The organism is Flavobacterium sp. EDS (genome assembly GCF_020991525.1).
Classification (GTDB): Bacteria; Bacteroidota; Bacteroidia; order Flavobacteriales; family Flavobacteriaceae; genus Flavobacterium.
In genome coordinates, this window is sequence record NZ_JAJMOZ010000005.1 from 57,672 (window position 1) to 115,342 (window position 57,671).

Annotated in this window: 47 protein-coding genes and 4 tRNA genes (2 of these 51 cut by a window edge); 36 read left to right on the plus strand and 15 right to left on the minus strand. The window is 32.6% G+C overall.

Annotation, left to right across the window (positions count from 1 at the left end; all coding sequences use genetic code 11):
* The 5 genes from LPB87_RS09215 to LPB87_RS09235 form a co-directional block, all read right to left on the minus strand.
* A protein-coding gene (locus LPB87_RS09215) for an META domain-containing protein (RefSeq protein WP_230727710.1) crosses the window boundary here: on the minus strand, positions 1 to 1,022 show its 5' portion. Its footprint begins 7 nt before the window's first position; 1,022 of the gene's 1,029 nt are visible here — the first part of the coding sequence; it begins with the start codon at positions 1,020 to 1,022; its stop codon lies off the left edge, out of view.
* Positions 1,023 to 1,497: 475 nt separating this feature from the next.
* Positions 1,498 to 1,571, minus strand: a tRNA-Arg gene (locus LPB87_RS09220).
* A 44-nt stretch (positions 1,572 to 1,615) separates the two neighbouring features.
* Positions 1,616 to 1,689: transfer RNA gene (locus tag LPB87_RS09225), tRNA-Arg, on the minus strand.
* 28 nt (positions 1,690 to 1,717) lie between these two features.
* Positions 1,718 to 1,792: transfer RNA gene (locus LPB87_RS09230), tRNA-Pro, on the minus strand.
* 18 nt (positions 1,793 to 1,810) lie between these two features.
* A tRNA-Ser gene (locus tag LPB87_RS09235) sits at positions 1,811 to 1,894 on the minus strand.
* A 238-nt stretch (positions 1,895 to 2,132) separates the two neighbouring features.
* On the opposite strand from LPB87_RS09235, the gene LPB87_RS09240 reads away from it, so the two are divergent.
* The 3 genes from LPB87_RS09240 to LPB87_RS09250 all read left to right on the plus strand — a co-directional run bounded on the left by LPB87_RS09240 (position 2,133) and on the right by LPB87_RS09250 (position 5,169).
* The gene (locus tag LPB87_RS09240) at positions 2,133 to 3,311 is read left to right on the plus strand and encodes an acetyl-CoA C-acyltransferase (RefSeq protein WP_129539139.1); all 1,179 of its coding nucleotides are present in this window, start codon (positions 2,133 to 2,135) and stop codon (positions 3,309 to 3,311) included.
* 66 nt (positions 3,312 to 3,377) lie between these two features.
* A complete protein-coding gene (locus LPB87_RS09245; RefSeq protein WP_129539140.1) occupies positions 3,378 to 4,139 on the plus strand; it encodes a C40 family peptidase in 762 nt (253 codons plus the stop codon).
* Between the two features lie 88 nt (positions 4,140 to 4,227).
* On the plus strand, positions 4,228 to 5,169 hold the full coding sequence (locus tag LPB87_RS09250; RefSeq protein ID WP_230727711.1) for a hypothetical protein: 942 nt from the start codon (positions 4,228 to 4,230) through the stop codon (positions 5,167 to 5,169).
* 55 nt (positions 5,170 to 5,224) lie between these two features.
* Here the strand turns inward: LPB87_RS09250 and LPB87_RS09255 are convergent, their stop codons facing one another.
* Positions 5,225 to 6,067: an AraC family transcriptional regulator gene (locus LPB87_RS09255; RefSeq protein ID WP_129539141.1), complete on the minus strand. Its 843-nt coding sequence runs from the start codon at positions 6,065 to 6,067 to the stop codon at positions 5,225 to 5,227.
* 100 nt (positions 6,068 to 6,167) lie between these two features.
* Between LPB87_RS09255 and LPB87_RS09260 the strand changes: the two genes are divergently transcribed.
* The 4 genes from LPB87_RS09260 (at position 6,168) to LPB87_RS09275 (ending at position 9,175) form a co-directional block, all read left to right on the plus strand.
* Positions 6,168 to 7,154 carry an aldo/keto reductase gene (locus tag LPB87_RS09260; protein WP_230727712.1) on the plus strand — a complete coding sequence of 329 codons (987 nt, stop codon included), beginning with the start codon at positions 6,168 to 6,170 and terminating at the stop codon, positions 7,152 to 7,154.
* Between the two features lie 139 nt (positions 7,155 to 7,293).
* Entirely contained in the window at positions 7,294 to 7,899 is a 606-nt protein-coding gene (locus LPB87_RS09265; RefSeq protein WP_129541084.1) for an NAD(P)H-dependent oxidoreductase, read from the plus strand.
* A 2-nt stretch (positions 7,900 to 7,901) separates the two neighbouring features.
* On the plus strand, positions 7,902 to 8,180 hold the full coding sequence (locus LPB87_RS09270; RefSeq protein WP_129539143.1) for a putative quinol monooxygenase: 279 nt from the start codon (positions 7,902 to 7,904) through the stop codon (positions 8,178 to 8,180).
* 14 nt (positions 8,181 to 8,194) lie between these two features.
* A complete protein-coding gene (locus tag LPB87_RS09275; RefSeq protein ID WP_230727713.1) occupies positions 8,195 to 9,175 on the plus strand; it encodes a zinc-dependent alcohol dehydrogenase family protein in 981 nt (326 codons plus the stop codon).
* Positions 9,176 to 9,317: 142 nt separating this feature from the next.
* On the opposite strand, the gene LPB87_RS09280 is transcribed toward LPB87_RS09275, so the two are convergent.
* Positions 9,318 to 10,025, minus strand: coding sequence for a class I SAM-dependent methyltransferase (locus LPB87_RS09280; RefSeq protein WP_230727714.1), 708 nt, complete (start codon positions 10,023 to 10,025; stop codon positions 9,318 to 9,320).
* A 436-nt stretch (positions 10,026 to 10,461) separates the two neighbouring features.
* Here LPB87_RS09280 and LPB87_RS09285 point away from each other — a divergent pair, with 436 nt between their 5' ends.
* Positions 10,462 to 11,730: a DUF2130 domain-containing protein gene (locus tag LPB87_RS09285; RefSeq protein ID WP_129539145.1), complete on the plus strand. Its 1,269-nt coding sequence runs from the start codon at positions 10,462 to 10,464 to the stop codon at positions 11,728 to 11,730.
* Between the two features lie 460 nt (positions 11,731 to 12,190).
* Complete coding sequence (locus LPB87_RS09290; RefSeq protein ID WP_230727715.1) at positions 12,191 to 12,514, plus strand: GIY-YIG nuclease family protein; 324 nt, start codon at positions 12,191 to 12,193, stop codon at positions 12,512 to 12,514.
* Positions 12,515 to 12,696: 182 nt separating this feature from the next.
* On the opposite strand, the gene LPB87_RS09295 is transcribed toward LPB87_RS09290, so the two are convergent.
* Positions 12,697 to 13,494 carry an META domain-containing protein gene (locus LPB87_RS09295; RefSeq protein ID WP_230727716.1) on the minus strand — a complete coding sequence of 266 codons (798 nt, stop codon included), beginning with the start codon at positions 13,492 to 13,494 and terminating at the stop codon, positions 12,697 to 12,699.
* Between the two features lie 217 nt (positions 13,495 to 13,711).
* On the opposite strand from LPB87_RS09295, the gene LPB87_RS09300 reads away from it, so the two are divergent.
* From LPB87_RS09300 to LPB87_RS09315, 4 genes are all read left to right on the plus strand, one after another.
* A complete protein-coding gene (locus LPB87_RS09300) occupies positions 13,712 to 14,296 on the plus strand; it encodes a DUF4202 domain-containing protein (RefSeq protein ID WP_230727717.1) in 585 nt (194 codons plus the stop codon).
* 172 nt (positions 14,297 to 14,468) lie between these two features.
* Complete coding sequence (locus tag LPB87_RS09305) at positions 14,469 to 15,158, plus strand: response regulator transcription factor (protein ID WP_230727718.1); 690 nt, start codon at positions 14,469 to 14,471, stop codon at positions 15,156 to 15,158.
* Positions 15,159 to 15,462: 304 nt separating this feature from the next.
* Positions 15,463 to 16,722, plus strand: a complete 1,260-nt coding sequence (locus LPB87_RS09310; RefSeq protein WP_230727719.1) for an alginate export family protein — start codon at positions 15,463 to 15,465, stop codon at positions 16,720 to 16,722.
* A 236-nt stretch (positions 16,723 to 16,958) separates the two neighbouring features.
* Positions 16,959 to 17,612, plus strand: coding sequence for a hypothetical protein (locus tag LPB87_RS09315; RefSeq protein WP_230727720.1), 654 nt, complete (start codon positions 16,959 to 16,961; stop codon positions 17,610 to 17,612).
* An 87-nt stretch (positions 17,613 to 17,699) separates the two neighbouring features.
* Here LPB87_RS09315 and LPB87_RS09320 read toward each other — a convergent pair whose 3' ends face one another.
* Positions 17,700 to 18,281 (minus strand): molybdenum cofactor guanylyltransferase, encoded by a 582-nt coding sequence (locus LPB87_RS09320; protein WP_230727721.1) that lies wholly within the window; start codon positions 18,279 to 18,281, stop codon positions 17,700 to 17,702.
* A 946-nt stretch (positions 18,282 to 19,227) separates the two neighbouring features.
* On the opposite strand from LPB87_RS09320, the gene LPB87_RS09325 reads away from it, so the two are divergent.
* The 9 genes from LPB87_RS09325 (at position 19,228) to LPB87_RS09365 (ending at position 35,773) form a co-directional block, all read left to right on the plus strand.
* Positions 19,228 to 22,350 (plus strand): TonB-dependent receptor, encoded by a 3,123-nt coding sequence (locus LPB87_RS09325; RefSeq protein ID WP_230727722.1) that lies wholly within the window; start codon positions 19,228 to 19,230, stop codon positions 22,348 to 22,350.
* A gap of 14 nt (positions 22,351 to 22,364) precedes the next feature.
* Positions 22,365 to 23,837 carry a RagB/SusD family nutrient uptake outer membrane protein gene (locus LPB87_RS09330; RefSeq protein WP_230727723.1) on the plus strand — a complete coding sequence of 491 codons (1,473 nt, stop codon included), beginning with the start codon at positions 22,365 to 22,367 and terminating at the stop codon, positions 23,835 to 23,837.
* 29 nt (positions 23,838 to 23,866) lie between these two features.
* Entirely contained in the window at positions 23,867 to 25,798 is a 1,932-nt protein-coding gene (locus tag LPB87_RS09335) for an arylsulfatase (protein ID WP_230727724.1), read from the plus strand.
* 197 nt (positions 25,799 to 25,995) lie between these two features.
* The gene (locus LPB87_RS09340) at positions 25,996 to 27,069 is read left to right on the plus strand and encodes a sterol desaturase family protein (protein ID WP_230727725.1); all 1,074 of its coding nucleotides are present in this window, start codon (positions 25,996 to 25,998) and stop codon (positions 27,067 to 27,069) included.
* A gap of 4 nt (positions 27,070 to 27,073) precedes the next feature.
* Positions 27,074 to 27,784 (plus strand): thioredoxin domain-containing protein, encoded by a 711-nt coding sequence (locus LPB87_RS09345; RefSeq protein ID WP_230727726.1) that lies wholly within the window; start codon positions 27,074 to 27,076, stop codon positions 27,782 to 27,784.
* A gap of 289 nt (positions 27,785 to 28,073) precedes the next feature.
* The gene (locus tag LPB87_RS09350) at positions 28,074 to 29,336 is read left to right on the plus strand and encodes a putative sulfate exporter family transporter (RefSeq protein ID WP_230727727.1); all 1,263 of its coding nucleotides are present in this window, start codon (positions 28,074 to 28,076) and stop codon (positions 29,334 to 29,336) included.
* Positions 29,337 to 29,376: 40 nt separating this feature from the next.
* On the plus strand, positions 29,377 to 31,032 hold the full coding sequence (locus tag LPB87_RS09355) for an arylsulfatase (protein ID WP_230727728.1): 1,656 nt from the start codon (positions 29,377 to 29,379) through the stop codon (positions 31,030 to 31,032).
* Positions 31,033 to 31,368: 336 nt separating this feature from the next.
* A complete protein-coding gene (locus tag LPB87_RS09360; protein WP_129539158.1) occupies positions 31,369 to 34,365 on the plus strand; it encodes a TonB-dependent receptor in 2,997 nt (998 codons plus the stop codon).
* Positions 34,366 to 34,375: 10 nt separating this feature from the next.
* Positions 34,376 to 35,773, plus strand: coding sequence for a RagB/SusD family nutrient uptake outer membrane protein (locus LPB87_RS09365; protein WP_230727729.1), 1,398 nt, complete (start codon positions 34,376 to 34,378; stop codon positions 35,771 to 35,773).
* 75 nt (positions 35,774 to 35,848) lie between these two features.
* Here the strand turns inward: LPB87_RS09365 and rocD are convergent, their stop codons facing one another.
* Positions 35,849 to 37,099 (minus strand): ornithine--oxo-acid transaminase, encoded by a 1,251-nt coding sequence (rocD, locus tag LPB87_RS09370; RefSeq protein WP_129539160.1) that lies wholly within the window; start codon positions 37,097 to 37,099, stop codon positions 35,849 to 35,851.
* A gap of 234 nt (positions 37,100 to 37,333) precedes the next feature.
* Between rocD and LPB87_RS09375 the strand changes: the two genes are divergently transcribed.
* The 7 genes from LPB87_RS09375 (at position 37,334) to LPB87_RS09405 (ending at position 45,402) form a co-directional block, all read left to right on the plus strand.
* Positions 37,334 to 37,786: an Lrp/AsnC family transcriptional regulator gene (locus LPB87_RS09375; RefSeq protein ID WP_129539161.1), complete on the plus strand. Its 453-nt coding sequence runs from the start codon at positions 37,334 to 37,336 to the stop codon at positions 37,784 to 37,786.
* Positions 37,787 to 37,808: 22 nt separating this feature from the next.
* Positions 37,809 to 39,311, plus strand: a complete 1,503-nt coding sequence (locus LPB87_RS09380; RefSeq protein ID WP_230727730.1) for a M20/M25/M40 family metallo-hydrolase — start codon at positions 37,809 to 37,811, stop codon at positions 39,309 to 39,311.
* A gap of 80 nt (positions 39,312 to 39,391) precedes the next feature.
* Positions 39,392 to 40,192: a cyanophycinase gene (locus tag LPB87_RS09385; RefSeq protein WP_230727731.1), complete on the plus strand. Its 801-nt coding sequence runs from the start codon at positions 39,392 to 39,394 to the stop codon at positions 40,190 to 40,192.
* Between the two features lie 2 nt (positions 40,193 to 40,194).
* Positions 40,195 to 42,396, plus strand: a complete 2,202-nt coding sequence (locus LPB87_RS09390; RefSeq protein ID WP_230727732.1) for a penicillin acylase family protein — start codon at positions 40,195 to 40,197, stop codon at positions 42,394 to 42,396.
* A gap of 101 nt (positions 42,397 to 42,497) precedes the next feature.
* Entirely contained in the window at positions 42,498 to 43,271 is a 774-nt protein-coding gene (locus tag LPB87_RS09395) for a dienelactone hydrolase family protein (RefSeq protein WP_129539164.1), read from the plus strand.
* Positions 43,272 to 43,313: 42 nt separating this feature from the next.
* A complete protein-coding gene (locus LPB87_RS09400; RefSeq protein ID WP_129539165.1) occupies positions 43,314 to 44,378 on the plus strand; it encodes a DUF3667 domain-containing protein in 1,065 nt (354 codons plus the stop codon).
* A gap of 7 nt (positions 44,379 to 44,385) precedes the next feature.
* Complete coding sequence (locus LPB87_RS09405) at positions 44,386 to 45,402, plus strand: M28 family peptidase (RefSeq protein WP_129539166.1); 1,017 nt, start codon at positions 44,386 to 44,388, stop codon at positions 45,400 to 45,402.
* Positions 45,403 to 45,510: 108 nt separating this feature from the next.
* On the opposite strand, the gene LPB87_RS09410 is transcribed toward LPB87_RS09405, so the two are convergent.
* Together LPB87_RS09410 and LPB87_RS09415 are read right to left on the minus strand one after the other, a co-directional pair.
* Complete coding sequence (locus LPB87_RS09410; protein WP_230727733.1) at positions 45,511 to 46,164, minus strand: cysteine hydrolase; 654 nt, start codon at positions 46,162 to 46,164, stop codon at positions 45,511 to 45,513.
* Positions 46,165 to 47,196 carry a nuclear transport factor 2 family protein gene (locus LPB87_RS09415; RefSeq protein ID WP_230727734.1) on the minus strand — a complete coding sequence of 344 codons (1,032 nt, stop codon included), beginning with the start codon at positions 47,194 to 47,196 and terminating at the stop codon, positions 46,165 to 46,167.
* A 103-nt stretch (positions 47,197 to 47,299) separates the two neighbouring features.
* Here LPB87_RS09415 and LPB87_RS09420 point away from each other — a divergent pair, with 103 nt between their 5' ends.
* Positions 47,300 to 47,620: a MerR family transcriptional regulator gene (locus LPB87_RS09420; protein ID WP_129539169.1), complete on the plus strand. Its 321-nt coding sequence runs from the start codon at positions 47,300 to 47,302 to the stop codon at positions 47,618 to 47,620.
* A gap of 201 nt (positions 47,621 to 47,821) precedes the next feature.
* Here the strand turns inward: LPB87_RS09420 and rho are convergent, their stop codons facing one another.
* Positions 47,822 to 49,645 (minus strand): transcription termination factor Rho, encoded by a 1,824-nt coding sequence (gene rho, locus LPB87_RS09425; protein WP_230727735.1) that lies wholly within the window; start codon positions 49,643 to 49,645, stop codon positions 47,822 to 47,824.
* Positions 49,646 to 49,837: 192 nt separating this feature from the next.
* On the opposite strand from rho, the gene LPB87_RS09430 reads away from it, so the two are divergent.
* Both LPB87_RS09430 and LPB87_RS09435 read left to right on the plus strand, forming a co-directional pair.
* Positions 49,838 to 50,251, plus strand: coding sequence for a DUF4293 domain-containing protein (locus LPB87_RS09430; protein ID WP_129539170.1), 414 nt, complete (start codon positions 49,838 to 49,840; stop codon positions 50,249 to 50,251).
* 169 nt (positions 50,252 to 50,420) lie between these two features.
* Positions 50,421 to 51,083 carry a response regulator transcription factor gene (locus tag LPB87_RS09435; RefSeq protein WP_230727736.1) on the plus strand — a complete coding sequence of 221 codons (663 nt, stop codon included), beginning with the start codon at positions 50,421 to 50,423 and terminating at the stop codon, positions 51,081 to 51,083.
* 98 nt (positions 51,084 to 51,181) lie between these two features.
* Here the strand turns inward: LPB87_RS09435 and LPB87_RS09440 are convergent, their stop codons facing one another.
* Positions 51,182 to 51,352, minus strand: coding sequence for a hypothetical protein (locus LPB87_RS09440; protein ID WP_230727737.1), 171 nt, complete (start codon positions 51,350 to 51,352; stop codon positions 51,182 to 51,184).
* A gap of 413 nt (positions 51,353 to 51,765) precedes the next feature.
* Here LPB87_RS09440 and LPB87_RS09445 point away from each other — a divergent pair, with 413 nt between their 5' ends.
* Together LPB87_RS09445 and LPB87_RS09450 are read left to right on the plus strand one after the other, a co-directional pair.
* Positions 51,766 to 53,460, plus strand: a complete 1,695-nt coding sequence (locus LPB87_RS09445; protein WP_230727738.1) for a tetratricopeptide repeat-containing sensor histidine kinase — start codon at positions 51,766 to 51,768, stop codon at positions 53,458 to 53,460.
* 226 nt (positions 53,461 to 53,686) lie between these two features.
* Positions 53,687 to 55,336, plus strand: a complete 1,650-nt coding sequence (locus LPB87_RS09450; RefSeq protein ID WP_230727739.1) for an ATP-binding protein — start codon at positions 53,687 to 53,689, stop codon at positions 55,334 to 55,336.
* Between the two features lies 1 nt (position 55,337).
* On the opposite strand, the gene LPB87_RS09455 is transcribed toward LPB87_RS09450, so the two are convergent.
* Entirely contained in the window at positions 55,338 to 55,835 is a 498-nt protein-coding gene (locus LPB87_RS09455; protein ID WP_129539174.1) for a metallophosphoesterase family protein, read from the minus strand.
* A 285-nt stretch (positions 55,836 to 56,120) separates the two neighbouring features.
* Between LPB87_RS09455 and truA the strand changes: the two genes are divergently transcribed.
* Positions 56,121 to 56,858 (plus strand): tRNA pseudouridine(38-40) synthase TruA, encoded by a 738-nt coding sequence (truA, locus tag LPB87_RS09460; RefSeq protein ID WP_129539175.1) that lies wholly within the window; start codon positions 56,121 to 56,123, stop codon positions 56,856 to 56,858.
* A 90-nt stretch (positions 56,859 to 56,948) separates the two neighbouring features.
* On the plus strand, positions 56,949 to 57,671 hold the beginning of the coding sequence (locus tag LPB87_RS09465) for an ABC transporter ATP-binding protein (protein WP_229987684.1). Its footprint extends 1,032 nt past the window's final position; only the first 723 of its 1,755 coding nucleotides appear in the window; its start codon is at positions 56,949 to 56,951; its stop codon lies beyond the right edge, outside the window.

The window sequence follows — 57,671 nt, forward strand, 5'->3', positions numbered from 1 at the left end:
ACAGTTCCGAACATCATTATCAATCTATCACCAAGATAGAAATTCAATGTTTGTTCTGCTACATCAAAACGTAGTTCTTTATCACTTAAAAGAGAAAGCATTTTTTGTTCTGTTTTAGCAACTTCTTCATCAATGCATGCCATTCTAGTTGATCCTAAACCACTAAATACAATATGATCATTCCCTTTAAGAGTGTATGTTCCAAAAAAGTTATTACATCCAGTATTTCCGCTCACTTTCTTTTCAGTTGGATCAAATTTAATAGAAGCACGTCCATAATCTTGTCCTACGTTTTCTAGCATGATTAGTTTCCAATTGTTTTTAGCAATAAAACTCCAAACATCATTCTGGGTAGGAATAGAAAATTCCATGATGATTTTATTTTTCGAATTCTTAAACTGCACCTTATTATTTTTCTTTACAATTTTAAACTTTTTGTCTTTTATTGCATTAGTAAAATCCTGCTCTAATTTCATATTTTTTTCATCACAAGCCATTAAAGTTCCATAAGGAGAACCAATTTTTATTTGATTTTTTGAAGAAAGTTTAGTGAATTTTGCGCCAAAATTATTGCAACCACTTTTTCCATTAATCATTCCCGTAGCTTCATTGATTGTCAAATACACATTTCCAGTATTTATTTCTTTACCATTTAAACGTGTTAATATCATTTTTGTATCATAAATACCTTTTTCCTTTACTACAGGTGTTTTAGAAATAATACTTTTTAATTTATACTCGTAAGAAGATGCATCTGCTGGAATAACACCTTGCCTTTTAGTTCTAACAACCATAAGTTCATATCGGTTTCCTTTTTCAAAATTAAAACCTTCGATATGATCGTAAAAAAACTGCCAATCACCCTTATTATTATACTTTACTTGCAAGCATTCCATAGGAGCAACACCTTGACAAGGCACTTTATTTTCTTTAACAAACATTTTTAAGGTTTCTTGTCCATAACTCAATGATGATACTACAGTCACCATCATAAAAACAAACATGCATTTTAAATTTTTCATTCTTTTTAAATTTTATAATACTCCATGAAGTATTTGATTATTCTTTTATTAAGCTTGCATTAATTGTGCCATTCTAAAGGAACTTTATTTTTTAAAGAGATTATTAGCTTTCAAGAACAGCCTATAAACAGACAAAAAACAGACAAAATCTAAAATCATCAACAGACTTTAAAAACACTATCTTCAATAATTCAAAACATAAACATTTCTGCGCTAGACAATTCTATAGACAACACTAAAACAGTAACCATCTCGCAATTACAACCTAAAGGGCTATTAAAATTACAATAAAAAAATTTAATTATTTAATGAAGTTATATCTATATTCTCTAAAGCAACTACAATAAATCATAAAACAACCAATTTTAAATCCAGAATACTACCAATGGTAGCAATTTTGATGGAGTATAAAGAACAATTCCATTTTTCGGAAATTGCATAAAACAAAAAAACCACTCAATTGAGTGGCTTTAAGTGAACGCAGAAGGATTCGAACCTTCGACCGCCTGCTTAGAAGGCAGGTGCTCTATCCAACTGAGCTATGCGTCCTTGGATATAAATAAAAAAACCACCCGATTTGAGTGGTTTTAAAGTGAACGCAGAAGGATTCGAACCTTCGACCGCCTGCTTAGAAGGCAGGTGCTCTATCCAACTGAGCTATGCGTCCATTTCTTTTAAAACTTATGGAAAGTTTGTCGGGGTGGCAGGATTCGAACCTGCGGCCTCCTGCTCCCAAAGCAGGCGCGATAACCGGGCTACGCTACACCCCGAGGCAAAATCTTAATAAGCGGAGAGACAGGGACTCGAACCCTGGCGACAGTTACCCGTCGACAGATTAGCAATCTGCTCCATTACCGCTCTGGCACCTCTCCAAGCTCAGAGAACGTGTCTCGTTTTGCGGTTGCAAATCTAAGACAACATTATATATCTCACAACTATTTTGGAGACTTTTTTCAATATTTTTTCATGTTTTTTTAAAAAGACTTCACTATCAAACAAATACAAAAAAATATTTTTTGCTAATAATTTAAAAACAGAATCAAAACACTCAAAATTTGAATTTGTTTAAATAAACATTAAATTTGCTTCATTAACTAAATCACACAGAAAATGAACAAAAGAGTTGTTATTGTTTCTGCCGTTAGAACCCCTATCGGAAGTTTCATGGGAGGATTATCTACAGTCTCAGCCCCAAAATTAGGTGCTGTAGCTATTAAAGGAGCTTTAGAGAAAATACAATTAGATCCCAATTTAGTTGATGAAGTATTCATGGGTAACGTAGTACAAGCAGGAGTTGGTCAGGCTCCAGCACGTCAGGCAGCATTATTTGCTGGATTATCCGAGAAAGTTACTTGCACAACAGTAAATAAAGTTTGCGCATCGGGAATGAAAGCAGTAATGTTCGGCGCTCAGGCAATTGCTTGTGGTGATGCCGAAATCGTAGTTGCTGGTGGAATGGAAAACATGAGTTTGATTCCACATTATGTACAAATGCGTAATGGTACTAAATTTGGTCCAACTACAATGGTTGACGGAATGCAAAAAGATGGTTTGACAGATGCTTACGATAACAACGCAATGGGAGTTTGCGCTGATTTATGTGCAACTGAATATAACATCAGCCGTGAAGAACAAGATAATTTTGCTATTCAATCCTACGAGAGAAGTGCAAAAGCTTGGGAAGCAGGAAAATTTGATTCAGAAATCGTTCCAGTTGCAGTACCACAACGAAAAGGAGACCCGATAATCGTATCAAAAGATGAAGAGTACACTAATGTAAAATTAGACAAAATACCTTCATTAAATGCTGTTTTTACTAAAGACGGAACAGTAACTGCTGCAAACGCATCGACAATAAATGATGGTGCTGCTGCTGTAATATTGATGTCAGAAGAAAAAGCCATTGCTTTAGGATTAAAACCACTTGCTTACATAAAAAGTTATGCCGACGCTGCACAAGAACCAAAATGGTTTACAACAAGTCCAGCAAAAGCATTACCAAAAGCATTGGATAAAGCTGGAATCTCAATTGATGATGTAGATTATTTTGAATTCAACGAAGCCTTTGCTGTAGTTGGATTAGCAAATTCAAAAATACTAGGTCTGGATAATGATAAAGTAAATGTAAATGGTGGTGCCGTTTCATTAGGACATCCGCTAGGTTGTTCAGGTGTTCGAATTATCGTAACTTTAATTAATGTTTTAGAACAAAACAATGCCAAAATTGGTGCTGCAGCTATATGTAATGGCGGTGGTGGAGCTTCGGCAATTGTTATCGAAAGAGCCTAAATAATAATAAATCAGGAGTTGTTTACAAATAACAGCTCCTGATTCTTAACTCATAAAATACACTAAATGTTCGGAATTTGTAATCTAGCCATAGTGCCTGTTCGATTTGAACCAAGTGATAGAAGCGAAATTGTTACCCAAGTATTATTTGGCGAACATTTTGAAATTCTAGAACAGCAAAATCAATGGTCTAAAATTAAAATCCAATTCGACGATTACGAAGGTTGGGTCGATTCCAAACAATACCAAATAATATCAGAGGCAAATTATAATTTGTTGTCATCAGACGCACAAATTTTAAATGCCGATTTAATCGATTATATTACATCTCCAGATAATTTATTACTACCAATTCCTCTTGGTGCATCGCTAACATTTTTAAACAATAGCGAAATAAACACTTCAAATTTTGAGTTCGAAGGCACAAAAACAAGTGGAATGAAACCAAAAATAAATTTAATAAATACAGCCTATATGTATTTAAACGCTCCCTATCTTTGGGGAGGAAAAACTCCTTTTGGACTGGATTGCTCAGGTTTCACACAAATGGTTTATAAACTAAACGGATATAAAATCCACCGTGATGCCTCACAGCAAGCAATGCAAGGAGATCCTTTAAGTTTTATCGAAGAAAGTGAAGCAGGCGATTTAGCCTTTTTTGATAATGAAGAAGGAAATATTATCCACGTTGGGATTATAATGGACAACAATTACATCATTCACGCTAGTGGAAAAGTAAGAATTGATCGTCTGGATCATTTAGGAATTTACAATCCCGAAACAAACAGACATACTCATAAGTTACGCGTGATTAAGAAGATTATTTAATCATTTTTTGAGCATACCCCCTATTCGTTAGTACTAGCCAACCTATCTCATATCGATAAAAGTTAGACAAAATCTAAAACCAATTTAAATGGCAAACACATCAGAAACAATTGCAGAAATTGATATTTTTTTAGATAAATACGCACTCAAAAAGAGCACATTAACACCTCAGGACTTAATCAATTATATTGAAGATAAATGGCATCAGACCGATGATGAAAAATACAAAATCCATCAGGCAAGTATTTTTATTGGTCGAATGATTAATGAATATATAAAACTGAAAGACTACAACAATATGAAAAGGTGGCTGGATATGATGAATCTTCATTCACTATCTCAAAATCACCCCGATTACATCAATAATTATTACAGTGGCGAATGCTGTTTAGAATGTGGAAACGAAGAAAAAGCATTAGAATATTTTCATTTATCCTATACAGAAAACCCAGAATACATCTTTACTAGAGCTCCATTTTGTTTTGAATTCTTTAATAAACATCTTAAAAACCCTAAAGAACTTCCAAACAGAGAACAAGACAATGATGATTACAATACAATTAGCCTAAAAGATTGGCAATTATTCTTTAAAGAAAAAGAAGAATCTATAGAATACATCATATTAGACGACGATTCAGATGAAATCGAAGAACCTTCTATCGAACACAATAACGGAATTCAATATTTACAAAACAATCAGACAGCAATCCTAGAAAGCATCCTGTCTGAGCTTCTAAACAAATATCCCAAATTACAAGAAATCTATGATTATCCACAAGATGAAAAAGAAGATTTCATGCCGGACATCTCAGAGATAAAAAGTTTTGCAAATTTATTATCACCAGGAGTAATCTATATAACATCTGTATTCAAAGACAACATTCCTTATATTGGCTACCTATTTTCCTGTTCATGGGACGCAGAACACGGATTAGGTATAATGACTTATAAAAACCAAATAATAAAAATTGGCGGAGCAGATACTGCATTCTCAACTTGGTCAGCAGAAGAAGATTTAAACAAAAACTAAGTTTTTTTTTTTCGATCCTCTAATCTGTGGCAAAACCATTTAGCACAAATCATATTTAATTAAGACGCACCGTTTTTCTAAACTCCGAAGGGCTGTTTCCTTTTTGTTTTTTGAAGAATTTATTAAAATGGCTTTCATCTGTAAATCCAAATTCATAAGAAATCTCATTGATCCGTTTTTCACTAAACTGTAAGCGATGCTCAATTAGTTTTGTTTTATAATTACTAATGTATTGCTGCATCGTTTCATTAGCGTGTTTCTTAAAATAACGCCCTAAATAAGTCCCCGAAATTCCAAAATGCTCACTAATCGATTCCGCTTTTATTTTCTCAGGATAATAAATATTATTCTGGATGTATTGCAAAATATCCATCGCTTTTGCTTCACAACCAATATTTACCTGCTCAGGCAGGTACTTCGCAATATTTCGGGCAACTACAATAATCAGAGTATTTACCAATTGCTGAATTAATTCTTTATTATAAATATCTTTATCCTGATGCTCACGCATAATGGCTTCGATCATCGTTTTAATCAAAACTTTGTCCGAATAATTTTTTAAGATACAACCTGGCTGATGATTGGCATTTTGAAGAATATATTCTAATCGCTGAATATTTTCATTCTGCAAACTCGAATTCTTCAAATAAATATCATTAAATCTTAAGAAAAAAAACTGCGTTTCAGTCTCAATAGTAAAGTTGTGACAATCTTTAGGCGTTAACAAAAACAAATGCCCTCGCTCATATTCAAATACATTTTTATTAATGCATTGTGAACCTGTTCCAGACAACACATAAACCAATTCAAAAAAATTATGACGGTCACCCACATCAGGATATTCAGTTAGTGTTTCAAATGAAACTGTAAAAGGCTCGTATAAGTTTTCTTTTTTCATGCTGCAAATATACCTAATAAACGAAAACATATACCAATTAAAACTCTTAAATTAGGTATAATTTTGCTGAATAATTTTTAAAGCACAAAAACATACAATTATGGAATATAGAAAATTAGGTAATACAGAACTCGAATTATCAGCAATTACATACGGTGCATTTGCCATAGGAGGCACAATGTGGGGAGGAAACGAAAAGAAAGATTCAATAGCATCAATACACGCATCAATCGACAATGGAGTAACAACACTCGATACAGCTCCTTTTTATGGCTTTGGATTAAGCGAAGAAATGATTGGAGAAGCACTTAAATCTCAAAACCGATCAAAAGTACAAATCCTTTCTAAATTTGGATTAGTTTGGGATGGCAGTAATCAAGGTAAGGGAGAATTCTTTTTTGATGCCGAAGACAATGGTAAAAATATACCAGTATATAAATTCGCTTCTAAAGCTAATATCATCAAAGAAGTCGAAGAAAGCTTAAAGCGACTACAAACCGATTATATAGATTTACTACAAATACACTGGCCAGATGCAACTACACCCATAAGCGAAACGATGGAAGCTATGGAATTATTAATCCAACAAGGAAAAATAAAAGCAGCTGGAGTTTGCAATTATAATGTAGCACAAATACAAGAAGCACAAAAAACGATCCAATTAGCATCCAATCAAGTATCATACAGCATGCTAAATCGTAGTATCGAAGCCGATTTAGTTCCGCTTACAATAGCACAAAACATTGGCATAATTGCATACAGCCCAATGGAAAGAGGTTTACTAACTGGTAAATATTTTACTGATAGTAAATTAAAAGATAACGATCACCGCAATGGTTATTTTAGTCAATTCGATCTTCCAAAAGTAAAAACATTAGTAGAAGAACTAAGTTCTCTTGCCAATTCAAAAAATGCAACCTTAGCCCAATTAGTCTTGCGTTGGACAACTTTACAAAAAGGAATTACAATTGTTTTGGCAGGGGCCCGAAATGCAGAACAAGCAATTTCTAATGCAAAAGCAATGGATTTCGATTTATCAGCATCAGAACTCGATTTCATTAATCAGGCAATATCAAAAACAAAATAAGAATCTTTAGGGTGTGACCCGCTAAAAATGCGGGTCGGGTCATTCGCTAAATCTTTTATTTTTTTAAAAGAAAAAAATAAAAGGATACCGCTGCTCCCCCTCACACAAAAGAGTTACTAATACATTAGAATATAAAATGATGAAAAAAATATTTATAATAAACGGTGGACAACAATTTGCTCACTCAGGAGGGAAATTTAATCAAACCATACAAAACTGGACGACTGATTTTTTATCTCAAAACGACAAATACGAAATAAAAACAACCAATATAAACAACGAAATTAATTTACAGGAAGAAGTAGATAAATTTGTTTGGGCAGATTTAATTATCTATCACACACCAATTTGGTGGTTTCAATTACCTAATGGTTTCAAAAAATATATCGATGATGTTTTTACAGCTGGACATAATAATGGGATATACAAAAGCGACGGAAGAAGCCGTGTAAATCCAGATATCAATTACGGAACAGGCGGACTTTTACACGGACGTAAATACATGCTTACTACAAGCTGGAATGCACCTAAGACAGCATTCACTCTGCCAGGAGAATTCTTCGAACAAACTTCTGTTGATGACGGAGCTTTATTTGGTTTTCATAAAATGAATAAATTTACAGGAATGGAAAAATTAGACAGTTTTCATTTTCACGATGTTGAGAAAGGGGCAACTCCAGAAAATATTGTTATCTTTAAGCAGGAATATACTACACATTTAGAACAACTTTTTAAAACTATATAAACATGATCTCGATAACAGCCATTATTAAAAGTAAAAAAGAAAACAGCGAACAAGTAAAAATCATGGTTGAAAATCTGGTGAATCAAACCAGAAAAGAAACCGCTTGTATTCGTTATGATTTACATGCTTCTGAAAATGTTTTTATCATCTGGGAAGAATGGACAGATCAAACTGGACTCGACCAACACAATAACCAACCTTATTTACAAGAATTTGTTACTAATAGCGAAACCTTTCTCGCATCACCTATTCAGGTATATAAGACAGCACAAATATTATAAATACAAAAATGACAATGAAAGCACTTCTTATACATACTTACGAATCAGATTTTGTAAGTGTTCAGATTGACAAACCTACTTTAAAAGCAGGAGAAGTTTTAATTAAAATACATGCAAGCGGAGTTAATCCAATTGATAATAAAATAAGAATTGGTAAAGCGCCTTATGCAACACCATTGTTACCTGCAATTCTAGGAACAGATCTTGCAGGAGTTATTGAAGAAATTGCCCCAGATGTCACCGATTTTGCAGTTGGAGATGAAGTTTATGGGCTTACAGGAGGCGTTTTAGGTCTTCAAGGAACATTGGCAGAATACACCGCTGTAGATGCTAATTTAATAGCAAAAAAACCAACAAACCTAACAATGAGAGAAGCCGCTGCTGTGCCTTTAGTTCTACTTACAGCTTGGGAAGGTTTGGCAGATAGAGTAACTATAAAAAAAGGAGACAAAGTCCTTGTTCATGGAGGTGCAGGTGGCGTTGGTCATATGGCAATTCAGCTAGCTAAAATTTTTGGTGGCGATGTATATACAACAGTTTCTTCTAATAAAACAGCTATTGCAAAATCATTAGGAGCAACACCTATTGATTACAAAACTGTAGAAATAGAAGATTATGTTAATCAGCATACGCAAGGAATTGGTTTTGATATTATTTATGACACCGTAGGAGGTCAATCATTAGATGATTCATTTAAAGCAATACGTCATTATGGACACATAAGCAGCTGTGCTGCCTTTGGAACACATAATTTAGCAATAGGATCACTTCGATCATCTAACTTACACGGAGTATTTGTTCTACATCCAATGTTAAGCGGAGAAGGAAGAAAACATCATGGAGATATTCTTAAACAGGCTACAAAACTAATTGAAGAAGGAAAATTAAAACCAATTTTAGATTCTAGAAAATTTACATTAGACAATGCCATCGAAGCGCATAAAGCTGTAAGTGATGGTTCTGCTATTGGAAAAATTGTAGTAGATATTATTTAAGTTTTTAAACTAATAAATTTTCCGACCTACAAATATCCTTTGTAAAAAAAATAAAATAGGCTTTAGTTAAATCGATGATAGATTTGGCTAAAGCCTTTTAAATATCCTATCTCAAGCCAACAACTTATCGATATTAAAAAAATTACTTTATCCCACCAAAAGCACCAAAACACATGTTTTTATGTAAAATTTCGACACTGGTAAAGCCAATTTTTTTCATCAAATCCAATTGGTAATTCATAGATCGTGGCGAATCTTCTTTAGCGACATAATCCAGTACATTTTTACGGTATTCCTTGCCTCCTAGCCCTTCTAAATAATCGCCATATCGTTCCCAAGTATACTCATTTAATAATTCCGTGTCTTGAGTAATCAAATCCGAAATCATAAAGCAGCCACCAGGTTTTAATAATCTATATATCTTAGTAAAAGTTGTCTCCCAATCAGCATCATCTCGCAAATGATGTAAAACCGCTCCAGCTAAAATAATATCATAATGATTTTCTAACAATTCTACATCACGAATATCGCCTTGCTTTACTTCTACCCTATTATTGGTTGCCTCCGAAACCCTCTCAAAGGCTTTATCCAACATTGGTTTACTTAAATCAACCAAAGTGCAATTTAAATCTGGAACTTTAGAAAGCATCATCAACGTATAATTACCGGCGCCACAACCAATGTCTAATACATTTTTTGCATGAGGTACAATCCTCTTTGAAGCTTCGGTAATAAGCTCTAACGAAATTTTCGCATCAATAGTTGACAATTGCCCCGTATCTAAATTAGAAAATCGCTCGACATCATTATCAAAACGTTCCTTTATTTCTGCAATAGTTGATTTTTTCATAGTTTTTTTGTTTTAGGTTTTCACGCAGATTAAGCAGATAATCATAGTTATTCAAAAAAATGATCCGATCGCTATCAGGAGTGTCAAAAAATGATCCGCTCAATCTGCCAAATCTGCGTGAAATATTTTTTTAAAAGTACCCTTTTGATATATACTTCAAAAATACTTGTTTCATAATTCATCAATGCACACCAAATTTATAAAACTACGTTATCTAAACTTTTTTTTGACACAAGCCAATGAATTAAATGTTATCAAATTAATCCAAAAACATTGCTTTACCTGAACTTAAAATCATGAAAGCATACCATTATAATACGAAACACAAGCATGTTTATTTATCAAAAACAAAAATCCGAAGGGAGAAAACATTATGCTTATAGCTAACTTTTAAATACCTTAGCAAAAAATAATCATTACCCATAAAACTATCAAAATGGCTGAGCAATCTTCAATTCAGTGTCCAAATTGCGGAACAATAATCGATGTAAATGATATCCTAAAACACCAATTAGAGGATAGCATCCGTAAAGAATTTCAGCAAAAGGCTACTGCTCAGGCAAAAGAGTTAGAGCTTAAAAACGAGCAATTTGAAAAAGCCAAAGCTGAATTTGAAGCCAAAAAGAAACAAGAAAATGAACTTTTCACAGAACGCTTAGATCGAGAGAAAAAAGTAGCTGAAAAAGAAATTACCGAAAAACTTAAAACAAAACTCGCCGAAGAAAATAAAGACCGTTTGCTTTCGATGGAGAAAGAACTTTCGGAGAAATCTGAAAAGTTACGAGAATTAAATAAAATGGAAGGTGAGATTGCAAAACTCCAACGTGAGAAACTGGAAATGAAAGAAGCAATTGAAGCCGAATCTCAAAAACAACTCAATGCCGCTTTAGTTCTTGAACGTGATAAAATTCGAAAACAAGAAGAAGAAAAAAATGAGTTAAAAATAAAAGAATACCAAAAACAATCCGACGATCAAAAGAAGCTTATCGAAGAAATGAAACGCAAGCAGGAACAAGGTTCTATGCAATTGCAAGGCGAAGTAATGGAACTGGCTATTGAAGAATGGCTTGCTTCTAATTTTCCGTTAGATAGTATCGATGAAGTTAAAAAGGGAGCTAATGGAGCCGATTGCTTACAGATTGTAAACACCCGCGAATTACAAAATTGCGGATCTATTTATTACGAAAGCAAACGTACCAAGGCTTTCCAACCTGCTTGGATTGAAAAATTTAAAAACGATATTCGTGATAAAAAAGCCAACATTGGAGTGCTTGTTACTGAAGTTATGCCTGCTGGAATGGATCGTATGGGAATGCGTGACGGAATCTGGATATGTACTTATGAAGAATTTAAAGGACTAAGCGCTGTTTTACGCCAATCATTAATACAAGTAAGTCAAGCAGTACAGGCACAAGAAAACAAAGGCGATAAAATGGCAATGTTATACGATTTCTTAACCAGTAACGAATTCCGTTTACAGATTGAAGGTATCGTAGAAGGTTTTACACAAATGCAAACCGACTTAGATTCAGAAAAAAGAGCCATGCAACGTATCTGGAAACAACGCGAAAAACAAATAGAGAAAGTAGTCAATAATACCTTAGGAATGTACGGATCTATACGTGGAATAGCAGGAAACGCAGTTCAAACCGTAAGAGCTTTAGAACTCGATTTTATTGATGACCAAACAGAGGAATTAGAATAACTATAATTAAGGTGCTGAGTTACTAAGTAGCTAAGGCGCTAAGGTTAATATGTAAAGTACTTTGACTCCGCTCAAGAAGACAAAATAACATCAATGAACTAATTTGTCAGGTTGAACGGAGTCGAAGCCCGATTAACTAAATCTATTCCTCCTTCAATCCCCATTAGGAGGACAAAATAATGCCAACAAACTGTTTTGTCAGGCTGAGCCTAATCGAAGCTTGATAATTAAATCTAAAAATCCTTCGACTCCGCTCAGGAAGACAAGATAACATCAATGAACTATTTCGTCAGGCTGAGCGGAGTCGAAGCCAGATTAACTAAATCTATTCCCCCTTCAATCCCCATTAGGAGGACAAAATAATGCCAACAAACTGTTTTGTCAGGCTGAGCGGAGTCGAAGCCATGTTGACTATATTACCAAAACTAAGTGAGAATATAAAATCAAATTAAACCTGCATATGAAACTATATTATGTATACATTTTGAAATGTTCCGATAACAGTTATTATATAGGAATAACAAATAATATTAATAGAAGATTAAATAAACACAAATTTGGATTAAATCTTAATTGTTATACCCATAACAAAAGACCAATTGAATTAGTATTCTGCACAGAGTTTAATGATGTTAATCAAGCTATTGCTTTTGAGAAACAAATAAAAGGTTGGAGTAGAAAAAAGAAAGAAGCCATAATTAATGATAAATGGGAAGATTTAAAAAACTATTCTCAATGTCAAAATGAAAGCCATTCTAAAAACAATAATATTGAAAGCGAGTAATCCTTCGACTCCGCTCAGGAGGACAAGATAACGTCTATAAACTGTTTTGTCAAGCTGAGCGGAGTCGAAGCTTGATAATTAAATCTAAAAATCCTTCGACTCCGCTCAGGAAGACAAGATAACATCAATGAACTAATTTGTCAGGCTGAGCGGAGTCGAAGCTTGATTAATTAAAATAATAACTAGTCAACTTTCTTAAAAACCAAAAGTAATCCTGATGGATTTGACAAGGATAATCTGTTATTAGCAACAGTGTAAGTTGTTGTACTCTGAAGCGCTTGCAAAAACTCATCTTCTTTGTTATTATTACCTCCACAAGCCATTAATGTTGAAGCTACATTTGTAAAACGCAATACATCATTCTCATAAAAAATACCTCCATTAATCTGATTGCATCCTCCAAATCCTGAAAATCTGTTCTCGGCACTATAAATTTCAATTCTAGGTAATTCACGTTGAAAATCGGCTATTGTAACTTTTTTTCCATTCAATTGCTCTAAAACCCAGATATCATGTAAACGATAATCAGTGATGTATCTTCCGCAACCTTCGATCTTCTTTACGCTTGCATCACTATTATTGGTAATTTCGATTTTAACATTGTAAGGTGATTTGTCTCCAGACATAGTATCAGTACAATCCATTTGTTGAATAGTAATACTCATACTTCCTGTTTTAGTAGTAAAACGATACAACTTAACATTGGCATCCATTGCTCTTATTGGATCAACGTAAGGAGCACTAATCTCTTCTAATCCTTCAATCAGCGAGGTAAACCTAATTGTTTCTTTACCAATTTTTAAACCCCAAAAAGGCTCGTTGCCAGTAGCTTTAAAAAATGTCGAACCATCGTATTCGTCTGCATTATTTGTATTCATAGATGCCGGATTATCCTCCTTTGGTTGAGTTAAAGGTTTTACTGTCGTTTTACAGCTGAATGACAAAATTGCGACCGAGACTAATAAAAATAGTTTTTTCATGTGTGTAATTTTAAAATTAACATTTTGATTTTCAATACATTAATTTCTTTAATAAATAAAATAAATTTTTAGCTAATTTACAATAAAAAAATAAGTGCAACAATCAGCAGTAATTTGCGCTAACTCATTTGTACTGTGCTGGTACGATTCCTATTGCCATTTAGATTATTTATATCTCTTAAATTATGTATCTTTGATTGTATATATCTTCTTATAAATGACAACACCTTTTCAAAAAGCAAGTGAATGGATTGATGCCGAAAATGCTCAAGATCCAAATCAGGAATCTTATAAAAACAGTACATATCCTAAAGAGCTATTATACTCTAACAGAATGTACACTAAATTGATGGATTTTTATCCTGAAGCTTCAGAAGAAGTGCAAATTGCCTCCAAAGCCCAACACATCTGCAGATGGAAAGTAGCACGTGAATCGTATCCAATGGATCGCGTAGGATATTTAAAATGGAGAGAAGAATTAAAAAAATTTCATGCAAAAACAACAGCGGTAATTCTAGAAAAAGCAGGTTATAATGCTGAATTTATAACTCGTGTTTCTTTTTTGATAGAAAAAAAATTACTTAAAAAAGATACTGAAACTCAATTACTTGAGGATGTCATCTGTCTTGTCTTTCTAGAATATTACCTTGACCCATTTGTACATAAACACGATGAAGAAAAGCTCAAAAATATCATCAAAAAAACCTGGGATAAAATGTCTGAAAAAGGCCATCAGGAAGCGCTTAAAATAAACTATAGCGCAGAAAATCTTGAATTAATAAAAGCTTCTTTAGGATTGTAATTTATTCCCAGTCCTTCACTAATTTTTCTTTTAAAATCAATAGCATCTAAAAAAATAAAATAAAACTTATAAATAACGACCTAAAAAAAATCTGATAAAAATTAAGAATTACGTATATTAGCATAATAACCTAGCAGTTTATACGTAAAATTTAATTTAAAAATTAAGTAAAATGGCAGATATTATTCGTGTTGTTCTAGCAGATGACCATGTATTTGTAAGAGATGGAATTAAATCATTATTAAAGAACGAACCTAATATTGAAGTTGTTGGTGAAGCTGCTGATGGCATAGAAACTCTAGAAGTTGTTACTAATAAACAACCCGATTTACTTATAGTAGATATTCGCATGCCATTCTTAACTGGCATTGAAGTAGTAGAAAAACTTAGAGAACAAAATCAACTTGTTAAAATAATCATACTAACTATGTATGAATCTGAAGAATATGTATTAAAATCAATTAAAGCCGGTGCTGATGGTTATATACTAAAAGGATCAAGTAAAGAAGAGTTTTTAAAAGCACTACATACAGTCCTTCAAGGAAGTAAATACTATAGCGGCGACATATCTTCAATATTAATAAAACAACTACTCTGTAATGATTTTAATAACGATTTAAAACAATCTTTAAACGAAGAAATCATAATAACCAAAAGAGAAAAAGAAATCCTTAGACTATTATTATCCGGAAAAGGAAACAAAGAAATTGCCGAAACTCTTAGTATTAGCAAAAGAACTGCCGAGGTTCATCGTTTTAATTTGATGAAAAAACTCAAAGTAAAAAACCTAATGGAGCTGTCTAATAAAGCTACTGAATATTCTTTGGTGCAGATTAAAACAGATACTATTTCACAGTCCTAAAAACACGTATTTATACTTAGTACTATTCTAATTTCTAAATATAATATAAGTATTTCGCAAAGCCAAAAACTTGTATCAACATATATTTTTTCTGCAAGATACTTTCTTACCTCTATTTTTTAGTTAATATTTAATATCCCAAATATTTAATACTCTTATTGTTCCAAACAAAAATAAGATACACTTCATTTATCAAAAATAATTAATAGTACTATTTTAGTATAGAATACTGGTTTCATGACTTTTATCACAATAAAAGACTTTTTTGTCTTTTAAATTTGTACTACATATAAATAACTCACTCATGAAAAAAATAAAAAATATTGCTTTATTGCTATTTGGAGGAATAAGCATTGGTTTGCAGGCACAAGAATTTGATGCTAATTTACAACTCAGACCCCGTTACGAATATAGAAACGGCTACAAAACACTTTTACCTGAAGGTCAAGCAGGAACATCATTTGTCTCACAACGTTCAAGATTAAACTTAAACTTTGCGCAAGATCAGCTAAAAGTCAAATTAACTCTTCAAAACGTAAGAACTTGGGGAGATGTTGCAAATGCAAATGTTTCCGACAAAAATGGAGTGGCAGTATTTGAAGGTTGGGCACAATATGACTTTGATCAAAAATGGAGCACTCGTGTTGGTCGCCAAGTTATCTCGTATGACAACCAACGTATTCTTGGAGAAATAGACTGGGCACAACAAGGACAAAGCCATGATGCAGTATTAGTAAGTTTCCATCCTAAAAATCATCAATTGGACTTAGGAGTAGCTTACAACTCTAACGCAGAAAACTTAATCGAAACTCCCTATACCATTTCTAATTATAAATCCATACAATATGCTTGGTATCATACAAATGTTGATGCATTGGGCATAAGCTTATTAATGCTAAATACGGGTTATGAATATGCGAATCTAGAAAACAAATTATTAGTAGATTACAAACAAACCTTTGGAACTTATCTAACTTATAAAACTAAAAAACTTGATGCTAATCTTGGCGTTTATGGGCAAACAGGTAAGAGTACAGACAAAAATGTTAGTGCATGGTATGCAGGAGCAAATCTTGGTTATGCAATAACTGATGCATTTAAAACTTCGTTAGGATATGAATTCTTATCTGGAAAAGACACAAATGATGGAAGTACTGCTGTAAAATCATTCAATCCACTTTTTGGAACGAATCATGGATTTAATGGTTTTATGGATTATTTTTATGTTGGTAATCATCAAAACAGTGTAGGTTTACAAGATGCCTACTTGAAGTTAAGTTATACTATCAACAAATGGCAATTTGCTTTAATTCCGCATGTATTTAATGCTCCTAATAAAGTTATAACCCCTACAAATGAAAAACTAGATTCTTATTTAGGTACTGAAGTTGATTTAACTTTTGGATATGCTTTTAAGAAAGACATAACAGTTAGCGGAGGCTACTCTCAAATGTTTGGATCTGAAACTTTAGAGTTATTGAAAAACGGAGATGCTGGTCATACTAACAACTGGGCTTGGTTAATGATTGCTATAAATCCACGAATTTTTACTTCAAAAAAATAGCTTGTATATAGTAAACTATACAATTTTCATATTTACCCTTTGCTTAAAATCAAAGGGTATTTTTTTTCATATTATTCATAAAATAATTGATTAATCATAAGATTGAGGAAAAACTTAACATTGGCATGTATTTTTATTGTTTACATTTACTTAACTGAAAGCTAACATTTTAAATACATTATTAATCTTTCATCATTACTAACTTCAGAACTTTTCAATTATAAAGCCAATATCATATGGAAAAAAAAGCAACAGAGGGTACTCCTCAAAATACTGACTTACCTGTAGCTGATACTGTTCAGCCAATTGTAGAAGATAAGAAAACAGAAACTACTCCAATAGTAAAAACGCCGACCAAAGCTCCAGTTAAAAGAACAACTGTTGCAAAAACACAAACAAAAACTACTACCGCTACAAAAGTTGCACAAAAAGCTCCTGTGAAAAAAGTAGCACCAGTTAAACCAACTGCTAAAACAGAAACCACAGTAGCAGAAAAAAAACCGCAAAGTGTTCCTGCAAAAAAAGTAGCTACCCCACCAGTAACTCTTCCAAAAACCAAAGAAGCTGTAACAACTGAAAAAACAATTGTTGCAACAAAAGAAAAGAAAGTTATAGCACCTAGCACAGGTACAATCGTTGGTGCGATAGACGAAATTATAAAGGACAAATCAAAAGATAAAAAGAAGAAAAAGATGAAAGAAAAAGACAAGGATAAAGAGAAAGAGAAAAAGAAATTAGCCAAGAAAAAAGAAAAAGCTAAAAAAGCTAAGCTTAAAGCAAAAACAAAAAAGAAAGAAAAAGCTAAAAAGGCAAAGGAAAAAGCTAAAGCAAAAAAAATAGCCAAGAAAAAGGCAAAAAAATCGAAGTCAAAATCGAAAAAGAAAAAATAAATTAAAATTTGGGTTTAACTTTAAAAAGTTAAACCTTTTTTATTTCCAAAAAATTCATCTCTTCTCAATAGAATATACAGCAAGCTTTTACATCATTGTATTCATATTGGCATCAAGATCATTTAACTCATCTGGTGAATTTATATTGGTAAAATTTAAACTTTGAGTTTCGTCAAAAGTTATAATTTGATGCGGTACTTTGGCAATTAGATTCATTAATTTCAAATCTCCCTGATTAATTGCTTCTTTAATATCTGGAAGGATTTTTTTTGCATAAATCCCAATCAAAGGATGCATACGGCTCTCTGATGATAAAACAGTAATTAAAGCTTCCTCATCATGCTTCTCTATCAACTCTGATAATAATTCAGTAGAAATTAAAGGAATATCACAACTTAAAATCATATTAAATTCAGTATCAGAATAATATAAGGCTGTATATATACCTCCCAAAGGCCCTTTATCAATTTCGATATCACTAATTTTTTTATACTCTAAATAGTCATAATCATTCCCATTTGTAACTAACTGTATATTAGTTGTAATTGGCAATATTGCCTTGATGATGTGTTCAATAAAAGGCTTGTCTTTAAATAAAACTAATCCTTTTTCTGATTGCATTTGGGAACTTTTTCCTCCACATAGAATAAAAACTGCAAGATCTTTCATATCAAAAATATATTTTATTCATAAAAACATTCCTTTTGCATCTGCTACCAAAAAACTAAGTAATTATAAATGAGCAATAAAACATATAAATTTAAGCTTAATTCTTTATACTCTCATACAAAAAGTGATCAAATAGCATTTGAAATCAACTTTGGTACACACCAAAGAGTTAATTGATATTCGAATGATAAATCCTTAAAACTATTCGATCAAAAAAAACAATCATTAGCAATATTATTGATCCCTTTTTAAACGTATTTTCCATTTATACAATAAAAAATGTATTTAAAAAACTATTTATCATTGGTAATCGCATTTTTTTTAACATTATAAAATACAAAACAAACAACTAAAAATCAACACATTAAACACTAAAACAAAGCTTAAAAATTGTTCTATCCTATTTATTTTTAAAAATAATTATCTAAATTTTTGGTTTTTATTATATATAATTTAACTTTGTCTATAGAATTAGTAGAGTTTAAATAAAAACAATCTATACTTTGAAAACAATCGAGAGAATATCGAACTACATCCTTCCTAAAAAATACACATATAACACCTTCTGTTATATGTGTATGTGTTGCTAATTCTCATTGGACTATTTCTGTTTGTGTTTATCTATTAAGTTATAACTATATAGTTTGAACCAAACGAATTGTATTAAACCTCTTCCCACAATTATCTTTCTGAAAGTGCTATCCTATTCTTTACCTCAACCGTAAGGAACAGCTTGGTGGAAAATTATGTAAAAAACTAAAATAAATAATTAACTAAAAAAAGAAAAATGAAAACTATGTATAGAAGTTGCTGTAAATAAAAAAAGCCATTTCTGCGGCAACAGAAATGGCAGGCTTAAAAAAAAATGTGAATCTCTTTATAAAGGAAACGATTGTTGATTTCTCAGCTCTCGCTATGCCTTTACTATTTAAACCAACACAAAGAAATGAAAAAAAAATTAAACATATACTCATTGCTATTCCTTCTGTTTGTATCAGCAGGAATTAAAGCACAAAATACAACCCCTCTTATACAATCTAAACTTGATGGAACGGTAGTCGATGATATTACAAACCAACCTATTATAGGAGCTTCCGTAAATATTAAGGGAACTACTCACGGAGTTATTACAGATACAGAGGGAAAATTTTATTTTCAGACTGGTCAAAAATTCCCATATACTTTAATCGTAAGTTACATAGGGTACAAAAAAATTGAAGTAGTAGTTGATAAAAACCCAGTCATCATCAACTTAAAAGAAGAGCGTCAGGAACTAGATGAATTAGTAGTTGTGGGGTATGGAACTCAAAAGAGAAAAGATATTACAGGTTCGGTATCTTCAGTTCCAAAAGCTAACCTAACTCAAGTAACCTCATCTGCAGATAATTTATTAAGAGGAGCAATTCCGGGAGTAGTTGTTACTCAAAGTTCAGGTCGGCCTGGAGCATCTTCGAGTGTACGTATTAGAGGAGGAAACTCTATTACAGCAGGTAATGAGCCTCTTTATGTTCTAGATGGAATATTGATTTATAATGACAATAATAATAGTACAGCTGGAGTGGCAAATTCTGGAGCAACAATTAATGTATTATCAACAATTAATCCGAGTGATATTGAGTCTATTGAAGTACTTAAAGATGCTTCTGCAACAGCAATCTATGGATCTCGTGGTGCTAATGGTGTTGTAATTATTACCACAAAAAAAGGAACTAAAGGACAGGATAACATATCGTATCAAGGCTATTTTGGTTTTCAGAATGTTTCAAAAAAAATAAAATTATTAAATGCTAGCCAATGGGCAAGTTTACGTAATGATGTTCAAGCAAGTATTGGGCAAGCTCCTTCTTTTTCTCTAGCCCAAATAGAAGCCCTTAAAACTTCAGGAGGATATGACTGGCAATCGGCGGCCTTTAGAACTGCTGCTCCTGTTCAGAATCATCAACTCTCTTTTTCTGGTGGAGATGAAAGATCAAGATATGCAATTTCTGCTGGTTATTTTGATCAAGAAGGAGTTGTAATTGGATCTGATTTTAAACGAATTTCGCTTCGTGTCAATTATGAAAAAAATTATTCGCAGGCTTTTAAATTTGGTGTAAATGCTAATTATAGTAATTCAGTATCAAATGGCGTAGGTACTAATTCTAGTAGCCGTCAACCTAATCCATTAGTTGCTGCCTTGCTAACCGCCCCAGTAGTTTCTATTAAAAATGACGATGGAAGTTATAATGTAACTAATAATCCATACGCAACCTCTGTCAATGGTATTATTTCGAATCCTATTAATGATTTAGAAAATACAATTAATCAAACAAAAATTAATAGAATATTAACCAGCTTATTTGGTGAATATAAGATAGCTAAAAAACTAACCGCTAAAGTAGCCGTTAGTGGAGATATAATTAACACCAAACAAAATTATTACGCCCCATCACATACATCAAATGGCGCAGGGACTAAAGGATTAGCTTCTGTTGGAGATAGATTAGTAAGTTCTGTATTAAATGAAAATACCCTAAACTACAATACCAATTTTGGAGAAAACCATAAATTCTCTGCTTTGGCAGGATATACGCTCCAGTATACTCAAGGTGAAGTTGTGAATGCAGGTGCCAATTCATTTGTGAACGATGCTAATACTTATAATGCTTTACAAGATGGTGTAGGTGTAAAACCATATAGTGATGCATTCGAAAGTGTATTGAAATCATGGTTAACCAGAGTAAATTATTCTTATAAAGGCAAATATAATTTTACGTTATCTGCACGTGCTGATGGTTCTTCAAGATTTGGTTCGGAATCACTTTGGGGATATTTTCCATCAGCAGGTTTCTCATGGAATATTACTGACGAAGAATTTGCCAAAAACATCAAGGGGGTAACTGAAGCAAAACTGCGATTGACTGCTGGAACAACAGGAAATCAAGAAATTGGAAACTACCTTTCTTTAGCATCAATGGGTTCTGTTAACTATGCTTTTGGGGGTACATTACAAACCGGATTGGCTCCTACCCGCTTGGCAAATCCAGATTTAAGATGGGAAAAAACCAATCAATATAATGTAGGTTTAGATTTGTCATTATTAGATCGAAAAATAAATTTTGTTTTTGATGTCTATTACAAAAAAACAAAAGATTTACTTATTAATGTACCTATTCCTCTTACTTCAGGATATGCGACTGTACTTCAAAACATTGGAGGTGTTGAAAATAAAGGTATCGAAATTGGGTTAATAACCGAAAACTTAAAAACGGATAACTTCTCATGGAATTCAAACTTCGTATTCTCTGCCAATAAAAACAAAGTGGTTGCAATAGGAAACGGCGTTAATCAATTTTTTCCGGTAGTTCCAAATGGTTCTTTATTACAGCAACAGCCTGTAATTGTAAAAGTTGGATTGCCACTTGGAACATTTTGGGGGTACAAAACCAATGGTATTTTTCAAACTCAGGAAGAAGTCAATACACAACCTAAAATAAATAGTCTTGCCAATACAAAAGTTGGAGATCGAAAGTATGTAGATACTAATGGCGATGGAGTTATTTCGGCTGCTGACAAAGGGGATCTCGGAAGTTCTCAGCCCAAATTTGTGGGAAGTTTTAGCAATACAATTTCTTACCGCGATTTCGACTTGAACTTCTCATTACAAGGATCTTATGGAGGCAAAATATTTAACGCCCTTAACCAACAATTAGAAATTTCGACTCTTGGAACTAATGCTACTGCTAGCCTAGAGGATCGCTGGACGCCAACAAATCCGAGTAATGAAATTCCTAGAGCATCGAGTTCTCCATTAGGAATAGTTTCAGAACGCTATGTAGAAGACGCTTCTTTCCTAAGATTAAAACTAATCACCTTAGGATATACACTACCTAAGAGTCTTTCGTCTAAACTAGGAACAAAGAGCATTAAATTTTATGTCTCTGCCGAGAACTTAATTACATGGACTAAATACACTGGTTATGATCCAGAAGTGAGTTCATATGAACAAAACAACTTATATCCCGGAATTGACTTTGGAGCTTATCCAAACTCTAAAACATTCATTTCTGGCTTGAACGTAACTTTCTAAGTAAAAAATAAACGATGAAAAAAATAATAATAACATTACTAGTAAGTGCCAATCTATTTGTATCGTGCACAGAACTTGAGGTAACACCTACCTCTTTTGTTACCGAAGATAAGTACTTTAAAACACAAGATGATGCAGTTGCAAGCGTAAATGCTGTATATGCTTCCTTAAGCCTTGATCCAGGAGAACAAAGTTTATTTGGAAGAAATCTTTATTTTCTAACCGATATGGGTTCAGATTATGCTGCAGCAGGAGTTTCGGCAACTAATCCACAAGTTAGGGCAATGAGCAGTTTAACTCACGATGCAACTAATGATCGCGTTCAGGTAGCTTGGCGCCAAATTTATAGCGGGATAAACAGAGCCAATGTGTCTATTGACAATATCCCTAAAGTATCAGGATCAGAAGTTGTAAAGACGAGATTGATTAATGAGGCAAAATTCATTAGAGCCTTGTTATATTTTCAAGCAGTCCGTCTTTGGGGTGGTGTACCAATTGTTTTACATGAACCTAAATCAATCCAATTAGAAAGTCTAAAGTCAAGAAGAGAAACAGTAGATGCCGTCTATCTTCAAATTATTTCAGATTTAAAAGATGCTGAAAACCTACCTCCTACTTATTCTGCAAATGATGCTGGGCGTGCTACATCGGGAGCTGCAAAAGCTATTTTGGCTAAAGTATATTTGACAAGAAAAGATTGGCCAAATGCCATCCTTAAATCTAAAGAAGTTATTAATGGAGGCTATGGATATGCTCTTTTTGAAAATTTTGCCGATGTATTTAATAAAACAAAAAAGAATGGTAAAGAGCATATTTTTTCTGTACAATTTGAACCAAATCAAGCAGGAAACGGATCTAGCGGAAGTACTTTTCAAGGAACCTCTTTTACAGGATTTACTGCCACTGAACCAGCAGATATTATCTCGGATGTAGCGTTGTTTTATAATACCTATACAGCAGGTGATACCAGAAGAGATGTTAGTTATGCAAAACAATTACTCAATCCTGCAACAGGTACAGTTTATACTTTTCCGAAGCCCATATTTAAAAAATATCTGGATCTTACCAACTTAGCAACACCAGGTAATGTCGCAATTAACTTTCCTATTATTCGCTATGCCGATATTTTATTGTCTTTAGCAGAAGCAATAAACGAACAAGGAGCGCCAACAGCAGAAGCCTATGAAGCTTTGAACCAAGTAAGAAGAAGAGCATATGGAAAACCAATCAATACTCCCGATCCTACAATCGATTTGTCAGGATTAACTCCTTCAACATTTAGAGCCGCTATTCAGGAAGAACGCAAAAAAGAATTTGTTCAGGAAGGACAACGCTGGTATGATTTAGTACGCTGGGGAACTTTGGTTACCGAAGTAAAAAAAGTAACTGCTAAGGCTTCTGTTTCCGAAAGAAATAATTTATACCCAATTCCGCAAAGCGAACGAAATATCGATCCGATAGGATTACCTCAAAACACAGGATATTAACTACAAACCATAAATAAAACTATTTAAAAATGAAAAAAATTAAAAATAACAGCACACTCAAAAGTCCTAAAAAAGGGCTTTTGATTACAGCTTTACTTGTTAGTCAGTTAGGAGCAGTACAACTATTTGCACAAACAAATCCAGATGCCAGCTTTAAGGGTGTAATTGGTAAAACCTTAGCCGATTCAAAAGAATATTGGCCAGAACCAGTTACCGCACCAAAAGGAGCTCCAAATATTGTTTGGATTTTACTTGATGATGTAGGATTTGGTGCTTCAAGTTCTTTCGGTGGTTTGATACAAACTCCAACTTTTGATAATTTAGCAAATAATGGTTTACGTTACACCAACTTTCACACAACAGCAATTTGTGCGCCAACCCGCGCTGCTCTATTAACTGGAAGAAATTCAGGAAGAGTACATGTTAGTGGATTTTCACATACTGTTATGTCTGCAGGTTTTCCTGGTTGGGACGGAAGAATTCCATCTGATAAAGGAACCATTGCTGAAATTTTAAGAGATAAAGGATACAATACTTTTGCAGTAGGTAAATACGGATTGACTCCTGATGAAGAAGCTACCGATGCTGGACCGTTTGACAGATGGCCAACTGGTAAAGGTTTTGAACACTTTTTTGGTTTCTTAGGATCACAAACCGATCAATACAAACCCGATTTAGTAGAAGATAATGCTCATGTTACTCCAGATGGCAGACATTTAACAGATCAGATTACCGATAAAGCCATTAGTTATATCACCAAGCAACATAAAGCCGCTCCCAACAAACCATTCTTTTTATACTATGCTCCCGGAGCTGTTCATGCACCTCATCAGGTAGCCGAATCTTGGAGCGATCAATACAAAGGAAAATTTGATGAAGGTTGGGATGTATATCGTGAGAAAGTATTAGCTAATCAGAAAAAATTAGGAGTGATTCCTGCCAATGCGATATTACCAGAACGTAATCCGCTTATTACCGATTGGAAAAAATTGACTCCTGATCAAAAGAAAGTATATGCCCGATTTATGGAAGTATATGCAGGATATCTAACCTATACAGATCATGAAATAGGTAGAATTGTAAACCATTTAAAAGGAACCAACCAATTAGAAAATACTTTAATTTTTGTTGCAATTGGTGATAATGGAGCGAGTAAGGAAGGTACTTTACAAGGTACAATTAATCAATCTCTTTTTTCTAAAACGGTATCCGACGAGCAAAACCTTCAGAATAATTTAAACAATATTGGAGAAATTGGAACTGCACAAGGTTTAAACACTAATTATCCATTAGGATGGGCACAAGCTACAAATTCACCTTTTAAAAATTGGAAACAAGACGCCCAATCAGAAGGCGGAACTCGTAATCCTTTGATTGTTTATTACCCAAAAGGAATCAGTGAAAAAGGAGGAATAAGAAATCAATACAGTCATGTAACTGATCTACTTCCTACTACTCTGGATATTGCTGGAATTAAAGCACCAGAATATATTCGCGAAATTAAACAGGACATTATACAAGGTTCTACTTTATATGCTTCACTGAATAATGCAAAAGCTGAATCCTTACACAAAGTACAGTACTACTATATTTTTGGTAACAGAGCCATTTACAAAGACGGTTGGAAAGCTGCTGCGGCACATCTTCCAGATTCATTTGCTATAAAAAACTCATTAGGAAAAAACGAAGCTCCTGCACCTAGCAATTTTGATACTGATGTTTGGGAATTGTACAATGTAAACGAAGATTTTAACGAACGTATAAACTTAGCAAAAAAGTATCCAGAGAAATTAGCAGAACTAAAAAAGGTGTTTGATGAGCAAGCAAAAGAAAACAACCTTTATCCATTAATCGACTGGCAGGATGTATTTAATAGAAGAATACATAATCTTGGAGCCGATAAAGAAAAAACGCTTCAGGAATTGGCTAGAAAAGCAACGCAATCTGGAGCAGCTAACTAATAATAAATCTGATTCAGGTCTTTTACGAAAACCAAAAAGGCCTGAATATTTTTAAATAAATTCCACATACTATGAAACGAGTAGACTTTGAAATAATAGCAAAAAAGATTTTTGTTGGTGCAATACTCTTTTTAGTTCCACTAATCATTTTAGCTGGAGGTTTAACCTTAATAAATCAACTCTTAAAATAAAAAATCATGGCAACAACTCATAACTCAAATAGCAAACTAACAAGAGATTTAGGAATTAGTCTTTTAATATACTCATTGCCTGTATTAGCAATTTACTTATATTTTAAACTGAGTAATGGGATCGTAAGCGAATCACATATTACATTACCATCCTTTTTAGAATTTGTAAAACCTGCATTTCAGAATATCCGCAGTTGGGGATTAATTGCATTTATGCTGGTTTTAGGTATCATAGAATTTGCTGCTGGCTTATATGATGATCAATGGACTGGCGAAGAACGAAAAATAGATATCGTTTGTTTTCTTGCTCCTAAATTACTTTTACCACCTGTTATTGCTTTTTTTAGTTTAACAGTTTTACCATATGTAATTCCGAATCTAGAAAATTCACTTTCGTGGGTTCCTTTTTGGGGAGGTTTTTTCTTAATTGCTATAGCCGATGATTTAACTCAATATTGGTACCATCGCTTGCATCATCAAGTACCCTTTTTATGGCGTTTTCATAGAACACACCATTCGGCTCCATACATGGGAATGGCAATGGCTTCTAGACAAAATTTTATCTATACTGTATTCTTTTCTCAAATATACTTAACAGCAACCCTAACTTACTTAGGATTAGGATTACCTGCTTTATTTGTTTTGGTAATAAAAAGTTTTATCACTTTGGGTGCACATTCAAGTATTGCTTGGGACAAACCATTTTACAAATACAAAGTTTTACATCCAATTGCATGGGTATTAGAACGATTAATTTCGACTCCTGCCACACATCATGCGCATCATGCTGATACTAGCGGAGACGGTGTTGGACATTTTAAAGGCAACTTTGGTAATATGTTTTTTATTTGGGATATGATTTTTGGAACTGGTTTAATAACACGCAAATTTCCAAAATCATATGGAATGAAATCGTATAAACAAGAAGAATGGTATGCACAATTTCTTTGGCCAATATTCAAATCTAAAAAAGAAGGAAGCGCTTTAGCCGAAGGAGTGCTTGCAGTTCCATTAACACAAAAAGCAAACAATACTCCTTCGCAAAGTCCTGTTTATTTTGAACAACAAACTCAATCTTAAAACTATGAAAAATTCAAAACTTAAAAATAGCCTCACAGCACTCGTCTTGCTATTTACACTAATCGGTTTTTCACAAGATAAAAACCCGAATGTAGTACCATTGGAAGTATTTTATACAAAAATAAAAAGTCAAAAAAAACCTCAAATAATTGATGCACGAGGTGCTGATGAATTTGCTCTGAACCATATTAATGGCGCTGTCAATTTTAATTTACAATCCGAAAATTATGCCAAGCATATAGCTTCATTAGACAAATCAAAACCTGTGTTTATCTATTCAATTGGAGCTGGGCGAAGTGTAGCCTTAGAAAAAGAATTATTAAAGAATGGCTTCAAAGAGGCCTACAGTTTAGAAGGGGGAATTGCAAACTGGATTGGAAACGGAAAACCATTTTATGCTAATTCTAAAAGTAAATTATCCTTAACTGAATACAATAAAATTATTGCCGATAATAATACTGTTTTAGTAGATATTGGATCTAAATACTGTGCTCCATGTAAAAAAGTAAAACCAATTTTAGAAACAATTCGAGCGCAATATGGTAGCAATTTAAAAATTGTTGAAATCGAACTCGAAGACAGTCCACAGGTAATTGCAGATTTAAAAACCATAAACGTTTTCCCAACCTTGCTTTTATACAAAAAAGGAAAAATCATATTCAAAAAAGAAGGTATCAGCGATTTAAAAAATGATCTTGATGTGGCTTTGAATTAAGGTTTTAAAAAAGGTACTGAGGTACAAAGGTTCAAAGATTTCCTGTAGAGACGCACCCCAATGCGTTTAACCATTCAAGGATTTGAAAAAAGGTACTGAGGTTCTGAAGTTCAAAGGTTTCCTGTAGAGGCGAACCACAGTTCGTCTAACGATACAAAGGCTTTATAGAAATAAATAATCCTTCAAATCCTTTTAATCTGTGGCAGAAAAAGAAGCAAAGGTCTTACGCAAGATTATCATACCTGCAAGTTCAAAAAGACCTTGCAGGAAAATAAATAAAAATATTAAAATGTCAATTAAAACAAAACAATATATCATTCACGAAGATTGGACAGTAGTTCTTTTAGGATTTTTAATAATAGGAATATCGCTTTTTGTTTTTCTCCCTTCAGTACCTGTATTCAAGTGGTCTGATGGAACAGATTTGCTAAATAGTGTATTCGATTCTGGAAATCTACAAATCATTGGATTGCAATTTATATACCTTATTTCAATAGGTACGATCGGTGTTTTTTTTACTGGAAAGTCGGTCAAAAGTTTTCTATTTGGCTTTCCAATCGTTTATATATTAACCGTAATTGCATTGATTATTGCTGGGAATACTACGATAAAAGGATTCAATCTAGAAGCTGTAATTTTTAGTTTGATTATTGGTTTAGCTATTGGTAATTTATTTAAACTTCCAGAATGGTTCCGTTCCGCTCTTTCTACAGAACTATTTGTAAAAATAGGATTGGTCTTATTAGGAACCAGTGTCATCTTTTCAGATATCCTTAAAGCTGGCACTTTAGGATTAGCCCAGGCTCTGGTAGTAGTAGTATCAGTTTGGTACTTTGCTTTTTGGCTGTGCAAAAAATTAAAAATCGATGATGAGTTAACCATGATGATTTCCAGCGCTGTTTCCATCTGCGGAGTATCAGCTGCTATTGCAACTTCAGGTGCTATCAAAGGAGATTCCAAGAAACTTTCTTATGTTATTTCGATGGTATTGGTAACTGCAATTCCTATGATGATTTTCATGCCTATTATTGCTAAATATTTCAACTTTCCCGAAGAGGTAACTGGATCTTGGTTAGGCGGAAGTATAGATACCTCAGGAGCTGTTGTTGCATCAGGTTCACTAGTAGGAGAAACGGCACTAAAAATAAGTACGATTGTAAAATTCTCTCAAAATGTATTATTAGGATTAGCCGCTTTTGCCATATCCGTTTATTGGACCTATACACATAATAAATCGGCCGAAGCTGTTGCATCAAAACCTACATTAGGAGTTATTTGGGAACGTTTTCCAAAGTTTGTCATTGGTTTCATAGCCGCTTCCTTAGTTTTTTCATTCCTGCTTACATCTGAAGTTCGTGAAGAAGTTAAAGACAGTTTAAAGAATTTACAAGGCATTTGGTTTGCTCTGGCTTTTACAAGTATAGGTTTAGAAACCAATTTTAAAGATTTACTAAGCAACAACAGTAAAAAACCATTGTATGCCTTTTTAATAGCACAGTTATTCAATGTAATTATTACACTGATAATAGCCTTATTGTTATTTAGTAATTAAAATTACAGGCAAGAGTTTGCCAACAAAAATTTAAAATAAAATGAAAAAAACATTTATTACACTAAACCTCTTGCTTTCGGCAGTTGTTATAGTTAGCGCACAAAATAAAATAACTCCTGAAACTTCAAAACCAAACATCATCCTCATTATGGTTGATGATATGGGGTATTCGGATTTAGGGAATTATGGTTCAGAAATAAAAACACCAAACCTAGACAAACTAGCCAAAGAAGGATTGCGTTTAAGAGAATTTTATAACAACTCTATTTGTGCTCCAACCAGAGCTTCCCTATTAACAGGGCAATATCAGCATAAAGCTGGTGTCGGATTCTTTGATGTAAATCTTGGATTGCCAGCATATCAAGGGTATTTAAACAAAGAATCATTAACCCTGGGAGAAGTTTTCCGCTCTGGAGGCTACAGCACTTTATTATCAGGAAAATGGCATGTAGGTTCCGAAGACCAAGCACAATCGCCAAACCAAAGAGGATTTGATAAATTTTATGGAATCTTAAAAGGGGCTTCAAACTATTTTGACACCAAACCCTTGCCATTTGGGAAAACACCTTACCCTGTAAAATTGATAAAAAACAATATCGAATTACATCCAAAAGATGATTCGTATTATTTCACAGACGAAATAGGAAATAATGCTGTAACATTTCTAGAAGAACAAAATAAAGAAAATAAACCTTTTTTCTTGTATTTAGCATTTACAGCGCCACATTGGCCATTGCAGGCGAAACCAGTAGATATTGCTAAATACAGAGGGAAGTTTGATGAAGGTTGGGATATATTAAGAGAAAAAAGAATTGAAAAGCTAAAAGAAAACGGAATCCTTCAAGGCAATCAAACCATTGCGCCAAGAGACCCTGAAGTACCTGAATGGAGCAAACTAACCTATGATGAAAAACAATTCTGGAAAGCCAAGATGGAAGTTTATGCGGCAATGGTTGACAACATGGACCAAAATGTTGGAAAAGTTTTAGATGAATTAAAAGCATTGAAAAAAGATAAAAACACACTAATTATTTTTATTTCTGATAATGGAGCACAAGGAGGTTTTAATAGCTACAATCCATTAAACAGAGGTCTTGTCAGAAATACTGGGCCAGTAGGAACATCAGGATCATTTGATTATCAGGAACAAAACTGGGCTTATTTATCTAATACTCCATTACAACAATATAAAAATAATATGCACGAAGGAGGTTTTAGCTCTCCGTTTATAGCATGGTACCCATCGCAAATAAAAGCAGGAAGAATTGATAAAGGAACTGCTCATATTATAGACCTCGCTCCTACCTTTTACGAATTGGCTGGAATAGAATACCCAAAAGAATACAATGGTGTTGCCTCAAATCCTTTGGTTGGGAAGAGTTTATTACCTGTTTTATTTAATAATGTTTCACAGGTTGACAGAAGCGCACCATTGTTTTGGGAAAGAGCAGGAAACAGAGCTGTACGAGATGGCAAATGGAAACTAGTCTCGATATATCCATCCTACGAATGGTTACTTTATAATTTAGACACAGACAGAGGAGAAACTTCTAATGTAGCGCAACAAAACCCTGCTGTTGTAAATCAACTATCAGAAAAATATTTTGATTGGGCAACTAAAACTGGAGTAGTCGAATATAGCAAGTTCAAACTAAAAACAGAGGTAATGCCAGGTGGAAATCCTTTAAAGAAATAGTTGCTTTTTTTGATATTTTAAGCAATTATAGACAAAAAGCGATAGTCTAACAGCTATCGCTTTTTATATTAAACTAACAAATAATAGATATATAAAGAAAATACACGCAAATAAAACAACAATAAGGTTAAATAGCAACAGTAAAAACAATAAAAAGGAAACAAAAATTAAATTATTAATAATATCTTTAACTAATTTTAACAAAATTGCACAAATCAAATCAATATTGTTACGATTTACACAAAAACAAAATTATTTGTGATTTTTTATGTTAAAAAAAATTATAAATTAACATATAATTAAGATATTTGAGTATTAACCTTAAACTTTAAAAAAATGAAAATTAACTTAAAGTATTATTTGTGGCTTTTGTCGGTATTAATTATGCAAATAGCCAATGCACAAGAAGGATTCATATCTGGCAAAGTTACCGATGTTAAAAAAATTCCTATTCCTGGAGTAAATGTCCTCGTAAAAGGAACGAAGATCAGTACTCAAACTGATTTTGACGGAAAATTTAAAATAGCAGCAAAAAAGGGAGATATTTTAATTGCTAGCTATGTAAGTTTTACCACTGTTCAGGCACCTGCATCAAATTTAATGACAATTGAATTAACCGAGACCCAAAATGAACTTGATGCTGTGGTAGTTGTAGGTTACGGAACACAGACTAAAAAGAATTTAACAGATAACATTGCGCGTGTTACCGCAAAAGACATTCAACAAGTCCCTGTTTCCAATTTTCAAAATGCCTTGGTTGGTAAATTAGCAGGAGTACAAATTACTCAAACCAATGGTAAAGTAGATGGTGGAATGAACATTAGAGTACGTGGGGCTGCCAGTATTAGTGCTAGTACACAACCTTTGTATGTATTGGATGGAATTCCTTTAATTACTGATGATGAATCAGGAAATGGATCACCAACAAACCCGCTTTTAACCTTAAGTACAAACGAGATAGAATCTATTGATGTACTTAAAGACGCTTCTTCTGCAGCTATTTATGGTGCTAGAGGTGCCAATGGAGTTATTATTATAACAACTAAAAAGGGTAAAGAAGGTAAAGGAAATTTTTCTATAAATCTTTCTCAAGGAGTAAGTGAAGCTACTCATACAAGAAAATGGTTAAACGCAACACAATATGTAGAATTATTACGAGAAGCTGGTACAAACGTAGGCAGATTAGCAAGAGTTGAAAGAGAATTAGAGTTTTTATCACAAGGAACTGATTGGAGAAATGGAGAAGTAAACACCGACTGGCAAAAAGAAGCCATTAAAACGGGTTATACTACCGACGCTGATTTCTCTGTTTCTGGTGGTGATGACAAAACTAAATACTACTTTTCAGGAGCATATAACAACACTATCGGAATTGTTGACAGTAATAATTTAGAAAGAATTACTGCTAGAACTAATGTATCGCATAAAGTATCAGATCGTTTTACTGCTGGTATGAATATCGGATTTTCTAGATCTATAATTCATAGAGTTCAAGATGACAATGCATTTGCTACTCCACTACAATCTGTTGCACAAGCACCAATTTCGCCTGCAAGATTACCAGACGGAACTGCAAATCCAAATACAGAATATGCGAATTATTTGTTAGTTAAAGACAATTCATTTTGGAAAACTATCATGAGAAGAGTTATCGGAAAAGTATATGGAGAATATAAAATTTTACCTTCTTTAAAATTTAATTCTGATTTTTCATATGATCTTTTATCTCAAACTGAAGATTATTGGCAAGGAAAAAATGCTCCTTTTATGGCCACTGATGGGGCTGTATTTGCTACATCTGTAAATACTGAAAATTATGTTTCAAGTAATTATCTTACCTATGATAAAGTATTTGGAGAAAATCATGTTGTGAATGCACTAGTAGGTATGGAATTTAACAAATACAATCGTCGTTATCAAGATGTTGGTAGTATTTATTTCCCTAATGATGGCTTTCAAACTGTAGATGGTGGTGCAGAAGTTAATGAAGGACATGGTCGTGAAACTGATTTTGTTTTTCTTTCTCAATTCGTAAGAGTCAATTACTCGTATGCCAATAAATATTTATTCAAGGCAAGTATCCGTCGTGATGGTTCCTCTCGTTTTGGAGAAAATGAGAGATTTGGAATATTCCCAGCATTCTCAGCAGGTTGGGTTATGTCACAGGAAAACTTCTTAAAAGACAATACTATTTTAACCTATTTAAAATTAAAAGGAAGTTGGGGTAAAGTAGGAAATGCAGAGATCGGGAATTTTGCTTCTCGTCAATTGTACCAAACAAATCCGTATAACTTAAAATCAGGTCTTACATTTCAACAACCAGGAAATAAAAATCTTACATGGGAAAAATCAACACAAACTGATGTAGGTGTTGAACTAGGATTTATAAACCGAATCAATCTTGAAGTAGATTATTACCAAAAAAACACTGATGGTCTTCTTTTTGAAGTACCATTGTCTTTAAGTTCAGGAGCAGGTACTACACCTTCAATTAATAAAAATATTGGTGAAGTAGAAAGTAAAGGTTTCGAATTTACTTTGAATACAAAAAACATTGAAACAGAAAATTTCAAATGGAATACAAGTTTCAATATCACTACAAATGAGTCTAAAGTAAAATCTTTACCTAATAACAATACTGATATTATATCAACACCAACTATAAATAGAGTTGGTGAAAACATTTCTTCTTTTTACTTAGTAGAATATGGTGGTGTAGATGTTCAAAATGGTGATGCTCTTTTTGTAAAAAATACTGTGAATGCAGATGGAAGCATCGATAAAAGCACCACAAACAACTACAGCGAGGCATCTAGAATTATAGCAGGAAACCCTTTTCCTACATTAATGGCTGGTTTAACCAATACAATAAACTATAAAGGATTTGACTTTACATTTACATTTCAAGGAGAATGGGGAGCTAGTATCTATAATTCAGCTGGGCAGTATATGTCAACAGCAGGAGATTACTTTGATAATCAAACAATTGATCAATTAAATCGTTGGCAAAAACCTGGAGATATCACAAATGTTCCTCAAGCTAGATATGGTCAAGGAAACGGAATTGAAAATTCTACTCGTTATTTAGACAAAGCAGATTTTGTTCGTTTAAGAAACCTAACTTTTGGATATACTCTTCCTAAAGATGTAACAAAAGATCTTGGAATGAGTAGTTTAAGAGTCTATTTTACAGGAGTTAATTTGCTAACCTTTACAAATTACGAAGGTTATGATCCTGAAGCCAGACGAGATGATAATCAATCTATTGGCCAAGAATTTTACTCAGCTCCTCCTGCAAGAACAATCGCAATGGGAATAAATATTAATTTTTAATACAACAAAGATGAAATCATATAAATTAATACTATTTATGCTTTTTGCAATCTTACTTACAAGTTGTGAAAACGAATTAGATCTTGATCCCAAACAGACAGAAGATGCTGATCAAACACTAAACACAGAAGAAGGTATAACTCAAATTTTGACAGGAGCATATGCCTTAGCTGCCAATGGTAACGCATATGGCGGAAGAATTTTATTATATGCTGATTTACTAGGAGTTAGTGCATCTGATGAAACAACAGACCTGGAATGGACTGGTACCTTCGGTGAACTAGAACAAATGTATTACAAATCAATGCTAGCTGACAATGTAATTATCCAAGGAACTTATTCTAGATGTTACGAAATCATCAATGCGACAAACACAGTTATCGATAACATCGATAAAGTAAAAGATCCAAACAAACAAGCTGTTATGATTGGAGAGGCTAACTTTTTAAGATCATTGGCTTATTTTGATCTCGTTCGTTTCTTTGCAAAACCTTATGAAAAAGGACAGACGAATAGCCAATTAGGTGTTGTTATTAGAGAAAAAGCGATATACGATTTTAACGTCGATTTATCTAAGGAAAGAAGTACAGTTGAAGAGGTATACAAAGTAATCATCGACGGTTTAAATCTTGCTTATACTAATCTGCCAGCAGATAATACTTTTTATGCAGACAAATATGCGGCAAAAGCGTTACTAGCTAGAGTCTATCTACAACAAAGTAACTATGCTGGTGCCAGAGACGCTGCAAATGATGTAATTGAAAATAGTGGCCATCGTTTATCTACAAATTATGCTGCTGCTTTTAATCATGACACAGATCAGACAGAAGATGTCTTTGCTATTCAAATTACAAAACAGACAGGCTTAAACGATTTAAATACTTTTTATGCTTCTCAGAATAATGGCGGACGTGGAGGTGATTTCTCTATCAGAGATCATTATTTAGAAAAATTTACAGACCCTAATGATGAAAGAGGCACTTTTAATTATTTTGATGAAGCAAGCGAAACAGTGCTAACATCAAAATTCACAGATCAATTTGCAAATGTTACTACTATTCGTTTAGCTGAAATGTATTTAATAAGAGCTGAAGCCAACTTTCAAGAAGCTACAAATGTTGGTAATACTCCTCTTGATGATATAAATTTTATCAGAGCAAGAGCGAATGCAGGTGATTTACCTTCAGTAACTATAGATGATATTTTACTCGAAAGAGAACTAGAACTAGGAATGGAAGGATTCTTAATTCATGATATCAGAAGAACAAAACGTTCTATCGATATAAGCGAAAGTGGAGATGGATCAGATTTAATTCTTTATAACGCTGATAATTTAGTTTTCCCAATTCCACTAAAAGAAATGGATACTAATAAAAAAATTACTCAGAATCCAGGATATAATTTCTAAGTAAAACCACTATAAACCTAAAAAACCATTCGTTTAACGAATGGTTTTTTTATATCAATTTTGTAAATTATAGATTTAGTTTCTAAAATCATTCAATGATTTCTCGATAATTTCCAGACACTCTTTAATTTGAGATTCTGTCATTACTAATGGTGGTGCTAGTCTAATTTTATTTCCATGAGTTGGTTTTGCTAATAATCCATTATCTCTAAATTTAAGACAAATATCCCAAGCCAAGTCAGAATCCTCACCACAATTTATTACAATTGCATTCAATAATCCTTTACCACGAACTAGTGTGATTAAATTATTTCTTTCAGCAATTTCGTTTAGACCTTTTCTTAAAATAATTCCCAAACGCTCTGCATTTTCAGCTAGGTTTTCATCTTTAATTACTTCAAGTGCTGCAATTGCAACTGCAGCAGCAACAGGATTTCCTCCAAAAGTAGATCCGTGTTGTCCAGGTTTAATAACATTCATAATTTCGTCATTACACAAAACAGCAGAAACTGGATAAACTCCACCAGAAATTGCTTTACCTAAAATTAAAATATCTGGTTGTACATTTTCATGATGAACCGCCAATAATTTTCCTGTACGTGCAATTCCAGTCTGAACTTCATCTGCAATAAATAATACATTATGTGCTGCACACAATTCTTTTGCTTTTGCTAAATATCCTTCAGAAGGAACATAAACTCCTGCTTCACCTTGAATTGGTTCAACCAAAAATCCAGCAATATTTGTTGATGATTCTAAAGCTTTTTTAAGAGCTTCAAGATTGTCATATTCTATTTTTATAAATCCATCTGTAAATGGTCCGAAGTTTTTACGAGCAGTTTCATCATTAGAGAATGAAATGATTGTAGTTGTTCTTCCATGAAAATTATTCTCACAAACAATAATTTGTGCTTGATTTTCAGGAATACCTTTCACTTCATAAGCCCATTTTCTACACACTTTAAGTGCAGTTTCTACAGCCTCAGCACCAGTATTCATTGGTAAAACTTTATCAAAACCAAAATATTTGGTTACATATTCTTCATAAGGACCTAATTGATCATTATAAAAAGCACGCGAAGTCAATGTAAGTTTTTGAGCTTGATCAACCATGGCTTTCACAATTTTCGGATGACAATGTCCTTGGTTAACTGCTGAATAAGCAGATAAAAAGTCATAATATTTCTTTCCATCTACATCCCAAACATAAACACCTTCACCTCTTTCTATAACAACTGGAAGAGGGTGATAATTATGAGCTCCATACTTATTTTCTTTTTCAATCAAGATTTCTGATTTTGATGAAAGGTCTTGTTTTGTTTGCATGATAATTTATTTTTTAAAACTTTATCTACAAAAATAACCATTTTTATATATTTTACAACAACAAAAAGTTATTATGACTCATAATTTATTTATTTTACAAAAATATAAACTTTATCAATACCTAATTAAGTCATATTTAAACACAACTATTCTAGATTCTCTTATTTAAAAATCATAAAAAATAATTACTTTTATAACTAACAGAAACAATCATTTTTAATTCAAAAGAAAACAATGGATATATTAGACGAATTCGATATTAGCATCATAAAAGAGTTAGAAAAAGATGGCAGAATGGCCTTCTCCTCTATCGCTTCAACTCTGAAAATCTCGAACACGATGGTACATCAACGAGTTAACCGACTAATTGATCACGGTATCTTAACTGGAATTAAACCTGTTGTTAATGAGAAAAAAATTGGATACGATTGGGCATCATTTACAGGAATTACACTTAACAAAGATTCAGACTCAGATCGCGTAATACAAGCCTTAAAGGAAATCCCTGAAATTACTGAATGTTATTTTGTAACAGGTTCATTTACGCTTTACATAAAAATTATAGCTACGAATCATGAACACATGAGAAAAATACTCTACGAAAAAGTTGATAGTATTCCTGGCATAGCTAAAACTGATTCTATTATAGAATTAGGTTGTGCTTTTAAGCGAAATATTACTTTATAATCAACCTTATAAACTAAAAAATATGCGATTACAATTCCTTTTATCAGTTATTTTATTATTCTGTAATTCAGTCTTGTTTTCGCAAACTAATGTTTCAAATCCATCCAAAAGTGATTTCTCTGGAACGCTATCTATCTTGGCTTCTGACTTGATGGAAGGCCGAGGAGCTACTCAAAAAGGAGGCGTTATGGCTTCTGAATATATTGCTTCAATGATGGAATTATACCAATTAGTTCCTTATAGTGTAAAATCTGGATATTTTCAAAATTTCAAAATTCGTGAACATACCGTAAAAAAAACTTCTTTTGAAATAATAAAAGAAAACAGAGAAAGGTTTGTACTTTCTCCAGAAAATGATTTTCAAGTTACACCAATAGCACAATCATTACAAAAAGAAGCTCCAATAGTTTTTGCTGGCTACGGATTAAGTCTAACCAAAGAGGGCTATGATGATTATAAAAACCAAAATGTAAAAGGAAAAATTGTTATTGTTTTAAAAGGGTTTCCAGGACATCAAGATAGTACTTCTGCAACATATCAGAAATTTAAAAAATTATTACCAGAAGAAAATAATCTAGAAGAAATCAAGTTACAAACAGCTATCAATAAAAATGCAATTGCTTTAATTATCATAAATGAAAACGGGGATTATAAACCTAAAAACGCTAAAGAAAACGAAATTTTTCATTCATTAGAAAACCCAACTACAACATCAATTCCAATTTTTAAATTAAGTAAATCAGCCGCCGAAAAACTCTTTTCTGGAAGTGGCATTTCATTAGAATCATTTGAAAAGGATTCTACAAAAAAAATAAAATCCTCTTCTACTCTATTAAAAAAGACAAAAATTAATTTTACAATAAATTTAGAATCCGAAACTTTCCCTGTTCGAAATGTTTTAGGAATGATTCGAGGAAAAGATACTACTAAAACTATTATTGTAGGGGCACATTACGATCATTTAGGGACCATAAATGATACAATCTATAATGGTGCCGACGATAACGCTTCGGGAGTTTCAGGAATGTTGGCATTAGCCAAGAACTGGTCTGAATCAAAAATAAAACCACCGTGCAATATCTTATTTGCTTCTTGGACTGCAGAAGAAATGGGACTTTTAGGGAGCCAATATTTCATCCAGAATTTCGATCTAGAGAAACAAAAAATACTACTCGCTATTAATATGGACATGATATCGAGAAGCGCTCCAGAAGATAAAACCCATCGAGTTTTAAGCATTGGAACACAGCAAGGAAGCGATAGTTTAAAAGAAATCGTTACTTTTAGCAATAGCAAACTTCCAAAACCTTTTACACTCGATCTTTGGGAAACCAATGGACATACTGGAAGTGATTATGCCTCTTTTGCAGCTAAAGGAATTCCTGTTATGACTTATTTTAGTGGTTTCCATGATGATTACCACTCCATGCGGGATGTAGCTTCAAAAGTAGACTTAGACAAAATAAAAGATGTTCTTTTTATAGTAAATACATCTCTCTTAAGATTTATTGCAAATATGCCTTAACTAAACCAAATAAAACCATGAAAAACCAGCTACTATTCAAATGCTTGTCAAAAAAACAACTATTGATTTCACTCCTATTCATGAGTTGCCTTGTTCAGGCACAAACACCTAAAGGAAAACTATTTATAATTGGCGGTGGAGACCGATCTGATAATTTGATGAAACAAATCTTAAGTGTTGCCGACTTAACAAAAAAAGATTACATCGTCGTTTTACCAATGTCTAGTGAAGAACCAGATAGCTCCTTTATCTTTTTTAAAACACAAATGCTAAAATTGACAACAAATCCAATTGTAATGTTCAATTTTAATAAAGAAACTGCACAAAATAAAACATTAACTGACTCGCTACAGAAGGCAAAACTAATTTTTATAAGCGGAGGCGACCAAACACGTTTTATGAATATTGTCCAAAATACTCCAATAAAGACTGCTATAAAAAAAGCATATGAAAACGGAAGTACAATTTCGGGTACAAGTGCAGGTGCAGCAGTTATGTCGGAGAAAATGATAACTGGAAATCAAAAGTTACAAAAAGAATATTCCGGAACTTTTGATAATATTAGATATGATAATCTAGAAACCTCAGAAGGCCTAGGATTAATAAAAACGGCCATTATCGATCAACATTTTTTAAAGAGAAATCGCTACAATCGACTCCTAACAGCTTTAGTCGAGTTTCCAACTTTAACCGGAATTGGAATTGATGAAGCTACCGCAATTATTGTTCGAAACAATCAAGTTGAAGTTGCAGGCGATAGCGAAGTTATTGTAGTTAGAAATCCTAAAGGAATTTTAAAAGCTAAAAATAACAACCTGATATCCATAGAAAGTCTGCAAATGAGCATTTATACGCCTGGTCAAAAATTTAATATCAAATAACTATGTTCAATTACCTTCAAATAATAAAACTAAGCTTTGTTCTTTCTTGCATAAGTTTTCAAGTTTCTGCGCAGAAAATAAACACAAAAGAGATTAACCGTCTTGAGAAATTAGCACAGCAAGTCACCATAATTCGAGATAATTGGGGAATTCCACATGTTTATGGGAAAACTGATGCCGATGCTGTCTTTGGATTACTATATGCACAATGCGAAGATGATTTTAAGCGAATTGAAATGAATTATATTGAGAAACTAGGGCGCCTTTCAGAAATAAAAGGACAATCTGTTTTATACAATGATCTAGAAATACAGCTTTTAATTGATACACAAGAAGCAAAATCAGATTATAAAAAAGCACCTGTCTGGCTCAAAAAACTTTTAAACAGTTATGCTGATGCAATCAATTTTTATTTATACAAACATCCAGAAGTAAAACCAGCTCTTTTAACTCATTTTGAACCGTGGTTTCCTTTGCTTTGGACAGATGGAAGCATTGGAGCCATAAGCACTGCTGATCTTACAACAGGCGAATTAAAAGCATTCTATTCTGGAAACAATGACAAAGTAGCTTATGTAGAAAGAGAAAAAAATGTCCAAACTGGTTCAAATGGTTTTGCCTTTTCACCATCAAAAACAGCTGATGGAAATGCTATTTTATACATTAATCCCCATACCACTTTTTACTTTAGACCTGAAGTACAGGTAACAAGTGAAGAAGGACTAAATGCATACGGAGCAGTAACTTGGGGACAGTTTTTTGTTTACCAAGGTTTTAATGACAATTGTGGTTGGATGCACACATCATCAAATGTAGATGTTGCTGATATGTATGCCGAAAAAATCATTACTAAAAACAATAAACTATTTTATGAATTTGATAAAAAACTACTGCCTGTTATCGAAAAAGAAATTACAATACACTATACTGAAAATGGAAAATTAATTCCTAAAAAATTCAAAACTTATTTTACCAATAACGGACCAATTATGGCCAAACGTGATGGAAAATGGATTAGTTTAAAATCGAATAATCGATCGATGACAAGTCTAATTCAGAGTTGGGTAAGAACAAAATCAACCAATTTTGAGGAGTATAAAAAAGCGATGGATTTAAAAGCCAACACTTCTAATAATACTGTTTATGCAGATAACAAAGGAAACATCGCCTATTGGCACGGAAATTTTATCCCAATAAGAGACAAAAATCTCAATTGGGCAAAAGTCGTTGATGGTTCCGTTTCGTCAACACAATGGAAAGGCCTTCATGAAGTAAATGAAACAGTACATATATATAATCCGGTAAATGGCTGGTTACAGAATTGCAATTCTACTCCTTATTCAGTAGCAGGAGAAAACAGTCCAAAAAAAGAAAACTACCTACCGTATATGGCACCGGATGGGGAAAATTTCAGAGGAATAAATGCTGTCCGCATATTTAGTAAAGGAGATAATTATACCTTAGACAAAGTAATTGCTGATGGATATGACACTAAATTATCCATTTTTGAAATTTTAATTCCAAGCTTAATTACTGTATTTGAAAAAAACATAAAACCTTCAGATCCTGAATATGCTGATTTAGCTGAATCAATTGCTATACTAAAAAACTGGGATTATTATGCCAAAGAAAATTCTGTAGCAACAACATTAGCTGTTGAATGGGCGTATAAATTAGATCCAATAATCTTAAAAGCATATATCGATGAAGGCGAATTGGATCAGGTTGAAAACACTAAAAATTTCGCAAAAAATGCAACCGCTGCTCAACTAATACCACAATTACAATCTGTCTTAAAAGATCTAAAATCAAAATGGGGAACATGGAAAGTAGCTTGGGGCGAAATTAACCGCTTTCAACGTTCTAACGGTGACATCGATTTAAAATATGACGATTCAAAACCAAGTTTACCAATTGCTTTTGGTCCAGGTTCGTGGGGAAGTTTGCCTTCTTTTAAAAGTAGTTACCAAAATGATTCTAAAAAACGTTACGGATACAATGGTAATAGTTTTGTTTGCGCTGTAGAATTTGGTTCAAAAATAAAGGCAAAATCATTATTAGCAGGAGGAAACAGTGGTGATCTAAGCTCGAAACATTTTGCAGACCAAGCCGAAATGTATCAAAAAGGAGCATTTAAAGAAGTCTTGTTTTATAAAGAAGATGTCATTAAAAATGCAGAAAAAACCTATCACCCTGGTAAATAATTTTTATCCTAATAATCAGCATGCAAAAAACTTAGAAGAAATACATTTTGAAATTTTTTTGTAACATAAAATTTCTAATATTTGTTTAAATTTATGAAACTATGAAAAAATTGCCCCTTCTCTTATTTACTATTATACTTTTTTGCAACACTATGAGCGCACAATTAAAACCAGTAAAGTATACTGATGGAAGTCAGGTTTTAAACGGGCTTGCCATTAACCCTACAACAAAAAGCAATGAAAATCCTGGAATATTAATCCTTCCTGCTTGGAAAGGTATTGATAATGCATCTAAAGAAATTGCTGAAAATTTAGCCAATCTGGGATATCATGTTTTTATTGCAGATATATACGGACAAGGGAACTATCCAAATGATAATACTGAAGCAGGTAAGCTATCTGGATATTATAAGAGTAATTTTAGTATTTACCAAAACAGAATTAATCTAGCTTTACAACAATTAGTAAAATCAGGAGCCAATGTTAATAACACTGTTATAATTGGGTATTGTTTTGGAGGAACAGGTGCTCTTGAAGCTGCAAGAGGTCATCTTAATGTACAAGGAGTTGTTTCCTTTCATGGTGGCTTAGGGAAAAATATTAAGCGACCAGCGCAACCTATTACTGCAAAAGTTTTAGTATGTCACGGTGCGGATGACCCATATGAATCAAAAGAAGAAATTAACTCTTTTCAACAAGAAATGCGTGATACCAGAGCCGATTGGCAAATGATTTATTATGCAAATGCTGTACACTCGTTTACCAATCCCGAAGCAGGAAATGATAATTCAAAAGGAGCTGCATACAATGAAAAAGCCACAAAACGTTCATTTGAACATTTAAAACTTTTCTTAAATGAAGTCTTGAAAAAATAATTATAACTATCTCAAACCAAAAAATACCAAACCAAATTTTTTATGTCAAAAAGCGCTTTAAGAAAAGACAAAACATGCCTGAATTGCAGACACGTTGTTGAACAAAAATTTTGTCCCAATTGTGGGCAAGAAAATACAGATACTCGAAAAACATTCCACCATTTATTTATCCATTTTTTCGAAGATCTAACGCATTATGAGAATGCTTTTTGGCGTACAATTATAAATCTTTTATTTAAACCGTCAGCTCTTACCAAAGAATATCTTTCGGGAAAACGCTTGTCTTATTTAGCACCAGTTCGATTATATATTTTCATCAGTTTTATTACTTTTCTTTTAATTGCAATGTTTCCTATTCATGTAGATGAAGATAAAAATGAGTCTCTTAAAACAGAAAACATAGAAAAACAAACTACAACCATTACCAATTCGCTAAAAGAGAACAAAGATGTAAAAGCCTTATTAGATTCTAAATCAATATCTAATGAAGACAAAAAAGCTATTCAGGATGCTTTAAATAATCCCAAATCACAAGAAAGAAGCTTAATAAAATTTGGATATAAATCTGTTAATGAACTAGATTCAATTCAAAAATATGGCCCTAAATCAAAAAAACTTTCTGACTTTAGTTATTGGCTAAACAGAAAAGTTCAAGTTATAAAAGATAAAAATACAGGTCGGGAAGTAATCGAGAAATTTATAGAGTCATTTATACACAATTTACCTAAAGTTTTATTTATTATCATGCCTTTTTTCGCTTTCTTCTTATGGATCTTTCATAATAAAAAACGTTGGTATTATTTTGATCACGGTATATTTACCCTTCATTATTTTTCATTTCTATTGCTAACATTTTTAATTCTGTTCTCAATTGGAAAAATAGGTGATCTAATAAACTATCCTCTTATTTCTACCATAATTAATTATTTCACATTTATTGGAATGGTATGGATGTTTTATTATTTTTTCCCAGCTCACCATCGTTTTTATGGAGAATCGAGAATAGTATCATTTATTAAAAGTATAACATTGCTCTTCGTAAATTCATTTTTTATATTATTTTTACTAATTGTATTCGCTTTTTACACATTCATCAATTTACACTAAACAAGAAATGAAAAAAATTATAATTTTATTGTTAATTGCTTCAGCATTTTCATGCAAAAACACCCAAAGTGTAACTGCTAAAGACAATTCGGATCCAACCAAATACATGAATACCATAACAGCTGCCGAATTAAAAAAGCATCTTTATATCGTAGCATCAGATGAAATGGAAGGAAGAGAAACTGGCTCAAAAGGACAAAAAAAAGCAGGTGTTTATCTTATTGATCAATACAAAAAAGATAAAGTCCCTTTCCCTAAAAGCGCAACCGATTACTACCAACACGTTCCAGCATCTTACTTAAATGCCAAAAGAAATCAGAATCTACCAGATTCAGAAAACATATGGGCGTATATTGAAGGTACTGAAAAACCAGATGAAGTACTAGTTATTTCGGCTCATTACGACCACGTAGGAGTAAAAAATGGCGAAGTCTATAATGGTGCCGATGATGATGGATCAGGAACTGTTGCCTTGTTAGAAATGGCTCAGGCATTTGCAAAAGCAAAGAAAGAAGGACATGGACCAAAACGTTCTATTCTTTTCTTGCATGTAACTGGAGAAGAACACGGCCTACATGGTTCCCGTTTTTACTCAGAAAATCCATTGTTTCCTATTGCAAACACAATAGCCGATATTAATATCGATATGATTGGACGTCGCGATGTAGAACATGCAAATACCAATAATTATGTATATGTAATTGGTGCTGATAGATTATCTAGCGATTTACATAATATCGTAGTAGCTCAAAACGAAAAATATACTAAAATCGATTTAGATTTTAAATTTAATGATCCAAAAGATCCAAATCATTTTTATGAGCGTTCAGATCATTATAATTTTGCTAAGCTTGGTATTCCATCAGTATTCTTTTTTAATGGAGTTCATGAAGATTACCACAAAAAGGGAGATAAGCCTGAAAAAATCGAATACGATGCTTTAACAAAAAGAACCCAATTGGCATTTGTAATAGCTTGGGATTTGGCAAATAGAAGTAACAGACCTGTAGTTGACAAGAAGTAAGTTTCTTTTGATATTCAAAGACTTAATGAGCTTAACAAAAAAAAGGATGAGTAAATACTCATCCTTTTTTTTGTTATAATCTTTTTAGAATATTAATTGGAGAAACATCTATTTCTTCACAAATTCTTCAGTTGTAAGCTGATCAGCAAAATGGTGTACAATTTCTTTAAGGAAATAATTTTGCTGTTCTTTATTGAACGCAGAGGAAGCATCTGAAATAATATAAGTATTGTAACCAATATCGTGAGCTTCCCTCATTGTACTCTCTACACAAACGTGAGTAGCATAGCCAATTAAATATAAATTCTCAATTTTATTATTTCTTAAATAAGCATCCAGGTTTGAACCTGCAAATCCACTTGCTCCTACTCTACCAGTAGCAATAAACTCTTTTTCAATGGGTTTTACAGTTTCATAAAATTGTGATCCAAATTCATCAATCGGAAAAGTTCCAGCTATTGGAATTGCCTTGCGTAAACCACTTTTCCCATTTGCAAGCTCTGGATACCCCTTTTCAAAACGCAATCCTACGTGAATCACGCTGAAATCATTTTCTCTGGCATATTGAAGTGCTTTTTCAATATTAGCAATAGAACTCAACATCATCTTATCATCTTTGACCAGGTTTTTTCTCAATTTCCCTTCTGGATGCATCCATTCATTTTGAGTTTCAATTAAAACCAATGCAGATTTTTCTTTTGTCTGGCTATTCATCAAATTTGTATTTATTATTAGTAGTATCAGAATTATTATTTTCATCATTTACATTTTTAAAGGATTTCGTATATGTTCATTAGAAACTTTTGCAACTGCTTGCCAACCATTCTCAAACTTTAAAAGTGAGATATAATCCGTTATTACATGCTCTCCTTTTCTAAAAAGCTGAGTCTTTACAACTGCGGCATTTCCAGTAACATCTATCAAATCAAATTTATACTCTAGATTTCTATCACCCGACTTTACTTTTTTAGCATCATTTTTATACTCCTCAACTATTTTAATCCAAACTGGTAATTCTAGTCTTTTTAAGTTAGTATTATCAGCTATAAGGATTGCAAAATCAGGATGAAACCCATTAGACATTTGTTCAGTATTTAAATCGTTTAGCGCTCCATTTAAAAAAGTAGTTTCAAGAAGTGTTTTTAAAACTTCCTGCTCGGAACTGACATCAATTTTGTCTTTTTCAATTACCCAACTATCGTGTAACCACTTTTCTGTAATCCGCTTTCCAGCGGTGTTATCCCACTTGATGTTGCGTTCAAAAGTAACAATCGCCCCATCAAAACCTACAATAACCCAACAATAGTCGTTCGTAGCAGCACGGTAGCATTTATATTTTATTCCGCTAATTATCGCCTCTTTATCATTCGCAATAATCTGCTCATCATGTTGCTCAATCCAAAGATTCTTAAGTTCCTTTGCTAAAGAATTATCTAATTGTCTCAAAAACGTTTCAGCAATCTTTTTTGCTTCAGCCTTCGATATCATTTTTGAATTAGAGAACTTCTTATCCATATAAGTAAACCCTAAAATCTGTTTTTCATTTTCAGATATGATAAAAGAAAAATGCTCTCCATTCTTATTTTCATTTCTATCTTTCTGATAACGAAACAGCAATGCCAATTCATTATCAGCAACCACTTTTTTGACAGAATAAAAATGATATCCAGAAGGAATAACTACTTGTTTCTGAAATTCGTTTAAATAATCTTTTTGTCCAGGAATACTATCCTGTGCCATAGGTTTTGAACTGATCATAATCATAGCAACTGTAATTAATAATAATTTTTTCATGTCATAAATTGTATTTAATTATCAATAATTGTAAATAACTTACAATTGCAAACTAACAGCTAATATTCTATATTTGCAACATTAATTGTAAATAAATTACAAAATGGGGAAATCAGATACAAATAAAGCCTTGTCATTTGACTTTAATTTTTTGGATAAGTTGATCGTTGGAATTGGTGAAGTCTCACAAATTACAGGAATCCCAACAAGACAAATTCGCTATTGGGAAGACAAGGCCATTATTAGCAGCTTAACCGAAGAAGAAGGAAAAAACAGGAGATATAACTATGAGAACATCAAAAAAATGTTACTTATAAAAGAGCTTTTAGACGAAGGTTATACGCTTGATGCAGCTGCAGAAAAGATAAAAACCAGAATGGAACTTATAGAAAATACTTTAAGTAAATTAAAAAAAGGTCAATAATCAGATCCCTAATTTATTCCTTTTAAATCCCAGAGGGATGCAAATATTTATAAAAATTCACAAAACCGTTTTACAAACCCCATTGCGGGTGACATGTATAGCAATCTAAAAAAGCAAAAAGGTTGTCTGAAAAATTACTTTTCAACAACCTTTTTGTTATATATCTTAGTGTCTTAACATCTCAGAACCTTAGTTCCTTTTTTAGTCATTCATAGAGATTAAAAACTCTTCATTATTTTTAGTTTTCTTAAAACGATCATTGATAAAGTCCATAGCTTCAACAGGATTCATATCTGAAAGGTATTTTCTCATGATCCACATTCTTTGTAATGTCTTTTCATCTAATAACATGTCATCACGACGCGTACTTGAAGAAGTTAAGTCAATTGCAGGGAAAATACGTTTGTTAGCAATCTTACGATCCAACTGTAATTCCATGTTACCTGTTCCTTTGAATTCTTCAAAAATAACTTCGTCCATTTTTGATCCTGTTTCTGTTAATGCAGTAGCAATGATACTTAATGAACCACCGTTTTCTACATTACGAGCTGCTCCAAAGAATCTTTTTGGTTTTTGCAATGCATTTGCATCAACACCACCACTTAATACTTTACCTGAAGCTGGTTGAACTGTATTATAAGCTCTTGCCAAACGCGTAATTGAGTCTAATAAAATCACCACATCATGCCCGCATTCAACCAAACGTTTTGCTTTTTCTAGTACTATATTTGCTATTTTAACATGTTCTTGAGGCTCTCTATCAAAAGTAGAAGCAATTACTTCTCCACGCACACTACGTTGCATGTCAGTAACCTCTTCTGGGCGCTCATCTATAAGAAGAACAATTAAATATACTTCTGGGTGATTTGCTGCAATAGCATTTGCAATGTCTTTTAGTAACATTGTTTTACCAGTTTTTGGCTGCGCTACAATCATACCACGCTGTCCTTTTCCTATTGGAGAGAACAAATCAATAATACGAGTTGAAATTGTACTTTGTTTTTCGGCTAATTTAAATTTTTCAGAAGGAAAAACTGGTGTTAAATGTTCGAAAGAAACACGATCACGAACTACTTGTGGATCATGTCCGTTTATTTTTAAAACACGAACTAATGGAAAAAACTTTTCTCCTTCTTTAGGAGGTCGCACTACTCCTTTTACTGTATCACCTGTTTTAAGACCAAACAATCTGATTTGTGAAGTTGATAAATAAATATCATCTGGAGAAGCTAAATAATTATAATCTGAAGAGCGTAAGAAACCATATCCATCTGGCATCATTTCCAAAACTCCTTCACTTTCGATAATTCCATCAAACTCAAAATCAGAGTCTCTGAAATTATTCTTTTTATTTTTAAAATTTGGATTCTGATTCCCGTTATTCCCGTTTTGATTTTGATTCTGATTCGGGTTTTGATTTTGGTTCGAGTTTTGATTTTGTTTATTCTGGTTCGGATTTATCTTTTTTGTCTGAACTGGCGCTTCGACTTTTTCCGATGTTGTATTTTCTGGAGTTTCAACTGAAGTTTCACTTGGAGTTTCAGTTGCTAAAGCATTTTCTTTTACTGCTTCTTTTTCTTTTTGTAAAGCGACCTTTTTTTCATAGGCCGATTTATTGAATTTGATAATTTTTGATGGCTTTTTTTCAGGAGCACTTTTTTCAGGAGATTCATCAGATTGAATAGTTTCTGCTTCTACTACTGGAACTGCTGGAATTATTGGTGTATCAAGAATTTCGCTTGTTTTATTTTCTTTTTCTTCTTCAAAAACTATATTCTTTTGAACTGTATTCTTTTGTATAGCTGCTTTTTTTACAGGAACGATTCGAGCTCTTTTAGGCTTATCATCTTCAACATCATTAACTTTTTGTTCTACTGCTGGCTTGACAGTTTCTTCTTGATGTGATAAAATAAGACCTATCAATGTCTCCTTTTTTACACCGTTAACTTTTATGGTTTTAGCTAATTTAGCTATTTCTTGAAGCTCGGAAAGCTTCATTTCTTTTAATGCAGAAATATCAAACATGAATGTTCTATGAATTTAATTAATTTTCAGAAATACTGTAAAAGAATAGGTAGTATCTTTATTTTTTTAGTTGAATCAACCGCAGTATGAAGTGCTTACGGTATTATGATGCAATAATACGAATAAAATTTTATCATACAATAGTATTTTAAAAAAAGAAAATATATTTTTGTAAAACAATTACCAGATATAATGATACAAAGAGTTCAGACTATATATTTAATTTTAACATTTGCAGTGACAGGCATTTTAATGTTTTTTGTTCCTTTATGGATCACTGCTGATGCTAAACCATATTATTTTATGCAAAATCAACTTTATGTTATTTTGCTAGGTTTAAGCACTATGCTTACTATAGTAAGTATCATTTCATACAAAAAAAGACAAAACCAGTTTGTCATGGGCAGACTGAATATCATATTAAATTTAATTTTATTAGGATTATTTGTATATCACTCACTAAACTTATCTGGAGAAACACCTGCTGTTTCGGAGAAAGGTATTGGGATGTTTCTACCTATAGTTGCTATCGTATTATTAGTATTAGCTAATAAGGCCATCAAGAAGGACGAGGATCTTGTAAAATCTGTGGATCGATTGAGGTAAACCTATAAATTTAATTTATTTTGTGCGAAGAAAACCCGAATTTTACAATTCGGGTTTTTTTGTGGAAAACAGTATCCTTATTAATACAATTACTAATAAAATAAACCCTTATGAACACTCGCATTCTTTTATTTTTACCTAAATTTGAAATTATATAGTCATCATTTTTATGAAAAACAAAATACGAGTACACCTAGCCGACGATCATCAAGTACTTATCGATGGGCTTACTAATTTATTACATACTGTTTCTGACTTTGAAGTTGTAGGATCATCTTTAAACGGAATGAATATTTACAATGATGTCACCTCAAATAATACTAGCATCTTAGTTTTAGATATAAGCATGCCTCAAAAAGATGGAATAGAGGTTCTTAAGGAGTTCTCAGAAAAAGGGTTCCCTTGTAAAGTAATAATACTTTCTAGCTACGACGATTTAAAAATCATCAAAGAAGTAATGAATCTTGGAGCCAGTGGCTACCTAACCAAAAAATGTGCAGGTGAAAACATCATCGAAGCAATTGAAGCTGTAAACAAAGGCGAAGAATATTTTTGTGACTCCGTAAGAGAGAAAATATTTACCACATTTACAAAAGGAAATCCTAAACTTAATGAACGAACTAGAGAAGAAAATTCCATTTTGAGTTCACGAGAATTAGAAATAATCACATTAATTTCACTTGAATATAGTGGTAAAGAAATTAGTGAATTACTTTTTATTAGTACCAATACTGTAGAAACACATCGCAAAAATATCATGAAAAAACTAAAGACCAAAAATACTATTGGTCTGGTAAAATATGCAATTAAAAATAATTTGATAAAATCATAAACATAAAAAAGTGCTTCAGTTTCCTGAAGCACTTTTTTTTATTCTTCACTAAATTAATTTATGCCTTTTTATTTAAGTTAATTAGTAATAGATTCATTTTAAGAAGCTGAATAACCTTCTCCTTTTCCTCCTTTATCAATATCAACAATTTTCTCTTCTTTTTCTTCTCCCAGTTGCTCATCATCTTCAGGTGCTTCACCTCCAAGATTACTGTTAAGATCTTCTCCAGCTAAATTGTAAATTTCTTCTTCTAAAAATTGTTTTGACATTTGTTATTTTATTTAAATTAGTTATTTCCCAAATCATTTTAAGACACTTTGGATTCTGTCATTATCGTTTAATGAATTACATCTTTTTACTTGTCTTTGTCTTAGCTTTTAACTTCACTTAACCAGGATAGCCTTTGATTATTTTGTCGTAATTTACTGAATTATAAAGCCTTTTAAAAATTATCTAATGACGTGTTTATACTTAAACAAACATCCTAATAATTCTCAAGACACTCACACTTTACATGTTTAATAATTAATTAAATACAAATTAATTAACCCATAAAAACAAGAACAACTAGGAACATTACTTACACAATAATAACTTTTTTTTTTCAAACAGAAAGAGATTTAATTATTAAATTTGGAACAAAATTTTAAGAATTTTTATCTAAAAATAACAATTGTATTAGATGCACAAAACTCGATTTTTCTCCTTTCTTTTTATAGTACTAATATGTTTTAGCACCAATTCTTATCCTCAAAAAAAATCGCTTCAAAAAAACGAAATTGAAAAATTAATAAAGGAAGCTGTCGAAAACTGGAAAATTAACGATTATGAGAAATCGTTAAAACAATCCCGAATTGCATTAAAACAAGCAATCGAGATCAACGATAATTACCTTATCGCATACAGTTACAATACAATAGGATTAAATTTTGATGATTTAATCATGCTCGACAAAGCTTTAATATTTTATCAAAAAGCACTATATTATGGTGATAAAATCGACAACAGTTTATTAAAAGCCAAAATTCATAACAATCTGGGGAACACCTATTTTTTTTATAAAAAAGAATATCAAAAAGGAATCAATCACTACGAAAAATCACTGGAATATAGCCAGAAATCCCCCGATAAAGCAAGAATATACCTTAAAAAATTAAATATTACCTGGGCTTATTTTGAGATTAAAAATTTTGATAAAGGTTTAGATTATTTAAATTTTGTAAATGAATTTAAACAATATGGAGATGAATCTACAAAGGTTGCTCTCAATATGTTAAATGCTTTATATAGCGACCATAAAAATGACACTATAAAAGCTGATGCCTTTTTTAAGAAAGCAATTTCTCTAGGAAATGAAAGCTATGAAAAATTTGATTTAGCCAAAACACATGAAAAATATGCAGACTTCTTATTCAGAAAACATGATTACAAAAAAGCTTACCAGAACATAATCCGACTTAATACTCTAGAAAAAGAACTAACGGAATCTATAGAATTAAAAAAGCCAAAACTTGTAGGTGTTAATCTTGAATTAGATGAATATAAAAGAGAAGTTGATAAAATAGAATCTCAATATAAAACGAAGCAACAATCTTTAATGCGGGAACAGTCCCGCAACAAAAAGATTTTTAGCATTATAGTTGCACTGTTCTTTGTTATCATCATCTTGTTTTATTTTTTCTACCAAAACACCAAACTTAAACAGAAAAACAGGCTTAAAGATGTACAAAGTAAAATACAACAAAACATCATTAATGCAAGTATCGACGGTCAGGAAAGCGAACGTAAAAAAATAGCCTTGTTTTTGCATGATAACATTAGTGCATTATTGTCTTCGGCAGGAATGCATCTAAACGTATTTTCGACACAAAATGAACCTGTATCCGAAGAAATTCTTAAAACAAAATTTATTCTAGAAGAAGCTCATGATAAAGTACGAGATTTGTCTCATGAACTCTTACCAACATTGCTAGTTCGTTTTGGTTTGTTTTATGCGCTGGAAGATTTGTGTGAAAAAAACTCAAACTCGACTCTCCTTTTCAAATATTCTTGTACTATTCCTCCTAAAACACGCTATCATGAAAAATTCGAAATAAGAATCTATTTTATAATTTCAGAACTTTTAAACAATATCATAAAACACAGTGAAGCGACCATTGCCAATGTTTCATTGGTAGAAAACAATTCAAATCTTATTATTAATGTAACCGATAACGGAAAAGGCTATAAGACCAATGAATTTAACATTGCCGAAGGTTTTGGTCTAAATCAGATTAGAGCAAGAATAAAAAATTTGAAAGGCAAAATCGAAGTTATATCCAAAATTGATATAGGAACCGCAATTAAAATTGAAGTTCCGATAATGAATCAATCATAATTTATCCATAAAAAACTTACTTATATATAAATTATCAAACATTAAATTACTTACTATTGTATTCCCAAATTCATACATGGCATTTTTGAACATCTGTTAGATATCAATAACGCTATGAATTAATTATTAAATTTGGGAGATAATCTTTAAAATTTACATATAATAATCATTGTATTAAATGCATAAAAACCGAATTATTTTATTACTCGTTATCTTGCTACTTTGTTTGAGTAATAAATTTTACTCTCAAACTAAACCTATTTCCAAAAAAGAGATACTCAAACTTTCTGACGATGCGGTAAAATTGATGCGTGAAGGTCATCATGAAAAATCACTAACACTGTCCAGAATCACATTAAACTATGCGCTAACCGCCAAAGACGCAAATCTTATTGCAAAATCGTACAACACAATAGCTGCTAATTTTGACGAACTAACCGAACCCGACAAAGCCTTATTTTATTATAACAAAGGTTTAATCTATGCAGAAAAAACTACTAACGGAGAACTTAAAAACTGGCTCTATAATAACTTAGGTAACATTTACTGTTTTAACAAGAAAGAGTACGAAAAAGGAATTTCATATTACAAAAAATCACTTTACTATAGCACTAAGATAAAAGACTCGGTACAAATTGCATTTACAAAATTAAATATCGCTTGGGCATATTTTGATATTGGTGGCTATAACGATGGCTATCCCTATTTAAACTATATAAACAAATACCACTCAAGGCATGGTGATCAATCTACTCTTGTCGTTTTAAATATGCTTAATGGTATGTATTACAATCATGCTAATAAAAATCAAAAAGCTGATTTATTTTTCAAAAAAGCAATAGAATACGGCCATCAGGGAAATGAAAAATCAGATTTATCCTTTACATATCTAGAATACTCCAAGTTTTTATCAAAAATTGGAAACGATAAAGATGCATATAAAAACCTCGCCTTGTACCATGTCCTAAATGAAGAATTAAACAATGAAGACAAATTACGAAAGGTAGATGTTGCAGGACTTAATCTAGAAGTTGACGAATACAAAAGAGATATTGATAAAATTGGAAATCAATACAAATCCAATCAGCAATCATTGTTATTAGAACAATCAAGAAACAAAAAAGTAGTCAGTATTATGATTTCACTATTTGTTATTAGTATCATCTTATTTTATTTCTTCTACCAAAATACCAAACTAAAACAAAAAAACAGATTAAAAGACATACAAGGTAAAATACAGCAAAACATAATAAACGCCAGTATTGATGGACAAGAAAGCGAACGTAAAAAGATTGCTTTGTTCTTGCATGATAATATTAGTGCATTATTATCCTCCGCAGGAATGCATTTAAACGTTTTTTCAACTCAAAACGAACCTGTCTCTGAAGAAATCCTAAAAACAAAGTTTATTCTCGAAGAAGCTCATGACAAAGTCCGTGATTTATCTCATGAGCTTTTACCTACCTTATTGGTCCGATTTGGATTGTTTTATGCGTTGGAAGATTTATGCGAAAAAAACTCCAACTCGACAATAATGTTCGAATATCAATGCACAATTCCTTCCAAAACTCGCTATCATGAAAAATTTGAAATGAGAATCTATTTTATTATTTCAGAACTTTTAAATAACATTATTAAGCATAGTGAAGCTAACATTGCTAGTATTTCATTGGTAGAGAACAACTCCAATTTGATTATTAACGTAAATGATAATGGTAAAGGTTACAAAACCAATAAGTTTCATATCATCGAAGGTTTTGGCTTAAATCAGATTAGAGCAAGAATAAAAAACCTAAAAGGGGAAATCACTGTTAAATCAATAATTGACATGGGTACCTCTATTAAAATTGAAGTTCCTATAATGCGTCAGCCGTAAATTAATTACGCTTTTCGATTTCGATAATTTCCAAATCCTTTATTTTATCACCTTCAATTACAAAACGAAGCATCGTGCGCACTTGATGAAAGCCACTTTTTCCTGCGGCACCAGGGTTCATATGTAGCAAATTGTTCTTTTTATCGAACATAACTTTAAGAATGTGTGAATGTCCACATATAAATAATTTAGGCGGATTGGATGCCATTTCTTCCTTAATTGCTGGGCTATATTTCCCTGGATACCCACCAATGTGTGTAATCCAAACCGAAACTCCTTCACACATAAATCGGTTATTCAAAGGGAATTCTAAACGCGCCTTAGCATCATCTATATTGCCATAAACACAACGTAATGGTTTTAGTTCTTTTATAGCATCAGTAACCAACAAATCACCAATATCACCTGCATGCCACACTTCATCAGCTTGTGCCACATATTTTAAAATAGTATCGTCAATATGACTATGAGTATCGGAAAGTAAAAGGATTTTTTTCAATTTTTTAAGGAGATTCAAAAGGTTGAGAGATACAAAGGTACAAAGGTTTTCTTAAAGCTACTAAGGTTCTGAGTTCCGATAGCTATCGGAACTAAGATTCTAAGGTTTTTTATGTAGAGACGCACCGCGGTGCGTCTCTACGAATAACGCTACGTAAAAAATCCTTTGAACCTTTGCACCTTTGTTCCGATAGCTATCGGAACTCAGAACCTTCAAAAAAAACTTTGAACCTAAAAAAGAAAAAACCTTTGTACCTTTACGCCTCAAAACCTTTGTACCTTTACCTTGAGATATTTTATACAATTTGCATACAACGGCACACATTATCACGGTTGGCAATACCAACCTAATGCATCCTCTGTTCAAGAAACGCTTAACAAAGCATTTTCGATTTTATTAAATACACCTATTAATTTAATGGGTGCTGGACGTACTGATACTGGTGTTCATGCTAAAGAAATGTATGCCCATTTTGATTACGATTCTCCTATTGAAGTACCAAATTTAATACACAAACTCAACTCCTATTTACCAAAAGACATTGCTATTTATGATATTATTTTGGTTGAGAACGAAGCACATTGTCGTTTTGATGCAACTAAACGCACCTATGAATATCATATAAATATTGTAAAAGACCCATTTCTTGAAGAGCTAAGTTGGTATTTTCATCAATATTTAGATGTATCCCTAATGAACGAAGCTGCTAAAATTTTGTTAAATCACACCGATTTCCAATGCTTTTCAAAGGTCAATACAGATGTAAATACATTTGATTGTAGTATTTTTGAAGCGTATTGGAAAACTGAAAATAATAAGCTGATTTTTACAATCTCGGCTAATCGTTTTTTACGTAATATGGTACGTGCCATTGTAGGTACGTTAATAAATATAGGTTTGCACAAAATTACACTGGTCGATTTTGAAAATATTATCGCCAGTAAAAGCCGAGACAAAGCAGGTTTTTCGGTTCCGGCTCACGGATTGTACTTAACTAAGGTTGAGTACGATTATATTTCCTAATAGCCCTGATTGAAATGTAAATCCTTTATTGTTTTTCCTTTAAAAACAATAAAGATTGCAATGAAAAGCAGGAAACAGCTCCTAAATAAAATGAAAGCAAAAGCATTTGATACCGGTTTATTCAAACGAATTCTTACTTATACAAAGCCTTATAAATGGCGTTACAATGGAGTGATTATCTTCGCTGTTTCGCTTTCTATTTTTGCTGCCCTTCGCCCCTATTTACTTAAAGAAACTGTAGATGGGTATATAAAAACACATGATCAATTAGGATTACTTTTTTATATAACTTTAATGGGAATTGTACTTTTACTAGAAGTGTTCTCACAGTTTTATTTCGTATACTGGGCAAACTGGCTCGGGCAGGATATTGTAAAAGATATTCGTACGAAGTTATTCAAGCATATCTTAAGCTTCAGGATGAAATACTTCGACCTAGTTCCCGTAGGACAATTGGTTACTCGTTCTGTTTCAGATATTGAGTCGATTGCCCGAATTTTCAGCCAAGGTTTATTCATGATTATTAGTGACTTGATGAAAATGCTTGTAGTCTTGATTTTTATGTTCTACATGAATTGGAAACTGACGTGGATTGTTGTTATTGCAATGCCTATTCTTGTTTATATTACTCGAATTTTTCAGCGCAAAATGCAAGTCGCTTTTGAGGAAGTTCGTACCCAAATTGCAAACATGAACTCCTTTGTACAAGAGCGTGTTACGGGTATGAAAATTGTTCAGCTTTTTAATCGTGAAAATACCGAATATGAAAGTTTCAAAGAAATAAACGGAAAACATAAAAAAGCATGGATAAAA

Bases quoted from the DNA above. Each gene is read 5' to 3' on its own strand.
- LPB87_RS09280 (WP_230727714.1), bottom strand. From the start codon at position 10,025: ATGAAAAAATCAACTATTGCAGAAATAAAGGAACGTTTTGATAATGAT.
- LPB87_RS09345 (WP_230727726.1), top strand. From the start codon at position 27,074: ATGAAAAATTCAAAACTTAAAAATAGCCTCACAGCACTCGTCTTGCTA.
- LPB87_RS09315 (WP_230727720.1), top strand. From the start codon at position 16,959: ATGGAAAAAAAAGCAACAGAGGGTACTCCTCAAAATACTGACTTACCT.
- LPB87_RS09350 (WP_230727727.1), top strand. From the start codon at position 28,074: ATGTCAATTAAAACAAAACAATATATCATTCACGAAGATTGGACAGTA.
- rocD (WP_129539160.1), bottom strand. From the start codon at position 37,099: ATGCAAACAAAACAAGACCTTTCATCAAAATCAGAAATCTTGATTGAA.
- LPB87_RS09295 (WP_230727716.1), bottom strand. From the start codon at position 13,494: ATGAAAAAACTATTTTTATTAGTCTCGGTCGCAATTTTGTCATTCAGC.
- LPB87_RS09395 (WP_129539164.1), top strand. From the start codon at position 42,498: ATGAAAAAATTGCCCCTTCTCTTATTTACTATTATACTTTTTTGCAAC.
- LPB87_RS09275 (WP_230727713.1), top strand. From the start codon at position 8,195: ATGAAAGCACTTCTTATACATACTTACGAATCAGATTTTGTAAGTGTT.
- LPB87_RS09340 (WP_230727725.1), top strand. From the start codon at position 25,996: ATGGCAACAACTCATAACTCAAATAGCAAACTAACAAGAGATTTAGGA.
- LPB87_RS09405 (WP_129539166.1), top strand. From the start codon at position 44,386: ATGAAAAAAATTATAATTTTATTGTTAATTGCTTCAGCATTTTCATGC.
- LPB87_RS09390 (WP_230727732.1), top strand. From the start codon at position 40,195: ATGTTCAATTACCTTCAAATAATAAAACTAAGCTTTGTTCTTTCTTGC.
- LPB87_RS09330 (WP_230727723.1), top strand. From the start codon at position 22,365: ATGAAAAAAATAATAATAACATTACTAGTAAGTGCCAATCTATTTGTA.
- LPB87_RS09285 (WP_129539145.1), top strand. From the start codon at position 10,462: ATGGCTGAGCAATCTTCAATTCAGTGTCCAAATTGCGGAACAATAATC.
- LPB87_RS09255 (WP_129539141.1), bottom strand. From the start codon at position 6,067: ATGAAAAAAGAAAACTTATACGAGCCTTTTACAGTTTCATTTGAAACA.
- LPB87_RS09325 (WP_230727722.1), top strand. From the start codon at position 19,228: ATGAAAAAAAAATTAAACATATACTCATTGCTATTCCTTCTGTTTGTA.
- LPB87_RS09435 (WP_230727736.1), top strand. From the start codon at position 50,421: ATGAAAAACAAAATACGAGTACACCTAGCCGACGATCATCAAGTACTT.
- LPB87_RS09355 (WP_230727728.1), top strand. From the start codon at position 29,377: ATGAAAAAAACATTTATTACACTAAACCTCTTGCTTTCGGCAGTTGTT.
- LPB87_RS09410 (WP_230727733.1), bottom strand. From the start codon at position 46,164: ATGATGAAAATAATAATTCTGATACTACTAATAATAAATACAAATTTG.
- LPB87_RS09260 (WP_230727712.1), top strand. From the start codon at position 6,168: ATGGAATATAGAAAATTAGGTAATACAGAACTCGAATTATCAGCAATT.
- LPB87_RS09320 (WP_230727721.1), bottom strand. From the start codon at position 18,281: ATGAAAGATCTTGCAGTTTTTATTCTATGTGGAGGAAAAAGTTCCCAA.
- LPB87_RS09245 (WP_129539140.1), top strand. From the start codon at position 3,378: ATGTTCGGAATTTGTAATCTAGCCATAGTGCCTGTTCGATTTGAACCA.
- LPB87_RS09440 (WP_230727737.1), bottom strand. From the start codon at position 51,352: ATGTCAAAACAATTTTTAGAAGAAGAAATTTACAATTTAGCTGGAGAA.
- LPB87_RS09430 (WP_129539170.1), top strand. From the start codon at position 49,838: ATGATACAAAGAGTTCAGACTATATATTTAATTTTAACATTTGCAGTG.
- LPB87_RS09335 (WP_230727724.1), top strand. From the start codon at position 23,867: ATGAAAAAAATTAAAAATAACAGCACACTCAAAAGTCCTAAAAAAGGG.
- LPB87_RS09415 (WP_230727734.1), bottom strand. From the start codon at position 47,196: ATGAAAAAATTATTATTAATTACAGTTGCTATGATTATGATCAGTTCA.
- rho (WP_230727735.1), bottom strand. From the start codon at position 49,645: ATGTTTGATATTTCTGCATTAAAAGAAATGAAGCTTTCCGAGCTTCAA.
- LPB87_RS09270 (WP_129539143.1), top strand. From the start codon at position 7,902: ATGATCTCGATAACAGCCATTATTAAAAGTAAAAAAGAAAACAGCGAA.
- LPB87_RS09300 (WP_230727717.1), top strand. From the start codon at position 13,712: ATGACAACACCTTTTCAAAAAGCAAGTGAATGGATTGATGCCGAAAAT.
- LPB87_RS09445 (WP_230727738.1), top strand. From the start codon at position 51,766: ATGCACAAAACTCGATTTTTCTCCTTTCTTTTTATAGTACTAATATGT.
- LPB87_RS09305 (WP_230727718.1), top strand. From the start codon at position 14,469: ATGGCAGATATTATTCGTGTTGTTCTAGCAGATGACCATGTATTTGTA.
- LPB87_RS09240 (WP_129539139.1), top strand. From the start codon at position 2,133: ATGAACAAAAGAGTTGTTATTGTTTCTGCCGTTAGAACCCCTATCGGA.
- LPB87_RS09360 (WP_129539158.1), top strand. From the start codon at position 31,369: ATGAAAATTAACTTAAAGTATTATTTGTGGCTTTTGTCGGTATTAATT.
- LPB87_RS09250 (WP_230727711.1), top strand. From the start codon at position 4,228: ATGGCAAACACATCAGAAACAATTGCAGAAATTGATATTTTTTTAGAT.
- LPB87_RS09290 (WP_230727715.1), top strand. From the start codon at position 12,191: ATGAAACTATATTATGTATACATTTTGAAATGTTCCGATAACAGTTAT.
- LPB87_RS09375 (WP_129539161.1), top strand. From the start codon at position 37,334: ATGGATATATTAGACGAATTCGATATTAGCATCATAAAAGAGTTAGAA.
- LPB87_RS09385 (WP_230727731.1), top strand. From the start codon at position 39,392: ATGAGTTGCCTTGTTCAGGCACAAACACCTAAAGGAAAACTATTTATA.
- LPB87_RS09310 (WP_230727719.1), top strand. From the start codon at position 15,463: ATGAAAAAAATAAAAAATATTGCTTTATTGCTATTTGGAGGAATAAGC.
- LPB87_RS09420 (WP_129539169.1), top strand. From the start codon at position 47,300: ATGGGGAAATCAGATACAAATAAAGCCTTGTCATTTGACTTTAATTTT.
- LPB87_RS09400 (WP_129539165.1), top strand. From the start codon at position 43,314: ATGTCAAAAAGCGCTTTAAGAAAAGACAAAACATGCCTGAATTGCAGA.
- LPB87_RS09365 (WP_230727729.1), top strand. From the start codon at position 34,376: ATGAAATCATATAAATTAATACTATTTATGCTTTTTGCAATCTTACTT.
- LPB87_RS09380 (WP_230727730.1), top strand. From the start codon at position 37,809: ATGCGATTACAATTCCTTTTATCAGTTATTTTATTATTCTGTAATTCA.
- LPB87_RS09265 (WP_129541084.1), top strand. From the start codon at position 7,294: ATGAAAAAAATATTTATAATAAACGGTGGACAACAATTTGCTCACTCA.